Origin of the sequence: Streptomyces dysideae (assembly GCF_001514305.1) — a bacterium.
Classification (GTDB): domain Bacteria; phylum Actinomycetota; class Actinomycetes; order Streptomycetales; family Streptomycetaceae; genus Streptomyces; species Streptomyces dysideae.
On the sequence record NZ_KQ949082.1, the window covers coordinates 17,082 to 62,565 of the forward strand.

A 45,484-nucleotide genomic window follows, 5' to 3' on the forward strand; every position below is an offset into this window, starting at 1 on the left:
TCCACGGCGTGGGCAACTCCACCTGCTGACCGATACTCACCGCCTTGAGGAACCCCAGCCGCGCGTCGGCTGGGGTTCCTCTCGTTCGTGGACTCTCATCGTGGGTACGGACCGAAGCCCTATGACGCCACCGGGGATCCGCCTGCCGGCCGTGGTGTGCCGAGAATTTCGCAAGCCTCATCCGGGGCATCGGTCCGAGTCGCCGTCGTCCTCCTGGACCCGTCGTCTTCCTGCTGCGACTGCGCGAGCACGTCCGGATCGGCGGGCATCATGCGGTCCTCCACCTCCATGCCCGAGGTGTCGGGTGCCGGGACCGCGGCGGCCAGTTCGGCGAAGTTCTTGCGCTCGGCGACCGGGTCGGTCAGGTCGGCCCGGGGGAACAGGGGGATGAATGCTTCGAGTTCGGGATCCATGTCGGCCATCCTCACGGCGGCGACCCGGCCCTGTTTCCGGCGGGTGCACGCGCGGGCATCGGCGCCGCCGACAGCCCCGACCGGTCCTGGCGGGAAGCCCGCACCGCCCTCCGCTTCACCGGCCCACGCCGACCGGTCGTCCACTACGCCGGCCTCGGGGCGTTGGCGCTGCTCGCCGAGGTGCCCCAGGACACCGTGCGGGGCAACGCCGACGTGGCCGCGATCGCCCGTATCGCCGACGACAGCCCGGAGGATCTGGAGACGCTTGGCACCTACTGCGCCACCGGCTCCCTGCGCCGCGCCGCCGACCTGCTCCACCTGCACCACAGCAGCGTCGCCCGCCACCTCGAACAGACCGGGAAGACCCTGGGCATCGACCTCACCGAACCCACCGGACTGCTACGCGCCAGACTCGCCCTCACCGCATGGCGGCTGCTCGACGAATGACCGACCAATTAGCGGCGCCCTGTCCGCTCCCCTTACCCGACCCCGTGGCACTCCCCGTAAACCCGCCCCGACCCGCACCAGCAAGCAACCCCCCGCTGCGGCGGCCACGCCACCGCCCGCCCCCTCGCCGCCAACGTCGTCGCATACTGCGGCAGCAACGCCGCATCCTCCGGCGACGCCCCCTCCGACGCCGCGAAGGCCTCGTACGACGGGACGGTCCCCGTCACGATCCCCAGGTTCGGCGTGCCGGAAGCCGCCAGTTCCCGCAGTGACGCCTCTATCGTCGCCAGGTGCTCCTCGTGCGAGGGGTACTCGGCGGACAGGGACGGATACGCGGCGACCAGCTCCGCGAGCTCCGCCGCCGGCCAGTGCAGTACCGCCACCGGGAACGGCCGGGACAACGCCTCCCGGTACGCCCCCAGCTCCGCCTGGAGCCGTGAGATCTCCGCCTCCAGCTCGGCGGGGTTGTTCGAGCCGAGGGACCAGATCCGCTTCGGGTCGTGGAGCTCGTCGAGGGACACCGAGGACGACGAGTGCAGGGTGTCCGCCAGCATGTCCCACTCGTCGTGGCCGACGCCCAGCATCCGCCGGACGCGGTGGCGGCCGAAGAGCAGCGGGTGCGTGGAGTACGGGGCTTCCGTGCCCTCCGTCAGCAGCAGCCGCGCGCCCTCCGTGAACGTCTCCTGCGCCGCCTCCAGCTCGTCGTGCGACTCCAGGGCCTCCGCCACGATCACCCACGGCGCCGGATCGCGCGGGGACGCCGCCCGCACGCCGTCGATGATCGCGCGGGCCTCGGCCTCGTGGCCGTACTCCCAGAGGTTGGACGCCTTGAGGGCCCGTACCAGATACGGCTCCTCGAGGGTGTCCGAGGAAGTCAGCAGACGGTCGTAGAGGGCGGTCGCGGCGGGGCGGTCGCCGGAGAGTTCCAGATGGGCCGCGGCCTGCAGGAGCAGGGCCTCGGCGTCCTCGGGATACAGGCCGGCGGTCCGCTCCAGGCGCGCCGCTTCGGCGTGGTGGTCGACGTTCTCGGCAGGCGTGTCGGGGCGCATGGGGGACACCGTACTGCCGATGACCGACAGAGGAGAGAGATACGCAGGCCAGGGCGGCCGGCGGCAGCCGGGGCCCGCCCTCGGTGGCGCTGCCACGGGAGGATCAGCCGGCCGGGAGCCCGGGGCGATGATGATTGCCGGAGTGCGGAAGGGACAAGCCAACCGGGGTTGCCCGTCGTCCCCGTTGTATGCCTGTGTCCGGCTGGTGGAAGCTTCTGCGACGGCTCGGGGGAGCTGTTTCGGGCCGGCAACCGGCAAGGGGAGAGGGAGACGAGTGATGACAACCACGGGGCGGTCGCGGTTCGTGGGCGTGCTGCTCATCGTGCTGTCCCTGATCCCGGCCGTGGGCTGCGCTCTGGTGCTGGCCGTGTGGTTGCCCTCCGACAGCGAGCGGTACCGGGACTACCTGGCGGCCGAGCCGTGCCCCGCCCGCGCGACGGCGCAGGCGTGGGAGGACTGTCTGCGCACGGTTCCCTTCACCGTCGAGAGCACGAAGATCAAGTCGGGCTCGAACGGCGGCAGCTACAAGGCGACCTTGAGCGGCGCGCCCTTCTGGAACGGGACCGTGGCGTTCGGTGACTGGGGGCCGGTGCTGGCGCGGCTGGTGCCGGGAGACCAGGTCATCGGCACCGTCTGGCGCGGCGACGTCATGACGGTCGGCATCGGCGAGGGAGGCGTCCGACAGAGCACCTCCGAAGAGCCGCGCGACGAGCCCCAGATGACGGTCGCGATCGGCACGTTCCTGGGTCTCCTCACGCTCCTGGGGCTTCAGTTCGGAGCGATGCGGCTGGCGGCCGCCAGGTCCCTCGGCGCTCTCGGCTCCCACGGCCACGAGCGCGTCACCTGGCGCGGGTACGGCAAGCCGCTGCTCATCACCATGGCGGTCGTCTGCGCCGGCGTGGGGCTGCCGGCCGTGTGGCTCGGTGGCCCGACGTGGGTGGTGCCCGCCGTCGCACTGCCGGTCGTGGCGTGCACGGCCGGGCTGCTGTACCGGTACCGGCGGCCGATCAACGCCCGTGGCCGTGGCGCGTGACCGCCGGTCCCCTCCCGCCTGATCCAGTGGCCGGACGGACCCAGTGGCCGGACGTTAGATCACGACCCCGTCGATCTGCAGCGTCTGCACCGCCTTCGCCGCGAACGGCACCGCCACCGACTTCCCGCTCAGGGTGGTGTTCGTGTACGCGCGGTACCGGTCCCCGCCCGTCGTGACCGTGTTCCAGCGCGGGACCACGCCGCCCGAGCCGCCGGAGACGGTCGTGAAGCGGGAGAGGTCGAAGGTCAGGGTCTGGGCCGACGTCGACGTGTTCACCGCGACGATCACCAGACGGCGGGCCGACGCGTCGTACGCGGCCGCCGCGTAGCTCACGCCCGTGTCGAGGATCCGCATGCCGGGGCGGATGTGGCGGCTGAACTGGGCCATCACGTAGTACTTGGTCTGGACGGTGGTCGGCTGCAGCGTGTTCTGGTCGTAGGCGATCATCGCCCAGCCCGTCGTCGGGTCCATGACCTGCCAGTAGCACCAGGCCGTCGGGTGCAGCCAGCGGAAGTCGTAGCAGAGGTTCGACGCCATGGTCAGGCCGGTGCCGTCGCTGTCGCCCGTCTCGGAGTTCCACAGCTTCTTGCCGGAGTTCGTCACCACGTCCGTGTACAGCAGGTCGCGGCGGCCGCCCGAGCCCTGGTAGCCGTGCACGTTCACCTGGCTGACCAGGGCTTTCGTCGAGGAACCGAACGACGCCCACGTCGAGCGGGCCGTGTCGTAGTTCGTCTCGTCGGAGGCGGTGATACGGATGCCCGTCAGGCCACGCTTGTCCAACTCGCTGCGCATGTGCGGGAGTACGGCCGCCTGGACCGCCGGGTCCATGTGGCAGCCCTCCTGGGTGCCGGTGGCGGTCCACCAGGAGGAGGCCGGCTCGTTGAAGGGGTCGACCGTCGCGAAGTTCACGCCCCAGTTGTTCCTGGCGTACAGGGCCGTCGCCGCCAGGTGGGAGGCGTGCTGGCGGTAGTTCCAGGTCTGGAGGTTGTTGCCGCCGCCCGCAGCGCCGGACGGGTTGTGGTTGTTGCACATCCACCACATGGGGGAGTTGGCGAACAGCTCGGTCGTCGCGCCGCGCTGGGTCGCCTTCTGCAGCATCGTGCGCTGGTTGGCGTCCGCGGTCCAGTCCCAGGCGGAGGAGGTGGGGTCCTCGTTGTTCCAGTTCTGCCAGAAGCCCTCGATCTGCTTGAAACCGGGGATGTTCGGCGACTCCACCATCGTCTCGCCGTTCACGGAGTTCCAGCTGCACGCGCCGAGGTTGTACCGGGCGATGTTGAGGCCGAGGCCGGGCAGGCTCGTGCCGTTGTACGTCACGTTGTTGGTGGTGAAGAAGAGGTCGGCGAAGTCGTTCCGCGCACCGAAGACGTTGGCCCACCAGGCGAGGGAGGTGCCCCAGCCCTCCCAAGTACCGTACGAGGTACCGGGGTTGACGGCGATCGTGGCGTCCGCGTGCGCGGTGCCGGTCGCGAGGGCGCTGCCGAGGAAGGTCCCGCCCGCGGCCGCCAGCAGTGTTCTGCGTCGGATCATGACTTCTCCGCTTCGATCAACTGCCGGTCGTCGAACCGGCGTCGTGGCCTGTCCCGTTCATGCCGACAGGAAGCATCGGGTGTGGCGCATGAGGTTGTCGAGGGTTCCGACAGCCCTTTCTCAAACCTGTGGAGGAAGTGTTCGGAGGTACGGACGCGTACGGGTCTGGAGACCTCGCGCTCCGCCCCCTATCGTGCGGGCCCGGCGAAGGAGGTGTACGGATGCGGGTGCCCGTCGTACAGCACAGCGGCCGGCGTCGGCGTGCCCGGCGGTGGCGGGTGCTGTGGGCGGGCGGGGAGGCTCTCGTCACCGTCGGGGTCGTGCTCCTGCTCCTCGTCGTCCATCAGCTGTGGTGGACCAACCACGAGGCCAGGGCGGGCGCCGAACGGCAGGTGCGGGCGCTGGAACGGGAATGGGACGACGGCGGTGATGTCCGTACGGCCGCCCCGACACCCTCCGCCACTCCCGAGCGACGACCACCCGAAGACACCCCCCGACGCGAACCCGACCCCACCCCCACCCCGACGACCCCCCACTGGTCCCACGCCTACGCCATCCTCACCATCCCCCGCCTCCACCTCCGCGTCCCCGTCGCCGAGGGCGTCAGCAAGGGCGGCGTCCTCGACAAGGGCTACGTCGGCCACTACCCCGGCACCCAACAGCCGGGCCAGGCAGGCAACTTCGCCCTCGCCGGGCACCGCAACACCCACGGCGAGCCCTTCCGGTACATCGACCGGCTGGAGCGCGGGGACACCGTCGCGGTCGAGACCAGGGGCGCGGTCTACACGTACGCCGTGGACAGGACGCTGCCGCAGACCTCGGCCCGCGACGCCACCGTGATCCACAGGATCCCGCGCTCCACCGCCAAGCCCGCGTACGGCTACACCGAGCCCGGCTACTACCTCACCCTCACGACCTGCACCCCGGAGTACACCTCCAAGTACCGCCTGGTGGTGTGGGCCAGGCTGGTCGCCGCCCGGCCACGCTGAACGGCCGATCCTGTATAACCGACAAGTACCAAGTACAAGTACGACGAGCAGACGTACGAGACACGAGACGTACGAGACGTACGAGACGTACGAGAGGAGGCGCAGCCGATGACCCGGGCCCACGGCCGGTTCAACCTGCGCCCTGCCGCCACGCTGCTCCCCCTGTTTCTGCAGTTCCTCCAGCTCGCGCTGCTCGACACCGGCAGCCTCTCCGCGACCGTCGCGCTCGCCGCGACCGCGGCGGCCGGTTCCGCGCTCTCCGTCTGTTCCCTGCTCGCCGCGCGCTGCGCGCCCGCTGTCGCTCCCACGCGGGTGCGTACGGCCATCCGCGACCGGGCCCGCCGTACGGCCTTCCTGCCACAACGCGATCCCGACGCCTCCGGCCGGCCACGGCCCCGAGCACCCGGACACGCCCTCCTGGCGACCGCCGCGTAGGCACACACATCCACCTGGCCCGCGCGGGTCGTCATGCCGCCGTCCCCTCTTCCGGATTTCCGGATTCCCGGCACTGACGAGACCCCCGGAGGGCTCACCCATGTCCGTCTTCGCCAACCTGGTCGAGCAACTCGCCGACCTCCTCCAGCCGTTGCTCGGCGCGTCCGCCGTGGCCGGCGCGATCGTCCTGTTCACCGCGCTCGTACGACTCCTCGTCCACCCGTTGTCCCGTGCGGCGGCGCGCGGGCAGAAGGCCCGTACCGAACTGCAGCCGAAGATCGCCGAGTTGCGGAAGAAGCACGCCAGGAATCCCGAGAAGCTGCAGCAGGCCGTGCTGGAACTGCACGCCGAGGAAAAGGTGTCGCCGCTGTCCGGCTGCTTGCCGAGCCTGTGCCAGCTGCCCGCGTTCTTCCTGCTCTACCACCTGTTCTCCAACACGGAGAACGAACTGCTCACCCACCAGCTGTTCGCCGCGCCCCTCGGCGGCCGCTGGGCGGACGCGCTCGGCGACGGTGGGGTGTTCGGGGGAGCGGGGCTCGTGTACGTCGGGCTGTTCGCGGTCGTCGCCTGCGTCGCTGCCTTCAGCTACGGCCGTACGAAGCGGATGATGGCCGCGAATCCGGCGGTGCCGGTGGCCGACGGGGAGTCGGTGCCCGGGATGGCGGCCATGAACAGGGTCATGCCGTTCATGTCCTTCTTCACGCTCTTCACCGTGGCGGTGGTGCCGCTGGCCGCCGCGCTGTACGTGGTGACCAGTACGACGTGGAGTGCGGTGGAGCGGGCGGTGCTGTACCGCTAGGTCGTTGGATCCTCGGGGCCTGTCGGGGCCCGGTCCAGTCCGTGAACGGGGTATTGCGGACTGGATGCCGACCTTGGAGGATCGACCAGTCATCCGATGGCTGTACACATCGGCGGACGCCCGCGATCGAGGGAGATTGTGATCATGAAGCTGCTGCGAGTCGGTACGGCGGGAGCGGAGACGCCCGCGCTGCTCGACGCCGACGGGGTTCTGCGGGACCTTTCCGGTGTCGTACCGGACATCGACGGAGCGCTGCTCGCCGACGACGCGTCGCTGGGCCGGGTCCGTGCGGCCGCGGCGGCCGGTGAGCTGCCCGTGCTGGACGCGGCCGGGTTGCGCGTCGGGCCGCCGCTCGCACGGATCGGCAAGATCGTGTGCATCGGCCTGAACTACCACGACCACGCCCGCGAGACCGGGGCCGAGCCGCCCGCCGAGCCGGTCATCTTCTTCAAGGCCGCGGACACGGTCGTCGGACCTCATGACACGGTGCTGGTTCCCCGTGGGTCGGTGAAGACCGACTGGGAGGTCGAGCTGGCGATCGTCATCGGGCGTACGTCCCGCTATCTGGAGTCGGCCGGCGAGGCGCTCGCGCATGTCGCCGGGTACGCGGTGTCGCACGACGTGTCCGAGCGGGAGTTCCAGATGGACCGTGGCGGCACCTGGGACAAGGGCAAGAACTGCGAGACGTTCAACCCGCTGGGCCCCTGGCTGGTGACCGCCGACGAGGTACCGGACCCGCAGAAGCTCGGCCTCAGACTCTGGGTGAACGGCGACCTGAAGCAGGACGGGACGACGGCCGAGCAGATCTTCCCGGTGGGTGAAGTGGTGCGGTACGTCAGCCAGTTCATGACCCTGTACCCGGGTGACGTGATCAACACCGGTACGCCCGCCGGGGTGGCCTTCGGGAAGCCCGAGCCGAAGCCGTATCTGCGGGCCGGGGATGTGGTTGAGCTGGAGATTGATGGGCTTGGGCGGCAGCGGCAGGAGTTCAAGGACGCCTGAGGGGTGGGGAACTGCGGTTGTACGGCGGCTGCGGGTTGTTGGTGGTTGCTCGCGCAGTTCCCCGCGCCCCTAAAAGCAGGGCGTTACCGCTCCCCCAGATACTGCTCCAGCGCCTCCACTACGAACCTGTGGTCCTCCAGCTGCGGCAGCCCGCTCACCGTCACCGCTCCGATCACCCCCACGCCTTCCACTTGGATCGGGAAGGAGCCGCCGTGTGCGGCGTACACGTCGGGGTCCAGGCGGGAGGACTCCTCGAATGTCGTGCCCTTGGCGCGGAAGCGGGTACCGACCACGTACGACGACGCGCCGTAGCGTTCCACCACCCGGCGCTTGCGGGCGATCCAGGCGTCGTTGTCGGGGGTCGAGCCGGGCAGGGCCGCGTGGAAGAGCTGCTGGCCGGCGCGGTGGATGTCGATGGCGACCGGAGCCTGGCGGTCGCGGGCCATCTCCACGAGGAGCGAACCGAGGGCCCACGCGTCGTCGTACGTGAACTGGCGGAAGACCAGGTGCCGTTCCTGCGCCTCCAGTTCCTCCAGGGGCGGGGTCAGCTCCGGGTGGAACTTCGGTGTGATCTCGTTGCTGTGCGTCACAGGGTCACCGTCACTCCGTCGTGGGCCGAACGGCGGGCCGCCTCCAGTACGTCGAGGGCGGCGGCCGCCTCCAGGGCGGTCACCGGGTTGGGACCGCCGTCCAGCAGGGCCTTTGCCACGGCCGCATAGTAAGCGGGGTAGGCGCCCGGGAGGGTCGGTTCGGCGCGGCCGCCGCCGGTCAGCGGGGACTCGCCGGAACCGACCCGGCCCCACGCCGACTCGGGTTCCGTGCCCCAGTCGGCCGGCGCGCCGGGACGCCTGCCCTCGCGCAGGGCGGCCTCCTGGGGGTCGAGGCCGCACTTGACGTAGCCCGCCCGCGAGCCCAGCACCCGGAAACGCGGGCCGAGTTGGGCCGTGGTCGCCGACACGTACAGATGCGACCGCACCCCGTTCGCGTGCGTGAGCGCGAGGAATGTGTCGTCGTCCGTCTCGGCGCCGGGGCGGCGGATGTCCGACTCGGCGTAGACGGTCGTCACCGGGCCGAAGAGGACCAGCGCCTGGTCGACGACATGGCTGCCGAGGTCGTAGAGGAGACCTCCGATCTCTGCCGGGTCGCCGGACTCCCGCCAGCCGCCCTTCAGCTCCGGCCGCCACCGCTCGAAACGGGACTCGAACCGCCATACGTCGCCCAGTTCGCCCTCGGCGAGCAGCTTGCGCAGGGTCAGGAAGTCGTTGTCCCAGCGGCGGTTCTGGAAGACGGAGAGGAGCAGGCCGCGCTCCTCGGCGAGAGCGGCCAGTTCACGTGCCTCGGCCGCTGTGCCCGCGACCGGCTTGTCGACGACCACCGGGAGGCCCGCCTTGAGGGCGGCCGTCGCGAGCGGGACGTGCGTCTTGTTCGGGGACGCGATGACGACGAGGTCGAGATCGGCCGCGCGGTCGAGCAGGCCGTCGGGCGTGGCCTCGACGCGGACGTCCGGGAATTCCGCGCGCGCCTGCTCCTGCCGCTCCGGGTTGGCGGTGACCACCGTGTCGAGGGCGAGACCCTCCGTGGCGGCGATCAGGGGGGCGTGGAAGACCGAGCCGGCGAGGCCGTAGCCGACGAGGCCCACACGGAGGGGCGTGCCGAGGGAGGTACCAGTCATGCCGTCCACTTTCACAACGCTGTTGCCAAAGTGCAAGCGCCGGAGACAATGGGTGGCGTGAACAGGACGAAGGGCGGAACCGGCGGCGTCAATCTCACCGGCCTGCGCAGCCACAACGCGGCACTGGTGCTCGACCTGCTGCGCACGGCCGGCACCGAGGGGATCAGCCGCCTCGAACTCGCCGAGCGCACCGGCCTCACCCCGCAGGCGGTCAGCAAGATCACCGGCCGGCTGCGGGAGGACGGGCTCGCGGCGGACGCCGGGCGGCGGGCGTCGACGGGGGGCAAGCCGCGGACGGTGCTGCGGCTGGTGCCGGAGGCCGGGCATGCGGTGGGGGTACATCTCGACCGGGACGAGCTGCGGGCCGTACTGGTCGATCTCGACGGAACCGTGGTGGGGGAGCGGCGGGTGCCGGTGGACCTGGGGGCGGGCGCGCACGCCGTGGTCGAACGGGTGGCCAGGGAGACGGAGGCGCTGCTGGGGGAGGGGTGGCGGCCGGAGTCTGGGTCTGGGGCTACGTCCGGAGCCGGAGCCGGACCCGGAGCTGGAGCCGGACTCGGGCCCGGAGCTGGAGCCGGAGTGGGACCTGGGGCCGGACCCGGAGCTGGAGCCGGACTCGGGCCCGGAGCTGGAGCCGGAGTGGGACCTGGGGCCGGGCCCGGAGCTGGAGCCGGACTCGGGCCCGGAGCTGGAGCCGGACTCGGGCCCGGAGCTGGAGCCGGAGTGGGACCTGGGGCCGGACCTGGAGCCGGAGCCGGACCCGGGCCCGGACCCGGAGCCGGAGCGGGCCCCGGAGCCGGAGCTGTGCTCGGCGTGGGGATCGCCCTGCCCGGCCCGCTCGATCACGCGCGTGGAGTGCTCCACCGGGTAACCGGCTTCCCCGAGTGGGACGGGTTCCCGCTGCGGGACGCGCTCGCTGCGCGGCTGGGCGTGCCGGTCGTCGTCGACAAGGACACCAACGCGGCCGCGCTGGGGCTGGCCGTCGGGGGCGTGGGCGGATCGTTCGCGTATCTGCACCTCGGTACGGGACTGGGCGCCGGGCTGGTGATCGGCGGGGTCGTGCATCGGGGGGCGCGGACCGGGGCGGGGGAGTTCGGGCATCAGGTGATCCAGCTGGACGGGCCCGTGTGCGGATGCGGGAACCGGGGGTGCGTCGAGGCGCTGTGCCTCGCGGCCGTGCGGCGGGGGGACATGGAGGAGGCGGCCCGGGTGCTGGGGGTGGGGGCCGGGAATCTCGTGGGGCTGCTCGACATCGACCTGGTACTGCTGGGCGGGCGGACGGTGGCCGCGGCGCCGGAGGTGTTCGTACGGGGGGTGGGCGCCGTTCTCGAAGAACGCGCCCGGCGTGAGGGCGGGGGAGAGGGGGCGGTGCCCGTGCGGATCGCCTCCGGCGGGGCGCGGGGGGTCGCCGAGGGGGCGGCCCAGTTGTTGCTGGCGCCTTTGTTCGGGCGGGCCGGTGGGTGAACCGGGGGTGAAGCAGTGACGGAACCCCAGGATCCGCGCCTGGGGGAACAACCCCCCGATCGGGGGCATTTACGCGCCCGTTCGGGCCTCGTACGGGATGGCACCCCGCGCCACCCACCCCCACCCGCCATAGTCATGTGTTCATGCGACTGCACACGCCCGCTTCCCTCTGCCTCGCAGCAGCCGCCCTCTTCCCCGCAGCGCCCCCGGCGCACGCGGCGGCGGCCCCCCTCCCCTCCTGCGCCACCCCCGCCGACCGCGCCTTCCCCCTCACCTCCCGCATCCACGGCGGCCCCGACGCCTACGAAGCCGGGGGCGGATACGGCATCTGGTATCTGGACCTCACCAACACCACCGACCGCACCTGCACCGGCATCCACCCGGTCGTCGTCCTCGTCGACGAGGAACGGGCCCTCGGGCCCTCCCAGCCGCGGCTCGACTTCTACGCCGACGACCGCCTGCACCCCGTCCGGTTCGAGACCACCGACGCGGACGAGCTGGTCGGTGCCTTCGACGACGGCTTCCCCGGGTTCACCGTCAGGCCCGGCAAGACCCTCACCGTGAAGGTCAGGCTCGCGATCGGCTCCGACGCCGTACCGAACGACGTCACCGCCAACGCGGCCGTCGTACAGCGCCACGACGGCGACGGCGACTGGGTCGGGCAGTCCAACGACTACCGGTTCGCCATCGCCGCCGGCCCCACGCCCACGACCAGCCCCGGGACGTCCGACGGCCGCCTCACCTTCGCCGACGAGCTCGCCCGCACCGGCCTCGCCGCACGCCCCGCCACCTTCGCCACCTTCGCCCTCCTCCTCACCGGCGCCACTCTCCTGGTGCTCCGCAAGCGCCGCTGACACGCCGCTGATACGCCGTTGAAAACTGGCCATTCCCTCAAGATCCGGCCTGTGTCTAGTCTGGGGCCCACGCAGCATCGCGAACATGCGTACGGCAGGAGATCCCGCACATGGCAGAACGCAGGCCCATCGAGTCGTGGCTCACCGACATGGACGGTGTGCTCATCCACGAGGGCGTACCGATCCCCGGCGCCGACGCCTTCCTCAAGAAGCTCCGCGAGTCCGGCAAGCCCTTCCTCGTTCTCACCAACAACTCGATCTACACCCCGCGTGACCTGCACGCCCGCCTGCGCCGCATGGGCCTGGACGTACCCGTCGAGTCCATCTGGACCTCCGCGCTGGCCACCGCCCAGTTCCTGGACGACCAGCGGCCGGGCGGCACGGCGTACGTCATCGGCGAGGCCGGCCTGACGACCGCGCTGCACGACATCGGGTACGTCCTCACCGACCACGAGCCCGACTACGTGGTGCTTGGCGAGACCCGCACCTACTCCTTCGAGGCCATGACCAAGGCCGTCCGGCTCATCAACGACGGCGCCCGTTTCATCTGCACCAACCCGGACGAGACCGGCCCGTCCACCGAGGGCCCGCTCCCGGCCACCGGCGCCGTCGCCGCGCTGATCACCAAGGCGACCGGCAAGAGCCCCTACTTCGCGGGCAAGCCCAACCCCCTCATGATGCGGACCGGCCTCAACGCCATCGGCGCCCACTCCGAGACCAGCGCGATGATCGGCGACCGCATGGACACCGACGTGCTGGCCGGCATGGAGGCGGGGATGCAGACCTTCCTGGTGCTCACCGGGCTGACCCGGCCCGAGCAGGTGGAGAACTTCCCGTACCGCCCGTCCAAGATCGTCGAGTCGATCGCGGACCTCGTCGACCGGGTCTGAAACCCCGGACGAGCCAAATGCGACCCGTACGGAGCAGCATGGCCCCCGCTGAGGATGCGGGGGCCCGTTCCCAGGAGGAGTCTCCAGGTATCTGGAGGTTCACGATGGGTTCACTGCGCATCACTTTCTGCACGGCCGTCCTGGCCCTCACCGCCCTCACCCCGGCGGCCCACGCGGCGGACGGCGCCGGCTTCTCGGTGACCCCCTCGTCCCCCGCCCCCGCCCCCGGCACCGACGTCGCCCTGCGGGTCGGCGGCTGCCCGGGCAGGACGGGTACGGCGGTCTCCGCGGCCTTCGTCGCCGACGTACGGCTCACCGCCGCCGACGGCGGCCTCGTCGGCGAGAGCCGCGTCCGCTCCACGCTCACGGCGGGCAGCTACGACGTCCGGGTCACCTGCGGGGACTCCCACCGCACGGAGACCGTCACGGTCGCGGAGAAGGACATGGAGAAGGCCACGGAGAAGGAGGCCGAGCCCGCCGCCCCCGCACCCCCCGCCTCGCCCACCGCCCCCGTCCTGGCAGGCGGCGGAGGTACCGCCCACCTCGCCGCCGTCGACGCCCGCGAGGCCGGGCCCGGTACGGCGCACACGGTCACCGGGCTGGTGCTCGCCGGGGTCGCCGCCGTCGCCGTGGCCTTGCGGAGCGCCCACCGGAGCCGCGGGACGGACTGACGCCATGTCCGATCACGAACGCACCACCGGCACCGGCCGCCTCCTCATGGGCGTGGCCTGGGCGCTGCTGCTGCTCGGGCTGTGGCTGTGGGGGCGGGAGGTGACGGACGTACGGCCCGGGATGTCCGCGCCGACGACCGGCGACATGGCGGCCGTCGGACGCCCGGCGGACGACGTCGAACTCCCGTCTCCCGTCCGGCCGTTGGGGAACGCCCTGCCGCAGCGCCTCGACATCCCGGGGCTCGGCGTCCAGGCACGCGTCGTCGCCCGCGGTCTGGACCGGCAGGGCGCGGTCGATGCGCCGCCCCTCGGCCAGGCCGGCGTGGTGGGCTGGTACGCGGCGGGGGTGCGGCCGGGGGCCGCCGGGGCCGCGCTGATGGTCGGGCACGTCGACACCGAGACCCGGCCCGCCGTCTTCTACCGGATCAGCACGATGAAGCCGGGCGAGACGGTCCGGGTCATCCGGGACGACGGCCGGGTCGCCGAGTTCACCGTGGACGACGTCCAGGTCGTCAACCGCGACCGCTTCGACGCCCGGCAGGCCTACGGGCCGCGCGAGCCGGGCCGCGCCGAGCTCCGGCTGATCACCTGCGGCGGCACCTTCGACCGGGCGAGCCGCAGCTACCAGGCCAACGTGATCGTGTCGGCGTACCTCACCGGAACCGGTCTGTGACACCGCACCTGGCCCGGTCGACGACCCGCTCCCGCTGAAGCCGCCGACCGGGCTGGTCCTCAACCGCGCGCGCTCGGGCTGCGGGAGTAACCCGGCGGCTGGCGCGGGAGGCTTCGGAAGCTGAGTGAGGGATTGCCGACCAGGGGCTGGGGTCGCCCGATGAAGACTCTAGAACGGATGTCGGCCGGGGCCTAGAGGTCGTCTGACGCCAAGTCCCAACTGGTTTCGCTCTGTCATATGCCCAGGTGGCGTGGGCTTCGGGAAGATGAACGGCAGGCCCTGAGGCCGTCCCCCGTTCGCCCGTTCGACTTCCCGTCGCAGTGCCGCGTCGTCTTCGACGCGTTCGACGACCGCCCGCGCGACCTGGTCCAAGGGCAGCCGATGCCGCCGCGCGTACTTTCGCAGCGCGAGGAAGGCGTGGTCCGCGACGGTGTTCCAGCGCTCGGCGAGCATGCCCTTTGGCCGGCCACCCGACGTAGGCAGGGCGCCGTCTCGAACCCGTCGGAGAGGGTGTCAGCCGCTTCGGCCAGTGCCCGACCATCGCGGCTGTAACAGCTCGCGGACAAGCCTCGGACGATCTCGTGTGCCCCTCGACACCTATGTCAGGATTGGTACTTGGACCGTTACACCCGAGGGGGAGTTGGATGTACGGCACGAGGGGGGTCGGGGCGAGGGCCTACGCGATGGTGCTGGGGGCGGCACTGCTGATCGCGGGGTGTTCCTCCTCCAAGGACGGCGACGGCGGCGACAAAGGGGACGACGGCGCCGGGATCACTCAACAGCCCAAGGAGACCGACCCGTTCTGGGTGAATTCGGACGGGAACGCGGCGCAGCAGGTGGCGGCCTACGAGAGGGCCGGCCAGAAGGAGGACGCCGAGCAGATCCGGAAGATAGCGGAACAGCCGACCGCCGAGTGGATCAACCCGGACAGCGCCGAGGACCAGGCCCGGGGCTTCACCGAGGCCGCCGAGAAGGCGGACCGGGACGCGCTGCTCGTCGTCTACAACGTCCCGCACCGCGACTGCGGCCAGTTCTCCGGCGGCGGCGCCGCCGACGGCAACGCCTACCGCACGTTCATCGACAGCGTCGCCAAGGGCATCGGCGACCGCCCCGCCACGGTGATCCTGGAACCGGACGCGGTCCTCCACATGGTCGACCAGTGCACGCCCGAGGAGTATCACGAGGAGCGATACGACCTCCTCAAGGGCGCCATCTCCACGCTCAAGTCCCTGAAGAACACCAAGGTCTACCTGGACGCGGGCAACGCCGGCTGGGGCAACCCCGACCAGATCTTCGACCCCCTCCAGCGGGCGGGCATCGACCAGGCCGACGGCTTCTCGGTGAACGTCTCCAACTTTTACACGACCCAGGACTCGATCGCCTACGGCAAGGACCTCTCCGCCAAGGTGGGCAACAAGCCCTTCATCATCGACACCAGCCGCAACGGCAACGGCCCCTACGAGGAGGGCGCCCCCGACGAACGCTGGTGCAACCCCCCGGGCCGAGCCCTGGGAGAAACCCCGACAACGGAAACGGGCGACCCGCTGGTGGACGCGTACGTCTGGGTCAAACGCCCGGGAGAGTCGGACGGCGAATGCAAGGGCGGCCCCAAGGCGGGCGAGTGGTGGGCGGAATACGCACTGAAGCTGGCTGAAGCTTCCAACTGACGGCAATCCCCGCGCCCTTGTCCTCAGGGGCGCGGGGCTCTGTCAATTTGCGGCTCCGCCGCGTGGGCGCGACAAGCCGGGTCTTCGAACTTGAGCGGTGCGCCCCTGTTGGTCGGCGTCCGCCCCCAGGGCCCTCGTAAGCCGGGGATGTGACACTCTCGCGGAAACTGTCACATCCCCGCGGCTTACCAGTCGGCGCCCGGCGTCCGCGCACCGCTCAACTTCGAAGACCCGACAAGCCACGACGCAGCCGCAGCCGCAGCCAAAGAACAACCCTACGGAACCCGAACCCACTGAGCCTTACTCGGCGTCCCCTGATCGTCATCCACAAACAGCATGTACCACCCGGCCTGCACCAGATTCTTGTTCTCCGGCACAGTCACAGTGATCTTGTCGTCTTCAGCCACCTTGAAGTCCAACGCAATAGACCGCTGATCGACGTCAGTCACATGCGTAGACGCACTGGGCCGAATCAACCGCACCTTCTTGATGGACGACGCGTGCTGCGAGGTGAACGTCCCCGACTCCCCCCGCTCGATCGTCTGCGGCCCCCCGGACAACGACGGCTGCGCATCCCGGTACAGATAAGGCGGCGTATAGATCTCAACACGCTGCTCGAACTTCCCCGGCTTCGTGTTGGCCTTGTCCGCGAACAACGAGTCCGACCCGAAGAACATCACCCGCCCGTCGGGCAACAGAATCGACCCGGAGTGGTAGTTACGCCCCACCAGCGGATCGGCGACCTCGTCGAACGCGTTGGTGTCCGGCTGATAGATCCGCGCCTGCAGGATGTTGGAGTCGCCGCGCCCGCGATAGTCCTCGGACCCGCCGGACACCAGCACGGAGTCGTCCGGCAGCACAGAGGCCTGCGGATACCGCGTCCCCTTCTCCAGTGACGGCCCGTCCACGAACTCGGGCTCGTCCGCCTTGAGATCGACGATCCGTGTCCTCTTGCTGGACACCTTGGACTCGCCGACCCCGCCGCCACCGATCACCATGTACTTCTCGTCCTGCGCCGGCGCCAGCAGCACCGTGCCGGCCGTCTCCATCAGCTTGGGATCACTGAGCCCCGGCAGCTTGGTGAACGTGTTGGTGTCCACGTCCCAGACACCGGGATCGCGGCCGACGTCGTCGGGCCCGTACCCGGCGTTCGCACCCGAGTAGAACAGCTTGCCGTTCTGCATCAGGAACAGCGCCGGATATGTCGGGAACTGCCGCTCCTTCGGCGTGTACGTCCACTGCTTGGTCTTCGGGTCGTAGATCTCGTTCTTGCCCGGCACCAGCTGCCCGATGTCGTCGAGGCCGGAGACGCTGAGGATCCTGCCGTCGCTCAGGGTGGTGAGCGTCGGGTACCAGCGGGCCTCGTTCATCGGGTCGACCTTGATGTACTTCTCGGCGACCGGGTCGAACTCGTAGGTGTCCCGGATCCCCTGGAAGTCCTTCTTGTCGAGGGCGAGCTTCTGCGCGATGCCGTACGTGTTGCGCGCGTCGGTCCCGGTCAGGCCCTGGACGCGGTAGTTGTCCTGGGTGCCGGTCTGGTACTTGGCGCCCTTCTTCTGCGCCTCGACGTAAATACGGCCCAGACCCGGTTGGTTGCCCAGGAACCTGCCCGTCTTCGGGTCGAACTTCTTCTTCGCGCGCTGCACCAGCACCGGGTCCTTGGAGACGAACGTCTGGCCGTTCTCCTTGCCGGTGAACTTGGTGCCCGCGGGCAGCGTGATCGGCTTGTCCGGGTTCTCGTTGTGCACGATCATCAGGCCGCCGGCCTTGGTGACGTCACCCTTCAGCTTCTCGTACCGCTTGGTGCCGCCCGCGATCAGCAGATTGCCGTTGGCGAGCTGGGTGTGGCCCGTGCAGAACAGGTCGCTGGGGGTCGGGACCTTCTTGATGGTGTTCTTGACCGGGTCCCAGATCCGGGTGTCGAACTTCTTCGCGTCGAAGTTGTCCTGGTTGTTTCCCGAGCCCGCGACGAGCAGCACCTTGCCGGTGCGCAGCAGCGCCGCGTGAATGGTGTTCTGCCGGTACTGCTCGGGGAACTCGACGATCTCCCAGTGGCCGTTCTCCGCTTTGTACTCGGGTCTGTTGATCTGGTACTGGTGGTATTTCTCGGTCCCGAAGCGGTACAGCCAAGGCCCGTTCATCCCGGCCAGCGCGAGTACCACCGCCGTGCCTATCGCGAGACGACGGGCTCGACGGCGGCCTGCACGGTCGTTCATTCCTTACGTCCCCCAAGTCCACCAAGGGCAATCTGCATGGTCTGGTCGGTGCCGCCGCCGGAGGCGGCCCAACTCGGCTTGTGCTGCGGGGCGTGCGGCGCCGGAGCCTGGACCGGCAGCTGCTGCGGCTGCGGCTGGTACGGCACGCCCGCGGTGCCCACGGCGTCCTGCGGCTCGGGCTGAGCGGGCACGGTCGCGGCGGGCTTCTTCTTCTCCTGCCGCAGCATGTGACGCCACACGAAGATCGGCGTCGCGGTGATCAGCATGGCGAACGTCGCCCAGATGATCATCGCGGGGTGCGAGTGGCCGTACACGAAGCCGGCGGTGATCGAGGCGGCGAAGATCGCGATGAAGTACCAGTGGTACCGGAAGGTCCCGAACCACCGGTCGGGGCTGGCCGAGTCGCCCTTGGGGGTGACCACGAACTTGCTCTTGCGGCGCAGCACGGAGTCGGTCAGCGCCTTCGCGTAGAGCGGCGCGGACAGCGCGGACATCACCATGCCGGCCACACCGCCGGACCCCTCGGGCTCGTGCGGGGAGACGTTGTGCCGCCGGTTCCAGATGTACAGGCCGATCTGCAGCGCGGAGGCGTTGCCGTAGAGCATCAGCCACACGGTCGGGTCGATGTTCACACCCGAGGCGCCCAGACCCAGGAACAGCGCACAACTCAGCGCCGCGAGGATCCAGTTGAGGGCGGACATCGGGTAGAAGATGATCATCATCGTGTAGTTGAAGAGCTTGCTGGGCGGCAGCGAGTACCAGCCCTTCCAGTACTGCTTGAGGATCGTCTCGTACGTACCGCGCGACCAGCGCATCTGCTGGGTGAAGAAGTCGGTCCAGGCGCTGGGACCCTCGCCCACCGCGAGCACGTCCGGCGTGTAGACCGAACGCCACTTCTTCCCCGTCGCCGGGTTCTTGTGGCGGTGGATCTCGAACCCGGTCGCCATGTCCTCGGTGATCGAGTCGTACAGCCCGCCGATCTGCTTGAGTGCCTTGATCCGTACGGCATTTGACGTACCCACGAACATCGGGGAGCCGTACTTGTTGCCCGCGCGCTGGATCAGCGCGTGGAAGAGGAACTGCTGGGACTCGGCGGCCTTGGTGACGAAGTTGTCGTAGTTGCCGTAGACCTGCGGGCCGATGACGAAGCCGATGTTCGGGTCGCGGAAGAAGCCGAGCATCCGCTCCAGGTAGTTGGGCAGCGGCACGTGGTCGGTGTCGACCGAGGCGAAGAAGTCGTAGTCGCCGCCGTGGGCGTCGAGCCAGGCGTTGTAGTTGCCGTGCTTGGTCTTGGCGCGGTGCGGGCCCTTGGCCTGGTTCCACTTCGCGACGCCCTTGCGGGAGAAGTGGTGCACACCGAGCCGCGCGCACACCTCCTTGACCGCGGGGTCGTCGCCCTCGTCGAGGAGCCAGACATGCATGAGGCCGCGGTGGCGGATCTTCACCGCGGCTTCCAGGGTCTTCGTCACCATCTCGAGCGGCTCCTTGCCGGGCACGAAGGAGGTGAGGAACGCGACTCTGGTGCCGGTCTCGGGCACCACCGGGATCGGGTCGCGGGCGACCAGCGTGGCGTGCGCGTTCGACAGCACGTTCATGCAGCGGAAGAACTCGATGAGGCCGATCGAGACCAGCATCACCATGTCGAGCGCGGGCAGGAAGTAGTAGGCGGGATAGTCGCGTTCGGTCCAGTGCTCGGGCTGGAGCAGCCAGCCCAGCAGGACCAGCGAGAGCAGCGGCGCGGCCGCCAGCATCAGCGCGACCCTTATGCGGTGCGGTTCCTGTGAGATCAGCGACCGGTACTGCACCTTGTACGGCTTGTTCGGATCGGGCTGGGTGAGGGGGCCGGCCAGCCGGCTGTAGTGCTCGTAGTCGTACTTCGGCAGCGTCTTCTTGATCCGGCGGAACGCGCCGGTGCGATGCGAAGGCACCCTGAGCTGGGTGGTCTGGGACGGGTCGAAGTTCTGCCGGGCGCCCGTCGGCGTCGACGTCATGAGTCATTCCCCCCACACGCAGGTCAACCGCGTGTCTGTCGGTTCCTTACGTCCGCTCCAGTCCCCCTCGACCTTCACAGACGTATCAGTGGTGGGCCGCAGTCACCACATCTTCCACACCATAGACATGGATCCGCGACCTTCCGGTTGCATGATGCCCCCCTCGGCATCGCCTCATGAGCGGGGCCCCTCACCCCGCAAATCACGGCAACCGGCTCCTTGCCCCCCAACTGCCGCGTATACGCAGCATCTTGAAGAACCAGGGTTCTACGGTGTTCAGCATGATCGCAAGATGCGAAACGCGGTGTTTACCGGTCATACGCGTTCATTGTGGCGCGTGTGGGGGTCCTGTGTACCGGTTGTGGACACACGTGCGCGGATGTTGCCGAAGTGCTTTCTTATCGCCTCCTCCGCGCCTATCGCGTCGCCGGACCGGACCGCGTGCACGATCTCCCGGTGCTGCCGGCAGGTGACCCGGGGGTCCTGCGGCTCGCCTCCGAGGTCCGTGCGCACCTGGTGGAAGGCGTCCCAGAACGCCTCCAGCACCTCGCTGAGGAGCACGTTGTCCAGTCCCCGGTAGAGGGCGGCGTGAAAGGCCCGGTCGGTCTCGGCGTGAAAGGCCCGGTCGGTCTCGGCGAGGCCGGTTCCTGCGGCGGCCTCCCGTTCCATACGGTCGACGAGCGCGTCCAGTTCAATGAGGTCCGCCGGCGGGATACGCCCCGCGAGCCGGGAGATGAGCCCGGTCTCCACGGCCTCGCGCAGCTGGAGGAGCTGGAGCAGGGAGTCCTCGCCGCGGTAGTGCCCGGCCACGGTGCGGAAGGCGAGGCCCTCGATCATCGGGGCCAGCGACATCGGGCCTACGTAGGTGCCGAAGCCGTGCCGGATCTCGACGATGCCCATCGCCTGGAGGGCCTTGAGCGCCTCGCGCACGGAGTTCCGGCTCGCGCCGAGGTACGACATCAGTTCGGGTTCTGTCGGCAGCGGGGCCCCGGAGGCCAGCCGGCGGTCGATGATGAGCTGCTTGATCCGCTGCTGGAGGTCGCGCGCTGCCATGGCGAGAGGGTATAGGGACAAACGCGCCGACAGCCCCTCGTTCGCACGAGGGGCTGTCAGGTGGTATGTGCGCCGCCAGGGACTCGAACCCCGGACCCGCTGATTAAGAGTCAGCTGCTCTAACCAACTGAGCTAGCGGCGCCTGCTGACCTGCACGACTCTACAGGACGCCCCGGTGTGCTCGGGCCCGCCCCGCCCGCCCCCCGGAGGGACCTCGTACATCGTTCGGACCGTCAACATGCGGGTCGGGAAGACAGTTGAGAAACTGGCGGACGTGCACAGCCGCGGACATTTCCATCTGGAGTGTGAGGGGAATCGCATGGCGACTCCGGTATTCGAGGAATTCGATCCCGCGAGTGACTGCGACTGCCCCGGATGCGTTCACTGGCGGCGCGTACTGCCGCATTCCGCGGCGGGCCGTCACCCCGCCGCCCGCCGGGCCGTGATCCTCGCCGCCGCAGCCTCGACCGCCCTCGGCGTCGGTCACACGACCCCCGCCCCCGCCGCCCCGCACGCGCCCGCTCGTCCGAGTGTTCCCGCAGGTGACGAGCCCGAGACCCCCCAGGGCGACAAGGCCCCGCTGCATGGCCCGGCCGGTAGACCGGCGGGGCCCCCGGCCCCTGTGAAGACACCCGCGACCACGCGCGCGGAGATCATCAAACGGGCCAAGAACTGGGTCGCCGCGAAGGTGCCTTACAGCATGGTCAAGTACTGGGGAGACGGATACCGGCAGGACTGCTCGGGCTTCGTCTCGATGGCCTGGAACCTCCCCGGGAACGAATGGACGGGCAGCCTCGACCAGTACGGCGTAAGGATCGCGAAGGAGGATCTGCAGCCCGGCGACATTCTGCTGTTCCACAATCCGTCGGACCCCGAGAAAGGGTCGCACGTCGTCATTTTCGGCGGCTGGACGGACTACACGCACACCTACTACATCGCCTACGAGGAGACCCGCCCGTACGCCCGCCGGCAGGCCACCCCGTACGCCTACTGGAGCCATTCGGGCCGGTACCTCGCCTACCGCTACAAGGGCCTCGCGGGCGGTACGGCGGGCTCGGTGCCGGACACCACCAAACGGGACACCATCAAACCGGGCACCATCAAACCGGACACCATCAAACCGGACACCGCCAAACGGGACACCGCCAAACCGAAGGCGTCGACCCGGACGCCGTATCCGGGACGGGCGTATTTCGGACCGGGCGCCCACAACAAGCACGTCACCCAGCTGGGCCGCATGCTCGTCGAGCGCGGTGCCGCCCGCTACTACACCTCCGGTCCAGGGCCGCGCTGGTCGGACGCGGACCGCCGGGCCACGCAGGCCTTCCAGCAGGCGCAGGGCTGGCGGGGCCGGGACGCGGGCGGGCTGCCCGGGCCGCAGACCTGGGCGCTGCTGGTCACGGGCGAGGGCCGGGACATCAGGTCGGGGACGGCGGGTCCGCCAGCGCCGCCCGCGTCGCACGGGGTGGCCGGCTATCCGGGGCGGGCGATGTTCCGGCCCGGTGTCACCAACAAGTACGTCACCCAGCTCGGACAGCAGCTGGTGAAGAAGGGGTTCGGCAAGCACTACACGACCGGTCCTGGACCGCGCTGGGGCGAGGCGGACCGGCGCAACGTCGAGGCCTTCCAGCGCGCCCAGGGCTGGCGGGGCGGCGCGGCGGACGGCTATCCGGGGCCGGAGACCTGGCGGCGGCTCTTCTCGTAGACCTCGCTGATCTCGTAGGCAGCGGTTCCTGTCGTAAACCACCTGTTGTGACGCATCTGGCGCGGAGGCTGGAGGCACGCATGAGTACGACCACGACCACTTCACACACCCCGGAGCCCGACGGACCGCTCGAGGGGCCGTCCCGTCCCGCCCGGCTCATCCAGAACGAGGCGACCACCGAGATCCCGGTCCACCTCCTGTTCCGCGACGACCCCGACCCGGTGTCGGTCCCGCTCGGGTCGGCGGCCGTCGCACGCCGGCAGGGCACCGGCGAACAGCCCCGCTTCCGCCGCCCGGCACCCGCGAAGCCGCGCCCCGCGACGGAGGTCGACCCCGAGCTGGTGGAGCGGCCCGCGCGGGTGCTGCCCGGGGTGGTGGGGGTGGCCGCCGGGGCGTGCGGGATGGCCGGGGGCCTGGCCACCTCCTGGTGGGCGGGCGCGCTGCCGCCGCTCGCGGTGGAGGCGCTGCGGCTGCCGTCGTACGCCGGTGCCGGGCTGGGGCCGGCGCAGTGGGCGGCGTATGCCGGTGCCGGGGCGCTCGGGCTGTTCGGCTTCGGCGGGCTGGCGCGGGGGCGGACCGGGCGGGCCTGGGTGCTGGGGCTCTTCGGCCGCTACCGGGGCACGGTCCGGCGCACCGGCCTGATGTGGGTCAACCCGATGCTGCTGCGCCGCCGGGTCGACGTTCGGCTGCGGCACTGGCGGAGCGAGCCGATGCCGGCGGCCGACGTGAGCGGGGTCGCACTGCGGGTGGTGGTGCTGGTGGTGTGGCGGGTGCGGGACACCGCGCGGGCCACGCTCGGGGTCGAGGACCACGAGACGTATCTGCGCGAATGTGTGGAGGCGGCGCTGGTCCGGGTGCCGGTGGAGACGCCGGGTTCCCCGAAGGCGTCCGTGGACGCCGCCGCCGATGCGCTGACCTGGCTGGTGGCGGCGGACGCGGCGCCGGTCGGGCTCGAGGTGTTCTCCGTGCGGCCGGTCCGGGTGGAGTACGCCCCCGAGGTCGCCGCCGCGATGCACCGGCGCCGGATCGCCGCGCTGGACGCGCAGCACCGGGCGAGCGTGCTGACGTCGGTGGTGGACTCGGTGGAGGACACGGTGACGCGGCTGACGATGCGGGGGCTGGTCGAACTGGACGACTACGAGCGGAAGGTACTGGTGAAGGACCTGACGGTGGCCTTCTGCTCGGCGCGTGGAGAAGCGGGCGCGTGATTGGTCTGGACATGCTCAACTGGCCGCAATAATCTGAGACTTGGTCTAGACCTACCTGCACAGCTCACTGAACTTCCCCCACGTTCTCCAGGAGCGGCAGCATGCGCAGAAGGACCAAGTCGTACGCCGCCGTGGTGGGCCTCGTCACCGCCGGAGCCGTAGTGCTCTCCTCCGGCGGTGCCGGCAGCCACGGCTACACCGATCTCCCCGTCAGCCGGCAGAAGCTCTGCCAGAACGGCTCCGTGACCAACTGCGGCGACATCCAGTGGGAGCCGCAGAGCGTCGAGGGCCCCAAGGGCTTCCCGGGCTCAGGACCGGCCGACGGCCGGCTCTGCTCCGGCAACAACACGCGGTTCGCCCAGCTCGACAGCCCGAAGACACCGTCGGGCGGCGCCTGGCCGGCCACCCGGGTGTCGGGCGGTCAGGGCTACACGTTCCGCTGGCAGTTCACGGCCCTGCACGCCACGACCGACTTCAAGTACTACGTCACCAGGCCGGGCTGGAACCAGAACCACAGCCTGGCCCGCTCCGACCTCAACCTCACCCCGTTCCTGACCGTCCCGTACAACGGTCAGCGGCCCCCGTCCACGCTCTCCCACAGTGGCACACTCCCGTCCGGGCTGAGCGGCCGGCACGTCATCCTCGCGGTGTGGGCGATCGCCGACACGGGCAACGCGTTCTACGCCTGCTCGGACGTCACGTTCTGAGCATTGCTTGAGACAGTTCGGCCTCCGTCGCGGGTACGTTCCCTCTACGCCGTCATGACCATGACGGCGTAGAGGAGCAGTACCTGACCTCGGGGGAAGCACCATGGACCTGATGTTCTACGCCGTACCCACCCTGATGATGGCCGGGGTTCTCTACATGGCCTACCGCGTGGTGCACCGCTGGCTCCGGCTGCGGTCCGCCTGGAACAGCGGGCTGACGGCGGAGGGACGCTGTCTGCGGACGTACACGACGACGAGCGGCGGCAGCAACGACACCCGGGTGCACACCACGCTGCACCACGTCTACGAGTTCACGGCCCGCGACGGCCGTGTCGTCCGCTTCGAGGACGAGGACGGCCCGGGCACGGTCGTCGAGGGCGACTTCGTCACCGTGTACTACAGGGAGGGCCAGGAGGTCGTGGCCACGGCGCACCGGCCGAGCCACGGCAAGCAGGCGGCGGCCACCTTCGGCATCCTGGCGTTCCTCGGGGTGATGGTGGTGTTCTGCATCGGCTTCATGGTGACGTACAGCCAGATGAGCGGCATCTTCGACGAGGTCGTCGACGGTGGCGACACCTCCGTGGTCGTCGACGACGACGGCTTCCCGATCGAACCCTGACCGCCCCGCCCCTCCACATCTGACGGTACGTCAACTAACGTGCGCGCCCATGGAGTCCAGCAGGCGGCGCACGGTCGCGGAACTCGTGGCGGCGCGGTGGGGCGACCACCGCCCGGGGCTGTGGTTCGAGGGGCGGGCGCTCTCCCAGCACGAGGTCGCGGCGGGCGCCGCCACCCGGGCCGCGCTGCTGGCCGACCTGCTGCCGCCCGGCGCGCACATCGGGGTCCTGCTCGACAACACCCCCGAGTACCCGCTGTGGTTGGCGGCGGCGGCCCTCGCCCGCACCGCCGTGGCCGGCATCAACCCCACCCGCCGGGGTCCCGAACTCGCCCGCGACATCCTGCACACCGAGTGCCGGATCCTGGTCACCGAGCGCACCCACCTCCCGCTCCTCACCGGCCTCGAACTGCCCGGCGTACGGATGCTGGTGACCGGCACGCCGGAGTACGCCGACCTCCTCGTGCCCTACGCCGACGCCCGCCCGGACGCCTCCGCGGCCACTCCCGGCGACCGTCTCCTCCTCTACTTCACCTCCGGCTCGACCGGCGCCCCCAAGGCCGCCATCTGCTCGCAGGGGAGGCTGGCGGCGGCCGGGCGCTCACTGGTCGACCAGTTCGGTGTCCGGGCCGACGACGTGCACTACATCTGCATGCCGATGTTCCACGGCAACGCGGTGATCGCCGACTGGGCGCCCGCGCTGGCCGCCGGGGCGGGGGTGGCGCTGCGGCGGCGGTTCTCGGCGTCCGGCTTCCTGACGGACGTACGGGAGTACGGGGCGACGTACTTCACGTATGTCGGGCGGGCCGTGCAGTACATCCTCGCCACCGAGGCCCGGCCCGACGACCGGGACCACGCACTGCGGCTCGGCTTCGGCACGGAGGCGGGGGCCGTGGACGCCGCCGCCTTCGAACGGCGGTTCGGGGTGCCGCTGGTCGAGGGGTACGGGTCGTCGGAGGGCGGGGCGGCCGTGCAGTGGTCGCCGGGGACGCCCGCGGGGGCGGTGGGACGGGCCGCGCCCGGGCTCGTCGTCCTCGATCCGGAGACGCGTGCGGAGTGCCCGCCGGCCGAGTTCGATACGGGCGGGCGGCTGCTGAACGGCGACGAGGCCATAGGGGAGCTGGTCAACCGCGGGCCGAACCCCTTCGAGGGCTACTGGCGCAACCCGGAGGCCGAGGCCGAGCGGCGCCGCGACGGCGGCTACTGGACCGGCGACCTCTTCTACCGGGACGCCGACGGCTACCTCTACTTCGCGGGCCGCACCGACGACCGCCTCCGCGTCGACAGCGAGAACCTGGCCGCCGCGATGATCGAGAACATCCTCGCCCGGTACGAGGGGGCCGGCGCCGTCGCCGTCTACGCGGTGCCGGACCCGGTCACCGGCGATCAGGTGATGGCGGCGATCGCCGGGTCCTTCGAGCCGGCGGCCTTCGCGGAGTTCCTGGCCGCCCAGCCCGATCTGGGGACGAAGATGGCGCCCCGGTTCGTGCGCGTCGTGGAGCGGATGCCGGTCACGGCCACGAACAAGATCCACCGGGCGCGGCTCAGGAAGGAAGGGGTGCGGTGCGCCGATCCGGTGTGGTGGCGGCCGCCCGGCGAGCAGGCGTACCGGAGGCTGACCGGGAAAGAGTCGAAGGGCCTCTCGCTCCCACGAGAGACCCTTCAGAGGTGCGCCGCCAGGGACTCGAACCCCGGACCCGCTGATTAAGAGTCAGCTGCTCTAACCAACTGAGCTAGCGGCGCATGACTCCCGCCGTCCGCTTTTGACGGTCGGCGACGGAGAAAATACTACCTGGTCCACAGGGGTGCTTCCGACCAACCTCAGATGGCCAGGGAGAGCAGCACGGGGGCGGCGTTCCGGTTCAGGGCGTCGGCCGCCTGGCGGAGCCGATGCGCGTGCTCGACCGGGAGTGACAGGGCCAGACAGCCCACCGCGGACCCGGCCGTGATCGGGACGGCCGCGCACACCGTGCCCACCGCGTACTCCTGGAGGTCCAGGACCGGCACCGTCGGCGGCTGGGACTCCAGACGGGAGAGCAGGAGCTTGTCGCTGGTGATGGTGCGCGAGGTGAGGCGGGCCATCTTGTGGCGGGAGAGGTGGTCGCGGCGGCCGTTGTGGTCGAGCTGGGTGAGCAGGCTCTTGCCGACGGCGGTGGCGTGGGCGGAGTAGCGGAAGTCGACCCATTCGTTGACCGCGGGTGTGGTGGGACTGTCGGCGTACTGCGTGACCCTGACCTCTCCGTCGACGTAGCGGCTGATGTAGACGGCGGCACCGACGGAGTCGCGCAGTTGGTCGAGAGTGCGCTGGAGCTTCTCGTGCAGGGCCTCGTCGCGGTCGTGGGTGGAGGCGAGGCGGGTGAGTGCGTCGCCGGTGACGTAGGAGCCGTCGGCGACCTGCTCGACGTAGCCCTCACGGCGCAGCATCCGCAGGAGCGTGGTCAGGCGCTCCGGGCCGATGCGGGTGTGGTGGGCGAGCTGGTCGTCGGTGACTCCGGTGGTGTGCCGTGCCACGATCTCCAGGACGCGCAGTGCGTCCTGGGCCGAGTGGTACGGCGCGGTCGGCTCGTGCTTCAGCGCCACGGTGTTCCCCCTGCGCTTGTTGGGCCGTGTTCCGGACAGCCAGGCTCCTTTCACGATAGCTGTCAACCGATGCCGTCGTAGGGGCTGTTGCCGAGATTTCATGGCCGGTATTCGGTTCCCGCACCTGCTGTGAGCAGGGGATTATTCGATCGGCATGTGCCAACGGCCGGGTGTCGGACACCGGACGCGATGTCCGGCACCCAAGACCCGGCCGTTGGTCAGGACCCTACAGAACCGCGCTCAGGAATTCCCGCGTCCGTTCATGGTCGGGGTCGCCGAACAGCTTCTCCGGCGGACCGGACTCGATGACCCGGCCCGAGTCGAACATCAGTACCTGGTCGGAGATGTCCCGGGCGAAGTTCATCTCGTGGGTCACGCAGAGCATCGTGATGTCGGTGGTGCGCGCGATCTCCCGGAGCAGGTCGAGCACCCCGGCCACCAGTTCGGGGTCCAGGGCCGAGGTCACCTCGTCGAGCAGCAGGATCTCCGGCCGCATGGCGAGGGCCCGTGCGATGGCCACCCGCTGCTGCTGACCGCCGGACAGCTGGGTGGGATGCGCGGTGATCTTCTCGCGCAGGCCCACCATGTCGAGCAGCTCCTCGGCGCGTTCCTCGGCCTCGGCGCGGTCCATGCCGAGAACGTTGACCGGCGACTCGGTGATGTTCTGCAGCACGTTCATGTTCGGGAACAGGTTGAACTGCTGGAAGACCATCCCGATCTTCTTGCGGATCTCGCGCTGGTACTTCTCACTGGCCGGCTTGAGGGAGCCGCCCGGGCCGGCCATGTGGGACAGCGGCTTCCCGGACACCATGATCAGGCCGCCGCTGATCCGCTCCAGGGTCATCAGCAGCCGCAGGATGGTGGTCTTGCCGGAGCCGCTCGGCCCGATCAGAGTGACGTGCTGGCCGCGCTCGACCGTGAAGTCCAGGTGGTCGAGCACGACGTGGTCGCCGTAGCGCTTGACCACCTGGTCGAACACGACCAAGTGGCCCGCCGCCGTCTCCGGCGCGCGGTCCTCGGGGTTCGTCTTCTGCAAAGGGTCAGTGGCCAAGGCGCTTCTCCAGCTTTCTCATCAGAAGCGAGGTCGGATAACTGGCCGCCAGGAAGATCAGCCCGGCGAGGGTGAACACCTCGGCGTACACGAAGTGCTCCGAGCCGTACTCCTGGGCCTCGAAGACCATCTCCGAGACCGTGATCACGGCCAGGAACGGGGTCTCCTTGAACATGGCGATGCCGTAGTTGCCGAGCGCGGGCAGCACATTGCGCACGGCCTGCGGCAGGATCACCGCCTGCCAGGTGCGGCGCGGCGACATCGACAGCGCCCGGCAGGCCTCCCACTGGCCCTTCGGTACGGCGTCGATGCCCGCCCGGTACACCTCGGACAGGTACGAGGCGTAGTGGATGCCGAGCACCGCGATGCCGATCGTCAGCGGCTCGAACGAGTTGAAGATCGTGTAGGCGCCGACCAGCTGGACGAGCAGCGGGGTGGACCGCACGAACTCCGTGAGCGCCCGCACCGGAATCGTCACCAGCCGGGTCGGCGCCCGTCCGGCCATGGCGACGACCAGGCCCAGCACGGCGGCGACCAGCGTGCCCAGGACGGTGGCCAGGAGGGTGGTCTTGAACCCCTCCATCAGCAGCGGGAACGCCTCCCGGACGGCGTCCCAGTCCCATTGGTAGTTCATCCGCCACCTCCCGTGGCCTGCGCGACCTCGGCCTTCTCCGCCGACTCGGCGCTGCGCGAGCGCAGCAGGCTGCGGGCGCTCGTGTGCTGGCCGAGCCGGGTCTTGGCGTGCCGCTCCAGCAGGTTCATCAGCAGGGTCAGCGCGTAGGCGAGGATGAAGTACATGACCAGCAGGGTCAGATAGGCCCAGGTCGTCTCGCCGGTGCGGTCACGCATCTGCTGGATGACCGTCGTCAGATCGGCCGCGGTGATCAGCCACAGCAGCGGGGTCGCCTTGAGCAGCTGGATCAGCAGGTTGGTGAACGGCGGGATCATCTGCACCCACGCCTGCGGCAGGATCACCCTGCGCATACGCTGCGCGGGCGTCATGTTCAGCGCGACGGCCGCCTCCCACTGCCCCTTCGGTACGGCGTTCAGCGCGCCGCGCACCACTTCGGAGCCGTACGCGCCGTAGTTCATGCCGAACGCCACCACACCGCAGAACAGCGGGGTGAGCTCGTAGCTGAACAGCAGTGGGAACGCGTAGTACAGCCAGAAGAGCTGGACGTACAGCGAGGTGCCGCGGAAGAACTCCACGATGACCCGTGACACCCCCCGCACGAGCACATGCCTGCTGTTCGCCATGAAGCCGAAGGCGAAGGAGAGGGCGAGAGCGACGATCGCTCCGAGGACCGTGGCCTCGATCGTCACCCACAGCCCCGACCACACATTCGGCAGGTGGTCGAAGAAATACGAGTAGAAATCACCCATGGGGTCGAGGCCCCCGTCAGGCCTTGCACAGGTCGGCGGTCTTCAGATCCGCCGGCGGGATCGTCTCCTTGCCGAAGCCGTACTCGCCGATGAGCTGCACATAGCGCTCGTCGTCCGAGGTGATCTTCTTCAGCTGCGTGTTGAAGGCGTCCCGCAGTTCCTCCTGGCCCTTGCGGAAGACGGCACCGCCGGGGCTGTACTGCTTCACGCCGTCGATCTCCGGGACGAACGCCTCGGTGACCTCCAGGCCGCTGTTGTTCTTGGCGAGCCAGTTCAGCGAGATGCTGGTTAGCAGGAACGCGTCGATCCGGCCGCTCTTGACGGCGTCCGCGCCGTCCTGCGGCTTCTGCAGCGTCTTGATGTCACCCTCGGAGATGCCCGCGGCGGTGGCGTAGCTCTTCTCGACGGCCCCCGACATCACACCGATGGTGACCCCGGCGTCCTTCGCCGACGCCAGGTCGGTCAGGTTCTTCGGGTTGCCCTTCTTCACCATCATCGCGGTGGGCGAGATGAACTCCGGTTCGGAGAACAGCGCCTTCTCGCAGCGGTCCGGGATGATGGCCATACCGGCGCTGATCACGTCGTACTTGCCCGCCTGGAGGCCGGGGATCAGACCGTTCCACTCGGAGAAGGTCGGACGCAGCTCGTCGACACCCAGCGCCTTGAAGATCTCCCGGTGCAGCGTGGGCGCCTCGCCCTTGAGCTGACCGTCCTCCTCGTAGCCGTAGGGAGCCTCGTTGGCGTAGGCCACCTTCACATAGCCCTGCTCCTTGAGCTGGTCCAGCTTCGACCCCGCGCTGTCGCTGCCGTTGTCCGTCTTGCTGCAGGCGGCGAGGAGACCGGGGACGGTGAGCAGGCCGCCGACAGTCGCCGTTCTGGTGAGGAAACCGCGACGGGACAGGTTTGGGAACTCGGACATGGACAACCTCCAGAGAGCCTTGCCAGGACTTGCCGTACGAAGACCAGTGGAGGCACCTGCCCGATCCCCGGACGCTATGCGAACAGACCTGGGGATGTAATCCAACGGTGACTGGAACGATATCTTTCTGTTTTGCCTTTCGAATGAATGTACGAAGGCATGACCCGGGCTGTCGCAGGGGAAGGGCCTTGCATGGCCGATCGCTATCTGGAGGTCTCCCTCGTCAAGCGGGGAGTCCGCTGCACCGCAAAGCTCCTCGACGACCGGGCCCCGGTGACCTGCCGGGCTGTCTGGGACGCCCTCCCGCTGAGCAGTGACGTCTACCACGCGAAGTACGCCCGCAATGAGATCTACGCCCTCTTCCCGCCGTTCGCGGAATCCGAACCACCGCTGGAGAACCCGACGGTCACGCCCATCCCGGGAGACCTCTGCTACTTCTCCTTCGCGGGCGCCGAGCTGGGCACGAAGGCGTACGGCTACGACCGTGAGGTCCGCGCCGGTACGACCCTCGTCGACCTGGCCCTGTTCTACGAGCGCAACAACCTCCTCCTCAACGGTGACGTGGGCTGGGTGCCCGGCATCGTCTGGGGCCAGATCGTGGACGGGCTGCCGGAGATGGCCGAGGCGTGCAACGACCTGTGGCGGACGGGGGCGGCGGAGGAGACGCTCAGTTTCCGCCGGAAGTCCTAGAAGGAAGTCCTAGAAGGAAGTCCTAGAAGGAAGTCCTAGGGGGACGTGATCCCGGCCTCGTACAGCGCGTGCGCGGTGCGCAGTACGAGGTCGTCGCGGTGGCGGGCGGCCACGATCTGCAGGCCTACGGGCAGACCGTCGCCGTCCGTGCCGACCGGGACCGTCGCCGCCGGCTGCTGGGTCATGTTGAACGGGTACGTGAACGGCGTCCACCCCGTCCACCGGTGGTGCCCCGACCCCTTCGGCACCTCGACGCCCGCCTCGAACGCGGTGAGCGGGAGGGTCGGGGTGACGAGGAGGTCGTGGGTGTCGTGGAAGTGGCCCATCCGGCGGCCCAGCTCCATGCGGACGTCGACGGCGGCCAGATAGTCGAGGGCGGAGTAGCGGGCGCCGATCCCGCAGATCTCCCGCAGCCCCGGGTCGAGCAGCTCCCGCTGGTGCGGCCCGAGATGCTGGGTCACCCGGGCCGCCCCGCTGAACCACAGGGTGTGGAAGGCGTCCACCGGTTCGGTGAGGTCGGGGTCGATCTCCTCGACGTACGCGCCCAGCCCCGCCAGCCGCTCCACCGCCCGCCGCACCGCCGCCGCGACGGCGGGACTGACCGCCACCTGCCCGCCGAGGGACGGCGAGTACGCGACGCGCAGCCCGTGCACCCCGCCGGACAGCCCCGCCACGAAGGAGCCGGGGGTCGGCGGAAGCGCCGACCAGTCGCGGGAGTCGGGGCGGCCGATGACGTCGAGCAACAGCGCCGCGTCCGCCGCGTCCCGCGTCATCGGGCCGACATGGGCCAGCGTGCCGAAGGCGCTCGCCGGGTAGAGGGGGACGCGGCCGTACGTCGGCTTCAGCGCGAAGATGCCGCAGAACGCCGCCGGGATACGCACGCTGCCGCCGCCGTCCGTGCCGAGGGCCAGCGGTCCCGCGCCCATTGCCACGGCCGCCGCGGCGCCGCCGCTCGAACCGCCGGCGGTGCGTGTCGGGTCGTGCGGGTTGCGGGTGACGCCGCTGAGCGGGGAGTCGGTGACGCCCTTCCAGCCGTATTCGGGGGTCGTGGTCTTGCCGAGGAAGACGGCGCCGTGCTCACGCAGCCGGGCGACGGAGGGGGCGTCCTCGTCCCAACTGCCCTGCTCCGAGACCGTCTTGGAGCCGCGGAGCGTGGGCGCGCCGCGCAGCAGCAGGATGTCCTTCACTGTGACCGGAACGCCGTCGAGGAGACCCTCCGGCTCGCCGCGCCGCCAGCGGTCGGCGGACGCGCGGGCCTGGTCCAGGGCCTGGTCCGCCAACAGGCGTACGAAAGCGTTCACTTCCGGCTGGATCCGCTCGGCCCGTGCCAGTGTCGCGCGGGTGGCGTCGACGGGGCTGAACTCGCCCTTGCGGTAGCCGTCGAGGAGTTGTACGGCGGTCAGTTCGGTGAGGTCCGTCATGCGCCCTCCAGATCGGGTGAGTTCAGCGTCCCGGTACGTATCCGCGCTGCTTGTCGACCACGTTCACCAGCGGTCTGCCCGCCTCCCACCGCTCGTACAACTCCACGAACTGCGCGCCGAGCGCATCCCGCCAGCCGATGGTGTCGCCGCTCATGTGCGGGGACACGATCAGGTTCGGGACCCGCCACAAGGGGCTGTCGGGGGTGAGGGGCTCGTGCTCGAACACATCGAGCGCCGCCCCCGCGATCCAACGCTTGGCCAGTGCCTCGGCCAGCGCGTCCTCGACGACCAGCTGGCCGCGGCCGACGTTGACGAAACGGGCGGCGGGCTGCATCACGCCGAAGCGGCGCGCGTCGAACATGCCGTACGTCTGCTCCGTGAGCGGCGCGGCCGCGATCACCCAGTCGGCGCGGGCGATCAGCCGGTCGAGGTCGTCGGGGCCGTGGACGCCGGTGCGCGGGGTGCGGCCGACGAGGGCGGTGGTGATGTCGAGGGCCTTGAGCGTGCGGGCGATGGTCCGACCGATGGGCCCGGACCCGACGACGCACGCGCGCGTGCCGGCGATCCGCATCGACTCGCGGTGCCGCCACTCCCGCGCACCCTGCAGCTCCAGGGTCCGCGGCAGGTCCTTGCCCATCGCAAGGACCAGCGCGGCCACGTACTCGGCGATCGGCTGGTCGAAGACACCGCGCGCGTTGGTGACCACGGTGTCCGAAGCGGTGAGTTCCGGACACATCAGATGGTCCACGCCCGCGCTCGCCGTGTGCACCCAGCGCGGCCGGGGACCCGCGCCGGGCCAGGCGTGGCGTACGGCGTGCGAGGCGAAGTCCCAGACCAGCAGGACGTCGGCGTGCGGGAGGCGCTCGGCGAGGGTGGACTCGTCCGCGTGCTCGACCCGGGCGCGGCCGGTGAGACGGCCGAGACGGGGGAGGGGTTCGGCGTCGAGCACGAGGACCGTCGGGACGGATGCGGGTGCGGTCATGCGGAAGCCGTTCCTCAGGGGGATCATTGGGTGTGGCGGGCCGTCTGACATGCGAGGTTTGACCACGCTCGCACCCCAACCTACCTTCGTCAACACGGGCGTACGTACGGTCCGTTGCTCACCCGTTTCTCGCAGTGAGGGCGGTGCCTGCCATGGACGCCATGGACATCTCCTTTCTCGGCGGACCTCGCCCGCAGCGCGGTGTCGGAGTCGTCGCCCCCTTCGACTTCGCCCTGGACCGCGAACTGTGGCGCTGGGTGCCGGACGAGGTCTCCCTGCATCTGACCCGGACGCCGTTCGTCCCCGTCGAGGTCAGCCTGGATCTGGCCCGCCTGGTCAGCGAACACGAGACGCTGGCCGACGGCGCCCGGACCCTGACCGCCGTCACTCCCGAGGTCGTGGCCTACGCCTGCACGTCCGGCAGCTTCGTCGGCGGGATCGCCGGCGAGCGCGCGATGTGCGAGGCCATGAAACGGGCGGGCACGGTGCCGGCCGTGACCACGTCCGGGGCGCTCCTGGAGGCGCTCGCCGAGCTCGGCGTACGGCGGGTGGCGCTGGTGACGCCGTACACGGTGTCGGTGACGCGGGCACTGGAGGAGTACGTCGCGGAGGCCGGCGTCACGGTCACCGGCTGCGCGTTCATGGGCCTGACCAGGCACATCTGGAAGGTCCCGTACCGCGATGTGGTCGACATGGCCCGGGACGCGGCACGGGGTGCCGCGGACGCCCTCTTCATCAGCTGCACCAACCTCCCCACCTACGACGTGATCCCGCAACTGGAGGCGGAACTGCGCATCCCCGTGCTGTCGGCCAACCAGGTGACGATGTGGGCGGCGCTGCGTCGGCTGGGTACCCGAGCCGTGGGGTCGTACCAGGCGCTGATCGATCCGACGGCGCGGACCGGCCCCGTACTGCCGGACGAACCGCGCGTGCCGCACGAAGAACAGCAGGAAGGTTCGACATGACCGCACTCGGATTCCTCTACCCGGGACACTCCGCCGAGGACGACTACCCACGCATCGAACAGCTGCTGGGCAGCAACGTCCGGCTGGACGTGGTGCACACCGACATCGGTACGGACGCACACCGGGTGGACGCCCTGCGCGAGATGGGCTCATCGGAGCGGCTCGCGGCCGGGGTGGAGGCGCTGCGGCTGACGGGCGCCGAGGCGGTGGTGTGGGCGTGCACCAGCGGCAGCTTCGTCTACGGCTGGGAGGGCGCCCACGAACAGGTACGGGGTCTGGCCCTCGCGGCCGGGATGCCGGCGTCCTCGACGTCGTTCGCCTTCGTGCACGCGGTACGGGAACTGGAGGCGGGGCGGGTCGCGATCGGCGCGACGTATCCGTCCGACGTGGCCGGCCTCTTCGCGGACTTCCTGCACGCGGCGGGCGTGACGGTGACCGGGGTGCGCGGCGCCGGGATCATCACGGCGGCGGAGGTCGGGACGTGGGGGGAGGAGGAGGTGTTCGCGCTGGCTCGGGAGGCGGACGCGGACGATGCGGAGGCGGTGCTGTTGCCGGACACGGCGCTGCACACGGCGGCGTACATCCCGGCGCTGGAGAAGGAACTGGGGAAGCCGGTCCTCACGGCGAACCAGGTGACGGTGTGGGAGGCGCTGAGGCTGACGGACCGGCGGGTCAACGCGCCGGCGTTGGGGGCGCTGTTCACACGGGAGCCGATCGTCCAGGTGTAGGGAGTCGAGGGCGCCGCCGCCAGGGGGCTCCGCCCCTGGACCCCCGGCCTATGCCCACCCACCGCCCGTTTGCGGTCGGGAGAGAGGCTGGCCCAGCGCCTCGTAGCTGACCCGGCGTTTCGGGCGGGGCCCACCCTTCTGCCGACCCAGTCGGGCGGTGGGTGGGCACAGGCCGGCGGTCTGGGGGCGGAGCCCCCAGTGCGAGGCCGGCCACAGCGCCCCGTACCCGGGAATAAACCGGAGACTCCCTCCTGTTAACGCCGATCAGGACACCACAGGGCGAAACCGCAGGAGGCACACGTGGCGGCAGACGAGATCCGGGGCACAGAACTTGGCACCGCCCCCGTCCCCCTCTCCGTACTGGACCTGGTAACCGTCGGCGCCGGCCGAACCGCCACAGACGCCCTCCGCACCAGTGTCACCCTCTCCCGCCTCGCAGAGACCCGCGGCTTCCACCGCTACTGGGTCGCCGAACACCACTCCATGCCCGGCGTCGCCTCGTCTTCCCCGGCCGTGATCCTGGCCCACCTGGCCGCCCACACCACCCGCATCCGTCTCGGCTCGGGCGGTGTCATGCTGCCCAACCACGCCCCGCTGATCATCGCGGAGCAGTTCGGCACACTCGAGGCCATGGCCCCGGGCCGCGTAGACCTCGGCCTCGGCCGAGCCCCCGGCACGGACGGCGCCACCGCAGCCGCCCTCCGCCGCAACGACCGCCTCAACGAAGTTGCCGACGACTTCCCCGAGCAGCTCGCGGAGCTCACCCGCTTCCTGGACGACGACTTCCCGGACGGCCACCCGTACCGCCGTATCCACGCCGTCCCCGGCCCGATCCAGGCGACATCCCCCGGCGGCGTCCAGTCCCCGCACCGCCCGCCGATCTGGCTGCTCGGCTCCTCCGGCTTCAGCGCCAGGCTGGCCGGCGTGCTCGGGCTGCCCTTCGCCTTCGCGCACCACTTCTCGGCGCAGAACACCATCCCGGCCCTGGACCTCTACCGAGAGTCCTTCAAGCCCTCCGCCGTACTCGACGAGCCGTACGCCCTCATCGGCGTCTCCGCGCTCGCCACCGACGAGGCGGAGGAGGCCCGCCGGCAGGTCATGGCCGGCGCGCTGAGCATGATCCGGCTGCGGACCGGGCGGCCTGGACTCGTCCCGACCCCGGAGGAGGCGGAGGCGCACCCCTTCAGCCCGATGGAGCGGGAGTTCATCGAGTCCTGGAACGCCAACATCGTGCACGGCACCGCGGACGAGGTCCGCTCCGGCCTCGACGACCTCCAGAAGCGCACGGGCGCCGACGAGTTGATGCTCACGTCCCACGCCCACAGCGGCGACATCCGCGTGCGCTCCTACGAACTCATCGCCGACGCCTACGGATTGCCGACCCTCTGATCCCGGCCGCAGCCGCCGCTCACACCCGTACCGTTCCTGAGGACTGAGCAGGAGTGAGCCTGATCAGCCGCACGCCCCGAACGGTCCTGGGCGTACTGGTCCCCGGCGTACTCGACCCCGGGGCGGCGACACGCATCCTGTGCGTGGTCCGGGCCCGGGAGGCCAGTTCCCTGCGCGACCTGGCCAGGTGGGTACGGCCAGTGGCGACGGGGAGGCCCCGAACCATCACTCCGGTGGAGCGGGGGCCCCGCACGCTGACGCTGTACCCGGCGTCCCAGATCGTGCGATCACGTTAACTCGGTCGGCCCAGGGCGCCGCAAGTCCGCGAGCCGACCATCACACGATCGAGCTGACTCGACCTTGTGCGCACTCCTTGGCGAGCAGTCGCCAACCCCCAACAACTCGGAGATGCGATCCGGCGACACCGGCCGTGAATACAGCCACCCCTGGCCGGTGTCGCAGCCGATCCGCCGCAGGCGGCCGGCCTGAGCCGAGGTCTCCACGCACTCCGCGGTGACCGTCAGGCCCAGCCGGTGGGCGAGTTGGATCATCGCCTCGACCACGACCTCGTCGGCGGGGTTGGGCGGCTCGCCCGTGCCCTCGTACTGGAAGCCGCGGACGAAGGATCCGTCCAGTTTGAGGACCGAGACGGGCAGCCGGCTGAGATAGGCCAGGTTCGAGTAGCCGGTGCCGAAGTCGTCGATCGCGATGCGTACGCCCATGTCGCTGAGGGCCTGCAAGGCCTGCAGAGGGCGGCCCGCCGAGCCCATCACCGCCGACTCCGTCAGCTCCAACTGGAGCAGGTGCGGGGCGAGTTCCGTCTCGGCGAGAAGTTCCGCCACGTCCGCCACCAGGTCCGAGTCCCAGACCTGACGGACCGCCACGTTCACGCTCACGAAGATCGGCGGCTCGTCGGGGTGGTCCAGCTGCCAGCGGCGGGCCTGTCGGCAGGCGGTCGCCAGGACCCAGCGGCCGAGCGGGACGATCGAGCCGTCCTCCTCGGCCAATCCGATGAACCGATTCGGCGTAAGTGTGCCGAACCGCGGGTGGTTCCAGCGCACCAACGCCTCGACCCCGCCCAGCCGGCCGTCCTCCATGTTCACCAACGGCTGGTACTCCAGGGCGAATTCGCCCCGTTCGATGGCCGGGCGGAGCGTGGAGGCGAGGGCCTGGCGGGTCATGCGGTGGGCGTTGCGCTCGGGGTCGAAGAGGGTCCAGCGGTCCTTGCCGTCGGCCTTGGCCCAGTAGAGGGTCGTGTCGGCCGCCTGCATCAGGGCGGTGGGGGTGGTGCCGGCCGCGTGGCGTTCCACGACGCCGATCGACGCCGACACCGACAGCCGGCGGCCGGACAGGTCGTAGGGGGCCTGGATGGCCTTGAGGACCGACTCGGCGAGGTCGGCGAGCTGCTCGGTGCCCGTCGAGTCCTCGACGAGCAGGGCGAATTCGTCGCCGCCGAGCCGGGCCACCAGCGGCGCGCTCGATCTGGCGCGGCCCGCCTCCTCCGCGCACTGCGTCAACCGCTCGGCGACGGCGGCCAGCAGCCGGTCGCCGACGCGGTGCCCGAGAGTGTCGTTGATCGCCTTGAAGCCGTCCAGGTCCAGATAGCACAGGCCGATCCGGCCGGTCGTGCCGCCCTCCTCATAGGCCTCCGCGTCCATTGCCGCCGACAGCCGCTCGAAGAACAGTGTGCGGTTGGGTAGCCGGGTCACCGGGTCGTGCATCTGCAAGTGCCGCAGTCTGGCCTGGAGTTCGCGCTGCGCGCTGATGTCGGCGACCGACAGCAGGACACCGCCCTTCTCCTCGCCGGACAGCGGCGTCACCGTGACCTGGATCCACAGGGAGTGCCCGTCGGGATGCTTCAGCCGGCGCGAACAGCGCAGCCGGGCCTGCCGGCCGCGCAGCATCTCGCGGTACGCGTGCCAGGTGCGGGCGTCGCTGGAGAGGTCCACCAGATCGGCGGCGACCGCGCCGGTGAGCGCGTCCGGCACCGTGCCGAGCAGGTCGGCGAGGGTGGCGTTGGCTCTGACGACCAGGCCCGCACGGTCCACCACCGCCATCGCGAGGGGCGCGGCGGCGAAGGCCGACCCGAAGGGCGGGGGCGACGGCAGGCCGCCCGGCCCCGTACCAGGGGATGACTCCCCGTTACTCTCTGTGACGGCCGGCCGGATGAGGTCTGCCGCGGGCGTCGGCCCTTCGGACGTTCCGCTCACCGCTCGCTCCCGCAGTGCACTCGGTCTTCGGATGGGTCTCGTGGGATGGCCGGCCGGGGGGGTGGTCGGTACCGGGCCGTGTCCGTGCAGGGAAGTGCCAGGAAAGTGTGCCGATCATAGAGGCTGGCCCCGGGCCCTTCCAGCCACTGTCCAGTGTCCCGGATGGACCCGCCGTTCCGACAGATCGTTTCTGCCCGCACCTGGCCGGGTTCTTCGGGCACCGGATCACATGTGACGGACCGTGAGCGGTTCGGGGGTGTCGGCGGCGGGTTTGGTCCAGCCCCCTCACTCATATGGTGCAGATAAACAGGGCGCAGTATGACAATTCCACACAGGCTGAGAGCGGTGTCCCGCGAACCGCTCCCGGAGGTCCATGTGCCGCGACTGCGCGCCGCCGCCGCCGTGTTCACCACCATGTCGGCGCTCGCCGCGACCTCTCTGGTCACCGGCCCCTCGGTCGCCGAGTCCTTCGACGCGGCGTCCTGCGCCCTGAAACGCACCGAGGCCCACCACTCCGAGGGCCTCGACACCTGGAACGCCGCCTATCCGCGCCCGGTCCGCGCGCTGGACGCGGTGATGATCTTCCTCTCCTTCCCGGACTCCGTCCCGCTGACCACGCCCGCCGAACTGACGGCCGACCACTTCCCTGCCACCAGCCACTTCTTCGAACGCGCCTCCTACGGCAAGTTCGCCCTGCGCCCACATCCGCTGCCGCGCTGGATCCGTATGCCGCGCCCCTCCACGGCGTACGCCATACAGCGCGACTGGAACGCCGCGCACCGCGCCGCCTTTCTGCGCGACGCGCTGACGGTGGCGGACGCCGAGGTGGACTTCTCCCGCTACGACATCGTCTACTTCGTCGCCGACCCGGACGCGCCCGGCGTCGACTCGGACGCCACGAAGGTCGTCAACCTGGACACCCCGATGCGGGCCGACGGCACGGACATCCGGCGGGTCGTCACGGTGTTCGAGAAGCATCCGCCGGACCGGCTGGTCCTCGCGCACGAGACCGGGCACGTCTTCGACCTGCCGGATCTCTATCACCGGCCGATGGACGGCAAGGGCGACTGGGACACGCATGTCGGCGACTGGGATCTGATGGGCAGCCAGTTCGGGCTGGCGCCTGATCTGTTCGGCTGGCACAAGTGGAAGCTGGGCTGGCTGGAACCGCGCCAGGTGGTGTGCGCGCAGGGGCAGCACGGGAGCGGGCCGACCCGGCTGACGCTGGAGCCGCTGGGCGCCGGGCCGGGCATCCCGGTGCCGGCGGGGGCCGCCGGGGCCACGTCGGCGTTCGGGCTCGGCCGGGGCACCAAGCTCGCCGTGGTCCGCACTGGCCCCGACAGCGCGCTCGCCTTCGAGGCGCGCGGGCCGGTCGGCAACGACGCGGCGGTGTGCCGACAGGGCGTGCTGGTCTACCGGGTGCGCAGCACGGCCGAGTCCGGGGGCGGTCCGGTCGAGGTGATCGACGCGCATCCGCGGGGCGAGGCGTGCTGGGAGGAGTCCGTGTATGCGCCGCTCGCGGACGCGCCGGTCGCGCTCGGCGAGAGCTTCACGGTGCCGGGCGAGCGCGTGCGGGTGGAGGTGGAGGGGCGTACGGCTTCGGGGGCCTGGACGGTGAAGATCACGGTGGCCTGATACAGCCGTCCGGCGGAGGGTGGCGTGCCGATGCAGCCGTACGCGAAAGGCCCCCCACTTCCGTGGAGGGCCTCGCTGTCGGTGCGCCGCCAGGGACTCGAACCCCGGACCCGCTGATTAAGAGTCAGCTGCTCTAACCAACTGAGCTAGCGGCGCCTGCTGACGTCGTAGACCTTAGCATCCTGATCGGCGGGAGGAAAAATCGATATCCGCACCGCCGTGCGTGCCGCCCGTACCGCCGCCCAGAGCAGGATCTCGGGGCCCGGCAGCCAGGGGTGACGGGTGTCAGGGGCGACCAGCCAGCGGGAACCGGACCGGCTCGGGGAGTCCGCGCCCCGCAGTGCCGGGACGGTCACCGCGTCGCCGGTGCCGTGGCACAGAAGTGGCGGGATCGCGCCCTTGCGGTCGTACTCCTCCCAGCGCAGCAGCGCGGGCAGCCGCTGTGCCGTGCCCGGCCCGGCGAACAGCAGCATCCGCCCCCGGAACGCCGCCACCGGGCCCGACCCCGGCCCCTCGTCCCACAGCCGGTCCAGCATCCGGCGCCCGAAGATCGCGGGCACGCTGACGACGTCGAAGACGGCACCGCAGGGCAGGACCACGGGGGCGTCCGGCCGCTCCGCCCAGAGGGCCAGCATGCTCCGCGGATACGTTCCCGCCGAGGCGAGCCAGGTGGCTCCGTCCGAGGTGACGCCCGAGGCGCCGTGTGTACAGCTCATGCCGTCCAGATCTACCGGGCGTGAGCGTGCTGTTCCGGAGGGTTGCCGGAAACCGGGACAGGAGGGGCAGGCAGGGGGTATCTTGCCCGCCTGGCATATGCCAGCGCAGGCGCGTGGCGGGGGCGCGACGGGGGCGCGAACGACCTGGGGAACGCCCGCCGGGCCGGTCACACCGGGTCGATGTGCCCCCGCCCCTCGACGCCCCGCATCAGATCCCTCCCGAACTCGACCATCTTCTTCGCATAGTCCTCGGTCCACTCGGCCTGCTCGGCGATGTCCGCGGGCGTCAGCCGGTCGAACCGGCGCGGATCCGCCAACTGGGCCGCCGCCATCGCCTGGAACTCCACGGCCCGGTCCGCCGCCGCACGGAACGCGTGTGTCAGCTCGGTCGCCCGGGCCAGCAGCGCGCGGGGGTCGTCGATCGACTCCAGATCGAAGAAGTGCTCCGGATCGGCGGCCGCCTGCGCGGGGTCGAAGAGCAGGGGCGCGGGGCGTAGCCGCGGTTCGTTCCGACGCGGCGTGTGCTCCGCCATGTCTTCTCCTCCTCGTACGTCATGGATGAACCCTCAGTGGAGTGGCCACCGTCCATTGTCTCGCGCCCGCGCAAGAGGGCCTTGGGCGCAGGTCAGACGCTTGAGCGCCGGTCACGGGCGCCACTCCACCCGGTGTTCCGCCAGCCGCGCCAGCACGGCGTGGTTGGCCTCCCAGCCGTCCGGGAACTTCACGAGCGTTCCCAGCTGGACCGGCTCCGTCGACGGATAGTCGTCCAGCAGGTCGCCCACCCCTGCCCGGCACACGACGATGCACGCGTGCCGGTGCCGGGAGGTGAGGACGCACAGGCGGCCCGTCTCCAGGTGGAAGGCGGTGGCGTCGGGACGGCCGGAGAGGGGGTGCAGGACCACTGTGACGTCGTACTCGCGGCCCTGGAGACGGTTCGCCGTGTCCACGGTGACGTCCGTGACGCCCAGCTCGGCCAGGGCGGCCCGGACCGCTGCCGCCTGGTCCCGGTGTGCCGTGCCGACGGCGATGCGGTCGGCGGTCAGGGGAGCGGGGTCGGGGGAGCGCTCCGAGGTGGCGGCGCCGCCCCGGTCGAGGAGGCGGCGTACGACCGTCGCCACCGCCCGCACCGCCTCCGGGTCCGTGCGGGGCGTGTGCCGCGCGGGCAGCTCCAGCAGGCCCCAGCCCGATTCCGCCGCCTCGTCGATCACCCGGTCAGGGCCCGAGCCGTCGGAAGGGACACCGAAGGTCAGCTGCCGGTCGCCGTGGTCCGTGCCGCTGCGGAACCGCGTGTACGAGTAGAAGGCGTCCGAGACCAGCGGCGCCGCGGACGCCGGGAGGCGCCAGGACACCGGCAGACGGTGCTGGGGCAGCTCGGGATTGTGGGCCAGCAGGGTCGTCACGGCCGAGGCCGACGGGTCGTACGACAGGCCCGCCCACTGCTCGCTGCCGACGATGGAGAAGGGGTCCAGCTGGCCCGGGTCGCCCACGAACAGCGCCCGCTCGAACAGGCCTGCCACCGCCAGCAGCGAGTCCGAGCGCATCTGGTACGCCTCGTCGACGATGGCGTGCCGCCACGGCTCGTCGACCTTGACGTGCGCCCACTTGGCGGCTGTGGAGATGACCACCGCGAGGCCGCTCAGGTCGGCCGCCTTCGCGGACTTCCGTACGTTCGGCAGATCGTCCAGCGCCTTGTCGTACGGGTCGGCGTCACTGCTGTGCAGGCGGCCCACCGGCAGCTCGGCGTTCTTCTCGGCGAGCCTGAGCACCAGGTCGTCGACCTGGGCGTTGGTCTGCGCGACCACCATCAACGGGCGTCCGGCGTCGGCGAGTTCGAGGGCCGCACGGACGACGAGCGTGGACTTGCCGGCGCCGGGCGGGGAGTCGACGACGACGCCGCGGGCCTGGCCGTTGAGGGTGTCGTCGAGGATGTCCGCGGTGGCCCGCGCGGCCTCGGCGCCGGGGTCGAAAACGGCGGTCACAGCACGTCCTCCTCGGTCACGGGATCGGGAGCGGGAGCCGTCGCCTCGCCGGGCGGGCCGCCGTGGGTCCACGGGGTGTTCTCCGGGTCGGGCAGCTTCGCGCCGCCCCGCTGGTCGTGCTCGAAGAGGGTGAAGCAGAGCCGGTCCCCCTTCTCCGGCACCGACCCGGTCTCGGGCTCCTTGCCGCGGCCCATCTTGTCGACGATGCGCAGGACGACCAGGGCGCCGTCGTCCTCGTACCCCACGAACTCGGCCGCCTGCGGCTTCCCGCCCAGTGACCGGTACACCTTCGCCCGCTCGCCCAGCTGCGGCCGGTCGTCCGTGCGGACGGTGACCAGCGGGCGCGGGCTGGGCCGCTTGCCCTCGCTGTACGCCATGACGACGTCCGTCACCTCGCCCGCGAACGCCTCCCCGGCCAGCCGCCGCCCCGCCATCACCAGCGGGTCGTCGAGGGCCTCCTGGGCGTCCAGACGGGCCTGTTCACGCTCGCGCGAGGCGAGCTTGTTGGCGGCGGTGACGGCGTCGTCGCGGCGCGGCTGCGGGGGTTCGCCGGCGAGGACGCGGTCGCGGTGACTGGTGAACGACCAGCGGTCGCGCGTCCACCGCTCCTCGACGTGCGCACCGTCGGGCAGCGCCCGCAGCAGGTCGAGGCCGCGCCACACCGCGTCCCAGGTGGGCCGGGTCCGGCTCTCGACGAGGGCGCGGATCTCCCGCTCGGCGGCGGTGAGGTCGCCCAGCCGGTCGTCGGCCTGCAGACCGTCCTCGGCGGCGGCGAGGGCGGTACGCGCGCGGTCGTAGCGCTCGATGGCGGGGGCCAGCAGTCTGTTGTCGAACGCCGGGTCGGTGGCCGGGCCGGCGGGCGGGCAGCACAGCTGGCCCTGCGGGTCACGGGCGAGCTCGGCGCGGAGCGCGGCCTCGGCGCCGGTCGTCCCCTCCGGGGGGTCGATCCAGGCGAGCAGCGCGCCGAGGTGCTGGTCCTCCAGGGTGGACTGGCCGGTCGCCCAGTGCCGGGACAGGACGTCCGTCATGGCCAGCAGCAGGGCGGAACCGGGGACGCGGGCCCGCTCCCCGAAGTGGGTCAGCCACCGGCCGAGCAACGGCACGCGCGGGGGCGCGGGATGCGGCGTCTCCGGGTCCTGTTCCGCCGTACGGCGAAAGCGCATGGAGCGGCCGAGCAGCCGTACGAAGTCGGCGCCGGCGCGGCTCGGCACGATCAGCTGCGGGGCGTCCGCGCACAGCTCGACCTCGACCTTGACGCGTTTGCCGGTCTCCGGGTCGGTCTCGTTGCGCTCGGCGGCCTCGACGATGTCGGCGTACGCCTCGACGTACGGCAGGACGACGTCGGCCAGCTCGGCCAGGAACACGAACCTGAGGTCGCGGTCGCGCGGCTGCGGGACGACCAGCAGCCGCGGCGCGTCCCGGTCGGTGCCGACCAGCGCACCGAGCGGGGCACCGGCCTCACCTGCGGTGGTGAGCGGCACGAAGACCAGGGGCCGATCGGCGAGATGCCGGTGCCGGACGGTGGCAGCGGCGTGAGCGCGGCCCGTACTGACGGCTTCCAGCCGGGCCAGCGTGGAGATCAGCGACATCGGGGCATCTCCGTCCGGCTGGTCATCGGGGCGGGTGGCTGCGCGGCTGCCGTGACGCGGGGCCTGGTCGCGGTCACCGGGGCATCTCCGTCCGGCCGGTCATCGGGGCGGGCGGGCGCGGTGATGGCTTCCAGTTGGGCCGGCGTGGAGATCAGCGGCACCGGGG

The 45,484-nt window shown here is 70.6% G+C and carries 43 protein-coding genes and 3 tRNA genes; 22 read left to right on the forward strand and 24 right to left on the reverse strand.

Translation table 11 applies throughout. The annotated features are described in order from the left end of the window. Nucleotides 1-119: 119 nt before the first annotated feature. Nucleotides 120-413 carry a hypothetical protein gene (locus AQJ91_RS55585; protein WP_234382277.1) on the reverse strand — a complete coding sequence of 98 codons (294 nt, stop codon included), beginning with the start codon at nt 411-413 and terminating at the stop codon, nt 120-122. 162 nt (nt 414-575) lie between these two features. Between AQJ91_RS55585 and AQJ91_RS54430 the strand changes: the two genes are divergently transcribed. Further along, nucleotides 576-860 carry a helix-turn-helix domain-containing protein gene (locus tag AQJ91_RS54430; protein ID WP_067021154.1) on the forward strand — a complete coding sequence of 95 codons (285 nt, stop codon included), beginning with the start codon at nt 576-578 and terminating at the stop codon, nt 858-860. Nucleotides 861-892: 32 nt separating this feature from the next. On the opposite strand, the gene AQJ91_RS15015 is transcribed toward AQJ91_RS54430, so the two are convergent. Next, nucleotides 893-1,909 carry an SEC-C domain-containing protein gene (locus tag AQJ91_RS15015; RefSeq protein WP_067021156.1) on the reverse strand — a complete coding sequence of 339 codons (1,017 nt, stop codon included), beginning with the start codon at nt 1,907-1,909 and terminating at the stop codon, nt 893-895. Between the two features lie 277 nt (nt 1,910-2,186). Here AQJ91_RS15015 and AQJ91_RS54435 point away from each other — a divergent pair, with 277 nt between their 5' ends. Beyond that, nucleotides 2,187-2,942, forward strand: coding sequence for a hypothetical protein (locus AQJ91_RS54435; RefSeq protein ID WP_234382280.1), 756 nt, complete (start codon nt 2,187-2,189; stop codon nt 2,940-2,942). A 54-nt stretch (nt 2,943-2,996) separates the two neighbouring features. Here AQJ91_RS54435 and AQJ91_RS15025 read toward each other — a convergent pair whose 3' ends face one another. Next, nucleotides 2,997-4,469: a glycoside hydrolase gene (locus tag AQJ91_RS15025; protein WP_067021159.1), complete on the reverse strand. Its 1,473-nt coding sequence runs from the start codon at nt 4,467-4,469 to the stop codon at nt 2,997-2,999. A gap of 221 nt (nt 4,470-4,690) precedes the next feature. Between AQJ91_RS15025 and AQJ91_RS15030 the strand changes: the two genes are divergently transcribed. The 4 genes from AQJ91_RS15030 (at nt 4,691) to AQJ91_RS15045 (ending at nt 7,694) form a co-directional block, all read left to right on the forward strand. Beyond that, nucleotides 4,691-5,458: a class E sortase gene (locus AQJ91_RS15030; RefSeq protein ID WP_067021163.1), complete on the forward strand. Its 768-nt coding sequence runs from the start codon at nt 4,691-4,693 to the stop codon at nt 5,456-5,458. Between the two features lie 108 nt (nt 5,459-5,566). Then, the gene (locus tag AQJ91_RS15035) at nt 5,567-5,893 is read left to right on the forward strand and encodes a DUF6412 domain-containing protein (protein ID WP_067021165.1); all 327 of its coding nucleotides are present in this window, start codon (nt 5,567-5,569) and stop codon (nt 5,891-5,893) included. 100 nt (nt 5,894-5,993) lie between these two features. Continuing rightward, nucleotides 5,994-6,692, forward strand: coding sequence for a YidC/Oxa1 family membrane protein insertase (locus AQJ91_RS15040; protein WP_067021168.1), 699 nt, complete (start codon nt 5,994-5,996; stop codon nt 6,690-6,692). Between the two features lie 144 nt (nt 6,693-6,836). Then, nucleotides 6,837-7,694 carry a fumarylacetoacetate hydrolase family protein gene (locus AQJ91_RS15045; RefSeq protein WP_067021624.1) on the forward strand — a complete coding sequence of 286 codons (858 nt, stop codon included), beginning with the start codon at nt 6,837-6,839 and terminating at the stop codon, nt 7,692-7,694. 83 nt (nt 7,695-7,777) lie between these two features. Here AQJ91_RS15045 and AQJ91_RS15050 read toward each other — a convergent pair whose 3' ends face one another. Further along, nucleotides 7,778-8,284, reverse strand: coding sequence for a heme-degrading domain-containing protein (locus AQJ91_RS15050; RefSeq protein WP_067021171.1), 507 nt, complete (start codon nt 8,282-8,284; stop codon nt 7,778-7,780). Next, nucleotides 8,281-9,366, reverse strand: a complete 1,086-nt coding sequence (locus AQJ91_RS15055; protein WP_067021173.1) for a Gfo/Idh/MocA family protein — start codon at nt 9,364-9,366, stop codon at nt 8,281-8,283. Before AQJ91_RS15055 ends, AQJ91_RS15050 begins: the two co-directional genes overlap by 4 nt. A gap of 48 nt (nt 9,367-9,414) precedes the next feature. On the opposite strand from AQJ91_RS15055, the gene AQJ91_RS15060 reads away from it, so the two are divergent. The 5 genes from AQJ91_RS15060 to AQJ91_RS15080 all read left to right on the forward strand — a co-directional run bounded on the left by AQJ91_RS15060 (nt 9,415) and on the right by AQJ91_RS15080 (nt 13,918). Further along, a complete protein-coding gene (locus AQJ91_RS15060) occupies nt 9,415-10,830 on the forward strand; it encodes an ROK family transcriptional regulator (protein WP_067021176.1) in 1,416 nt (471 codons plus the stop codon). A 137-nt stretch (nt 10,831-10,967) separates the two neighbouring features. Then, nucleotides 10,968-11,684: a hypothetical protein gene (locus AQJ91_RS15065; protein WP_067021179.1), complete on the forward strand. Its 717-nt coding sequence runs from the start codon at nt 10,968-10,970 to the stop codon at nt 11,682-11,684. A gap of 110 nt (nt 11,685-11,794) precedes the next feature. Next, nucleotides 11,795-12,574: an HAD-IIA family hydrolase gene (locus AQJ91_RS15070; protein ID WP_067021182.1), complete on the forward strand. Its 780-nt coding sequence runs from the start codon at nt 11,795-11,797 to the stop codon at nt 12,572-12,574. 104 nt (nt 12,575-12,678) lie between these two features. Beyond that, a complete protein-coding gene (locus AQJ91_RS15075) occupies nt 12,679-13,245 on the forward strand; it encodes a hypothetical protein (RefSeq protein WP_067021185.1) in 567 nt (188 codons plus the stop codon). 4 nt (nt 13,246-13,249) lie between these two features. Next, on the forward strand, nt 13,250-13,918 hold the full coding sequence (locus AQJ91_RS15080) for a class F sortase (protein WP_067021188.1): 669 nt from the start codon (nt 13,250-13,252) through the stop codon (nt 13,916-13,918). 168 nt (nt 13,919-14,086) lie between these two features. Here the strand turns inward: AQJ91_RS15080 and AQJ91_RS49405 are convergent, their stop codons facing one another. Then, complete coding sequence (locus AQJ91_RS49405) at nt 14,087-14,371, reverse strand: ANTAR domain-containing protein (RefSeq protein ID WP_079084929.1); 285 nt, start codon at nt 14,369-14,371, stop codon at nt 14,087-14,089. A 191-nt stretch (nt 14,372-14,562) separates the two neighbouring features. Between AQJ91_RS49405 and AQJ91_RS15085 the strand changes: the two genes are divergently transcribed. Further along, nucleotides 14,563-15,585, forward strand: coding sequence for a glycoside hydrolase family 6 protein (locus tag AQJ91_RS15085; protein WP_067021191.1), 1,023 nt, complete (start codon nt 14,563-14,565; stop codon nt 15,583-15,585). Between the two features lie 275 nt (nt 15,586-15,860). Here the strand turns inward: AQJ91_RS15085 and glxA are convergent, their stop codons facing one another. The 4 genes from glxA to AQJ91_RS15105 form a co-directional block, all read right to left on the reverse strand. Further along, nucleotides 15,861-17,801, reverse strand: a complete 1,941-nt coding sequence (gene glxA, locus AQJ91_RS15090; protein WP_067021194.1) for a radical copper oxidase GlxA — start codon at nt 17,799-17,801, stop codon at nt 15,861-15,863. Further along, the gene (locus AQJ91_RS15095; RefSeq protein WP_067021198.1) at nt 17,798-19,792 is read right to left on the reverse strand and encodes a glycosyltransferase family 2 protein; all 1,995 of its coding nucleotides are present in this window, start codon (nt 19,790-19,792) and stop codon (nt 17,798-17,800) included. Before AQJ91_RS15095 ends, glxA begins: the two co-directional genes overlap by 4 nt. A gap of 315 nt (nt 19,793-20,107) precedes the next feature. Continuing rightward, the gene (locus AQJ91_RS15100; RefSeq protein ID WP_067021201.1) at nt 20,108-20,845 is read right to left on the reverse strand and encodes a FadR/GntR family transcriptional regulator; all 738 of its coding nucleotides are present in this window, start codon (nt 20,843-20,845) and stop codon (nt 20,108-20,110) included. Nucleotides 20,846-20,913: 68 nt separating this feature from the next. Beyond that, a tRNA-Lys gene (locus tag AQJ91_RS15105) sits at nt 20,914-20,987 on the reverse strand. 177 nt (nt 20,988-21,164) lie between these two features. Here AQJ91_RS15105 and AQJ91_RS15110 point away from each other — a divergent pair. The 5 genes from AQJ91_RS15110 to AQJ91_RS15130 all read left to right on the forward strand — a co-directional run bounded on the left by AQJ91_RS15110 (nt 21,165) and on the right by AQJ91_RS15130 (nt 26,789). Then, nucleotides 21,165-22,550: a peptidoglycan-binding protein gene (locus AQJ91_RS15110; protein ID WP_067021205.1), complete on the forward strand. Its 1,386-nt coding sequence runs from the start codon at nt 21,165-21,167 to the stop codon at nt 22,548-22,550. A gap of 80 nt (nt 22,551-22,630) precedes the next feature. Further along, nucleotides 22,631-23,758, forward strand: a complete 1,128-nt coding sequence (locus tag AQJ91_RS15115; RefSeq protein ID WP_067021208.1) for an SPFH domain-containing protein — start codon at nt 22,631-22,633, stop codon at nt 23,756-23,758. A gap of 101 nt (nt 23,759-23,859) precedes the next feature. Next, nucleotides 23,860-24,465 carry a lytic polysaccharide monooxygenase auxiliary activity family 9 protein gene (locus tag AQJ91_RS15120; RefSeq protein WP_067021211.1) on the forward strand — a complete coding sequence of 202 codons (606 nt, stop codon included), beginning with the start codon at nt 23,860-23,862 and terminating at the stop codon, nt 24,463-24,465. Between the two features lie 103 nt (nt 24,466-24,568). Next, entirely contained in the window at nt 24,569-25,084 is a 516-nt protein-coding gene (locus AQJ91_RS15125) for a DUF3592 domain-containing protein (protein ID WP_067021214.1), read from the forward strand. Between the two features lie 49 nt (nt 25,085-25,133). Then, complete coding sequence (locus tag AQJ91_RS15130; protein WP_079084982.1) at nt 25,134-26,789, forward strand: AMP-binding protein; 1,656 nt, start codon at nt 25,134-25,136, stop codon at nt 26,787-26,789. Here the strand turns inward: AQJ91_RS15130 and AQJ91_RS15135 are convergent. The 6 genes from AQJ91_RS15135 to ehuB form a co-directional block, all read right to left on the reverse strand. After that, nucleotides 26,751-26,824: transfer RNA gene (locus AQJ91_RS15135), tRNA-Lys, on the reverse strand. The genes AQJ91_RS15130 and AQJ91_RS15135 overlap by 39 nt on opposite strands. A gap of 78 nt (nt 26,825-26,902) precedes the next feature. Continuing rightward, a complete protein-coding gene (locus AQJ91_RS15140; RefSeq protein WP_067021217.1) occupies nt 26,903-27,661 on the reverse strand; it encodes an IclR family transcriptional regulator in 759 nt (252 codons plus the stop codon). A gap of 226 nt (nt 27,662-27,887) precedes the next feature. Further along, nucleotides 27,888-28,712, reverse strand: a complete 825-nt coding sequence (gene ehuA, locus AQJ91_RS15145) for an ectoine/hydroxyectoine ABC transporter ATP-binding protein EhuA (protein ID WP_067021219.1) — start codon at nt 28,710-28,712, stop codon at nt 27,888-27,890. Then, a complete protein-coding gene (ehuD, locus tag AQJ91_RS15150) occupies nt 28,702-29,346 on the reverse strand; it encodes an ectoine/hydroxyectoine ABC transporter permease subunit EhuD (protein WP_067021221.1) in 645 nt (214 codons plus the stop codon). The genes ehuA and ehuD overlap by 11 nt, the downstream gene beginning before the upstream one ends. After that, complete coding sequence (ehuC, locus tag AQJ91_RS15155) at nt 29,343-30,095, reverse strand: ectoine/hydroxyectoine ABC transporter permease subunit EhuC (RefSeq protein WP_067021223.1); 753 nt, start codon at nt 30,093-30,095, stop codon at nt 29,343-29,345. Before ehuC ends, ehuD begins: the two co-directional genes overlap by 4 nt. A gap of 16 nt (nt 30,096-30,111) precedes the next feature. Further along, nucleotides 30,112-31,014 (reverse strand): ectoine/hydroxyectoine ABC transporter substrate-binding protein EhuB, encoded by a 903-nt coding sequence (gene ehuB, locus AQJ91_RS15160; protein ID WP_067021225.1) that lies wholly within the window; start codon nt 31,012-31,014, stop codon nt 30,112-30,114. Between the two features lie 192 nt (nt 31,015-31,206). Between ehuB and AQJ91_RS15165 the strand changes: the two genes are divergently transcribed. Next, the gene (locus tag AQJ91_RS15165) at nt 31,207-31,704 is read left to right on the forward strand and encodes a DUF3830 family protein (protein ID WP_067021226.1); all 498 of its coding nucleotides are present in this window, start codon (nt 31,207-31,209) and stop codon (nt 31,702-31,704) included. Between the two features lie 35 nt (nt 31,705-31,739). On the opposite strand, the gene AQJ91_RS15170 is transcribed toward AQJ91_RS15165, so the two are convergent. Together AQJ91_RS15170 and AQJ91_RS15175 are read right to left on the reverse strand one after the other, a co-directional pair. After that, nucleotides 31,740-33,125 (reverse strand): amidase, encoded by a 1,386-nt coding sequence (locus AQJ91_RS15170; protein WP_067021228.1) that lies wholly within the window; start codon nt 33,123-33,125, stop codon nt 31,740-31,742. Nucleotides 33,126-33,147: 22 nt separating this feature from the next. After that, complete coding sequence (locus tag AQJ91_RS15175; RefSeq protein ID WP_067021230.1) at nt 33,148-34,107, reverse strand: D-2-hydroxyacid dehydrogenase; 960 nt, start codon at nt 34,105-34,107, stop codon at nt 33,148-33,150. A 161-nt stretch (nt 34,108-34,268) separates the two neighbouring features. Here AQJ91_RS15175 and AQJ91_RS15180 point away from each other — a divergent pair, with 161 nt between their 5' ends. The 3 genes from AQJ91_RS15180 (at nt 34,269) to AQJ91_RS15190 (ending at nt 37,189) form a co-directional block, all read left to right on the forward strand. Then, nucleotides 34,269-35,072 (forward strand): maleate cis-trans isomerase family protein, encoded by an 804-nt coding sequence (locus AQJ91_RS15180; protein ID WP_067021626.1) that lies wholly within the window; start codon nt 34,269-34,271, stop codon nt 35,070-35,072. Beyond that, nucleotides 35,069-35,800 carry a maleate cis-trans isomerase family protein gene (locus AQJ91_RS15185; RefSeq protein WP_067021232.1) on the forward strand — a complete coding sequence of 244 codons (732 nt, stop codon included), beginning with the start codon at nt 35,069-35,071 and terminating at the stop codon, nt 35,798-35,800. Before AQJ91_RS15180 ends, AQJ91_RS15185 begins: the two co-directional genes overlap by 4 nt. Nucleotides 35,801-36,100: 300 nt before the next feature. Beyond that, entirely contained in the window at nt 36,101-37,189 is a 1,089-nt protein-coding gene (locus tag AQJ91_RS15190) for an LLM class flavin-dependent oxidoreductase (protein WP_067021234.1), read from the forward strand. A gap of 287 nt (nt 37,190-37,476) precedes the next feature. Here the strand turns inward: AQJ91_RS15190 and AQJ91_RS15195 are convergent, their stop codons facing one another. After that, nucleotides 37,477-39,399: a putative bifunctional diguanylate cyclase/phosphodiesterase gene (locus tag AQJ91_RS15195; protein ID WP_079084931.1), complete on the reverse strand. Its 1,923-nt coding sequence runs from the start codon at nt 39,397-39,399 to the stop codon at nt 37,477-37,479. A gap of 345 nt (nt 39,400-39,744) precedes the next feature. On the opposite strand from AQJ91_RS15195, the gene AQJ91_RS15200 reads away from it, so the two are divergent. Beyond that, nucleotides 39,745-41,034, forward strand: coding sequence for a M6 family metalloprotease domain-containing protein (locus AQJ91_RS15200; protein WP_407696860.1), 1,290 nt, complete (start codon nt 39,745-39,747; stop codon nt 41,032-41,034). A gap of 82 nt (nt 41,035-41,116) precedes the next feature. On the opposite strand, the gene AQJ91_RS15205 is transcribed toward AQJ91_RS15200, so the two are convergent. From AQJ91_RS15205 to AQJ91_RS15225, 5 genes are all read right to left on the reverse strand, one after another. Next, a tRNA-Lys gene (locus tag AQJ91_RS15205) sits at nt 41,117-41,190 on the reverse strand. Further along, a complete protein-coding gene (locus AQJ91_RS15210) occupies nt 41,181-41,750 on the reverse strand; it encodes a bifunctional DNA primase/polymerase (protein ID WP_067021238.1) in 570 nt (189 codons plus the stop codon). Before AQJ91_RS15210 ends, AQJ91_RS15205 begins: the two co-directional genes overlap by 10 nt. Before the next feature lie 167 nt (nt 41,751-41,917). Next, complete coding sequence (locus tag AQJ91_RS15215) at nt 41,918-42,283, reverse strand: hypothetical protein (RefSeq protein ID WP_067021240.1); 366 nt, start codon at nt 42,281-42,283, stop codon at nt 41,918-41,920. Between the two features lie 111 nt (nt 42,284-42,394). Beyond that, nucleotides 42,395-43,729, reverse strand: a complete 1,335-nt coding sequence (locus AQJ91_RS15220; protein ID WP_067021242.1) for an AAA domain-containing protein — start codon at nt 43,727-43,729, stop codon at nt 42,395-42,397. Continuing rightward, a complete protein-coding gene (locus tag AQJ91_RS15225; protein ID WP_067021244.1) occupies nt 43,726-45,318 on the reverse strand; it encodes a hypothetical protein in 1,593 nt (530 codons plus the stop codon). Before AQJ91_RS15225 ends, AQJ91_RS15220 begins: the two co-directional genes overlap by 4 nt. Between the last annotated feature and the right edge of the window lie 166 nt (nt 45,319-45,484).

Excerpts from the sequence above, each read along its gene's own strand:
- AQJ91_RS55585 (WP_234382277.1), bottom strand. The coding sequence starts at position 413 with ATGGATCCCGAACTCGAAGCATTCATCCCCCTGTTCCCCCGGGCCGAC.
- AQJ91_RS15015 (WP_067021156.1), bottom strand. The coding sequence starts at position 1,909 with ATGCGCCCCGACACGCCTGCCGAGAACGTCGACCACCACGCCGAAGCG.
- AQJ91_RS54435 (WP_234382280.1), top strand. The coding sequence starts at position 2,187 with ATGACAACCACGGGGCGGTCGCGGTTCGTGGGCGTGCTGCTCATCGTG.
- AQJ91_RS15025 (WP_067021159.1), bottom strand. The coding sequence starts at position 4,469 with ATGATCCGACGCAGAACACTGCTGGCGGCCGCGGGCGGGACCTTCCTC.
- AQJ91_RS15030 (WP_067021163.1), top strand. The coding sequence starts at position 4,691 with ATGCGGGTGCCCGTCGTACAGCACAGCGGCCGGCGTCGGCGTGCCCGG.
- AQJ91_RS15035 (WP_067021165.1), top strand. The coding sequence starts at position 5,567 with ATGACCCGGGCCCACGGCCGGTTCAACCTGCGCCCTGCCGCCACGCTG.
- AQJ91_RS15040 (WP_067021168.1), top strand. The coding sequence starts at position 5,994 with ATGTCCGTCTTCGCCAACCTGGTCGAGCAACTCGCCGACCTCCTCCAG.
- AQJ91_RS15045 (WP_067021624.1), top strand. The coding sequence starts at position 6,837 with ATGAAGCTGCTGCGAGTCGGTACGGCGGGAGCGGAGACGCCCGCGCTG.
- AQJ91_RS15055 (WP_067021173.1), bottom strand. The coding sequence starts at position 9,366 with ATGACTGGTACCTCCCTCGGCACGCCCCTCCGTGTGGGCCTCGTCGGC.
- AQJ91_RS15060 (WP_067021176.1), top strand. The coding sequence starts at position 9,415 with ATGGGTGGCGTGAACAGGACGAAGGGCGGAACCGGCGGCGTCAATCTC.
- AQJ91_RS15070 (WP_067021182.1), top strand. The coding sequence starts at position 11,795 with ATGGCAGAACGCAGGCCCATCGAGTCGTGGCTCACCGACATGGACGGT.
- AQJ91_RS15075 (WP_067021185.1), top strand. The coding sequence starts at position 12,679 with ATGGGTTCACTGCGCATCACTTTCTGCACGGCCGTCCTGGCCCTCACC.
- AQJ91_RS15080 (WP_067021188.1), top strand. The coding sequence starts at position 13,250 with ATGTCCGATCACGAACGCACCACCGGCACCGGCCGCCTCCTCATGGGC.
- AQJ91_RS49405 (WP_079084929.1), bottom strand. The coding sequence starts at position 14,371 with ATGCTCGCCGAGCGCTGGAACACCGTCGCGGACCACGCCTTCCTCGCG.
- AQJ91_RS15085 (WP_067021191.1), top strand. The coding sequence starts at position 14,563 with ATGTACGGCACGAGGGGGGTCGGGGCGAGGGCCTACGCGATGGTGCTG.
- glxA (WP_067021194.1), bottom strand. The coding sequence starts at position 17,801 with ATGAACGACCGTGCAGGCCGCCGTCGAGCCCGTCGTCTCGCGATAGGC.
- AQJ91_RS15095 (WP_067021198.1), bottom strand. The coding sequence starts at position 19,792 with ATGACGTCGACGCCGACGGGCGCCCGGCAGAACTTCGACCCGTCCCAG.
- AQJ91_RS15100 (WP_067021201.1), bottom strand. The coding sequence starts at position 20,845 with ATGGCAGCGCGCGACCTCCAGCAGCGGATCAAGCAGCTCATCATCGAC.
- AQJ91_RS15110 (WP_067021205.1), top strand. The coding sequence starts at position 21,165 with ATGGCGACTCCGGTATTCGAGGAATTCGATCCCGCGAGTGACTGCGAC.
- AQJ91_RS15115 (WP_067021208.1), top strand. The coding sequence starts at position 22,631 with ATGAGTACGACCACGACCACTTCACACACCCCGGAGCCCGACGGACCG.
- AQJ91_RS15120 (WP_067021211.1), top strand. The coding sequence starts at position 23,860 with ATGCGCAGAAGGACCAAGTCGTACGCCGCCGTGGTGGGCCTCGTCACC.
- AQJ91_RS15125 (WP_067021214.1), top strand. The coding sequence starts at position 24,569 with ATGGACCTGATGTTCTACGCCGTACCCACCCTGATGATGGCCGGGGTT.
- AQJ91_RS15130 (WP_079084982.1), top strand. The coding sequence starts at position 25,134 with ATGGAGTCCAGCAGGCGGCGCACGGTCGCGGAACTCGTGGCGGCGCGG.
- ehuD (WP_067021221.1), bottom strand. The coding sequence starts at position 29,346 with ATGAACTACCAATGGGACTGGGACGCCGTCCGGGAGGCGTTCCCGCTG.
- ehuC (WP_067021223.1), bottom strand. The coding sequence starts at position 30,095 with ATGGGTGATTTCTACTCGTATTTCTTCGACCACCTGCCGAATGTGTGG.
- ehuB (WP_067021225.1), bottom strand. The coding sequence starts at position 31,014 with ATGTCCGAGTTCCCAAACCTGTCCCGTCGCGGTTTCCTCACCAGAACG.
- AQJ91_RS15165 (WP_067021226.1), top strand. The coding sequence starts at position 31,207 with ATGGCCGATCGCTATCTGGAGGTCTCCCTCGTCAAGCGGGGAGTCCGC.
- AQJ91_RS15170 (WP_067021228.1), bottom strand. The coding sequence starts at position 33,125 with ATGACGGACCTCACCGAACTGACCGCCGTACAACTCCTCGACGGCTAC.
- AQJ91_RS15175 (WP_067021230.1), bottom strand. The coding sequence starts at position 34,107 with ATGACCGCACCCGCATCCGTCCCGACGGTCCTCGTGCTCGACGCCGAA.
- AQJ91_RS15180 (WP_067021626.1), top strand. The coding sequence starts at position 34,269 with ATGGACATCTCCTTTCTCGGCGGACCTCGCCCGCAGCGCGGTGTCGGA.
- AQJ91_RS15185 (WP_067021232.1), top strand. The coding sequence starts at position 35,069 with ATGACCGCACTCGGATTCCTCTACCCGGGACACTCCGCCGAGGACGAC.
- AQJ91_RS15210 (WP_067021238.1), bottom strand. The coding sequence starts at position 41,750 with ATGAGCTGTACACACGGCGCCTCGGGCGTCACCTCGGACGGAGCCACC.
- AQJ91_RS15215 (WP_067021240.1), bottom strand. The coding sequence starts at position 42,283 with ATGGCGGAGCACACGCCGCGTCGGAACGAACCGCGGCTACGCCCCGCG.
- AQJ91_RS15225 (WP_067021244.1), bottom strand. The coding sequence starts at position 45,318 with ATGTCGCTGATCTCCACGCTGGCCCGGCTGGAAGCCGTCAGTACGGGC.